This is a genomic window from Actinosynnema sp. NPDC050436, assembly GCF_040655415.1.
In the GTDB taxonomy this organism is placed as follows: domain Bacteria; phylum Actinomycetota; class Actinomycetes; order Mycobacteriales; family Pseudonocardiaceae; genus Actinosynnema.
In genome coordinates, this window is record NZ_JBFAJV010000011.1 from 109519 (window position 1) to 166383 (window position 56865).

Annotated in this window: 53 protein-coding genes, 2 tRNA genes, 2 pseudogenes and 1 riboswitch (1 of these 58 only partly in view); of the genes and pseudogenes, 37 read left to right on the forward strand and 20 right to left on the reverse strand. The window is 72.5% G+C overall.

The features are described from left to right. The 7 genes from AB0I60_RS25420 to AB0I60_RS25450 form a co-directional block, all read left to right on the forward strand. A protein-coding gene (locus tag AB0I60_RS25420) for a HAMP domain-containing sensor histidine kinase (RefSeq protein WP_360733574.1) crosses the window boundary here: on the forward strand, positions 1 to 719 show its 3' portion. The gene continues 661 nt to the left of window position 1, outside the view; 719 of the gene's 1380 nt are visible here — the last part of the coding sequence; its start codon lies beyond the left edge, outside the window; the stop codon is at positions 717 to 719. Between the two features lie 53 nt (positions 720 to 772). Then, a complete protein-coding gene (locus AB0I60_RS25425; RefSeq protein ID WP_360733575.1) occupies positions 773 to 1627 on the forward strand; it encodes a GNAT family N-acetyltransferase in 855 nt (284 codons plus the stop codon). 143 nt (positions 1628 to 1770) lie between these two features. Further along, positions 1771 to 2571: a DeoR/GlpR family DNA-binding transcription regulator gene (locus AB0I60_RS25430; protein WP_360733577.1), complete on the forward strand. Its 801-nt coding sequence runs from the start codon at positions 1771 to 1773 to the stop codon at positions 2569 to 2571. Continuing rightward, positions 2568 to 3653 carry a galactose-1-phosphate uridylyltransferase gene (gene galT, locus AB0I60_RS25435; protein ID WP_360733579.1) on the forward strand — a complete coding sequence of 362 codons (1086 nt, stop codon included), beginning with the start codon at positions 2568 to 2570 and terminating at the stop codon, positions 3651 to 3653. The genes AB0I60_RS25430 and galT overlap by 4 nt, the downstream gene beginning before the upstream one ends. Positions 3654 to 3747: 94 nt before the next feature. After that, complete coding sequence (locus AB0I60_RS25440; RefSeq protein WP_360733580.1) at positions 3748 to 5286, forward strand: trypsin-like peptidase domain-containing protein; 1539 nt, start codon at positions 3748 to 3750, stop codon at positions 5284 to 5286. Positions 5287 to 5570: 284 nt separating this feature from the next. Further along, positions 5571 to 6071: a molybdenum cofactor biosynthesis protein B gene (locus AB0I60_RS25445; protein ID WP_015098113.1), complete on the forward strand. Its 501-nt coding sequence runs from the start codon at positions 5571 to 5573 to the stop codon at positions 6069 to 6071. Continuing rightward, positions 6068 to 6259, forward strand: coding sequence for a hypothetical protein (locus AB0I60_RS25450; protein WP_360733582.1), 192 nt, complete (start codon positions 6068 to 6070; stop codon positions 6257 to 6259). Before AB0I60_RS25445 ends, AB0I60_RS25450 begins: the two co-directional genes overlap by 4 nt. A 182-nt stretch (positions 6260 to 6441) precedes the next feature. Here AB0I60_RS25450 and mscL read toward each other — a convergent pair whose 3' ends face one another. After that, the gene (mscL, locus tag AB0I60_RS25455; protein ID WP_360733854.1) at positions 6442 to 6840 is read right to left on the reverse strand and encodes a large conductance mechanosensitive channel protein MscL; all 399 of its coding nucleotides are present in this window, start codon (positions 6838 to 6840) and stop codon (positions 6442 to 6444) included. Between the two features lie 241 nt (positions 6841 to 7081). Between mscL and AB0I60_RS25460 the strand changes: the two genes are divergently transcribed. Then, complete coding sequence (locus tag AB0I60_RS25460; protein WP_360733583.1) at positions 7082 to 9274, forward strand: tetratricopeptide repeat protein; 2193 nt, start codon at positions 7082 to 7084, stop codon at positions 9272 to 9274. Between the two features lie 247 nt (positions 9275 to 9521). Here AB0I60_RS25460 and AB0I60_RS25465 read toward each other — a convergent pair whose 3' ends face one another. From AB0I60_RS25465 to AB0I60_RS25475, 3 genes are all read right to left on the reverse strand, one after another. Beyond that, positions 9522 to 10031: an SAF domain-containing protein gene (locus AB0I60_RS25465; RefSeq protein WP_360733584.1), complete on the reverse strand. Its 510-nt coding sequence runs from the start codon at positions 10029 to 10031 to the stop codon at positions 9522 to 9524. 88 nt (positions 10032 to 10119) lie between these two features. Beyond that, entirely contained in the window at positions 10120 to 10461 is a 342-nt protein-coding gene (locus AB0I60_RS25470; RefSeq protein WP_360733585.1) for an FmdB family zinc ribbon protein, read from the reverse strand. Between the two features lie 105 nt (positions 10462 to 10566). After that, positions 10567 to 11133, reverse strand: a complete 567-nt coding sequence (locus AB0I60_RS25475; protein ID WP_360733586.1) for a 5-formyltetrahydrofolate cyclo-ligase — start codon at positions 11131 to 11133, stop codon at positions 10567 to 10569. A 38-nt stretch (positions 11134 to 11171) separates the two neighbouring features. Here AB0I60_RS25475 and AB0I60_RS25480 point away from each other — a divergent pair, with 38 nt between their 5' ends. The 14 genes from AB0I60_RS25480 (at position 11172) to AB0I60_RS25545 (ending at position 26726) form a co-directional block, all read left to right on the forward strand. Further along, a complete protein-coding gene (locus AB0I60_RS25480; protein ID WP_360733587.1) occupies positions 11172 to 12053 on the forward strand; it encodes a UTP--glucose-1-phosphate uridylyltransferase in 882 nt (293 codons plus the stop codon). A gap of 14 nt (positions 12054 to 12067) precedes the next feature. Further along, positions 12068 to 13291, forward strand: coding sequence for a gephyrin-like molybdotransferase Glp (gene glp / locus AB0I60_RS25485; RefSeq protein WP_360733589.1), 1224 nt, complete (start codon positions 12068 to 12070; stop codon positions 13289 to 13291). 84 nt (positions 13292 to 13375) lie between these two features. Then, positions 13376 to 14038 carry a GNAT family protein gene (locus AB0I60_RS25490; protein ID WP_360733590.1) on the forward strand — a complete coding sequence of 221 codons (663 nt, stop codon included), beginning with the start codon at positions 13376 to 13378 and terminating at the stop codon, positions 14036 to 14038. A 158-nt stretch (positions 14039 to 14196) separates the two neighbouring features. Continuing rightward, positions 14197 to 14859 carry a gephyrin-like molybdotransferase receptor GlpR gene (gene glpR / locus AB0I60_RS25495; RefSeq protein WP_360733592.1) on the forward strand — a complete coding sequence of 221 codons (663 nt, stop codon included), beginning with the start codon at positions 14197 to 14199 and terminating at the stop codon, positions 14857 to 14859. A 72-nt stretch (positions 14860 to 14931) separates the two neighbouring features. Further along, positions 14932 to 15004: transfer RNA gene (locus AB0I60_RS25500), tRNA-Ala, on the forward strand. Positions 15005 to 15423: 419 nt separating this feature from the next. Beyond that, positions 15424 to 16146 carry a Crp/Fnr family transcriptional regulator gene (locus AB0I60_RS25505; protein ID WP_360733593.1) on the forward strand — a complete coding sequence of 241 codons (723 nt, stop codon included), beginning with the start codon at positions 15424 to 15426 and terminating at the stop codon, positions 16144 to 16146. A 34-nt stretch (positions 16147 to 16180) separates the two neighbouring features. After that, positions 16181 to 16891 carry a hypothetical protein gene (locus AB0I60_RS25510; RefSeq protein WP_360733595.1) on the forward strand — a complete coding sequence of 237 codons (711 nt, stop codon included), beginning with the start codon at positions 16181 to 16183 and terminating at the stop codon, positions 16889 to 16891. A gap of 24 nt (positions 16892 to 16915) precedes the next feature. Next, a complete protein-coding gene (locus tag AB0I60_RS25515; RefSeq protein ID WP_360733596.1) occupies positions 16916 to 17395 on the forward strand; it encodes a pyridoxamine 5'-phosphate oxidase family protein in 480 nt (159 codons plus the stop codon). Between the two features lie 45 nt (positions 17396 to 17440). Beyond that, positions 17441 to 20446, forward strand: coding sequence for a UvrD-helicase domain-containing protein (locus tag AB0I60_RS25520; RefSeq protein WP_360733597.1), 3006 nt, complete (start codon positions 17441 to 17443; stop codon positions 20444 to 20446). A 327-nt stretch (positions 20447 to 20773) separates the two neighbouring features. Beyond that, the gene (locus tag AB0I60_RS25525; protein ID WP_360733599.1) at positions 20774 to 22078 is read left to right on the forward strand and encodes an alpha-lytic protease prodomain-containing protein; all 1305 of its coding nucleotides are present in this window, start codon (positions 20774 to 20776) and stop codon (positions 22076 to 22078) included. Between the two features lie 226 nt (positions 22079 to 22304). Next, positions 22305 to 22865 (forward strand): TetR/AcrR family transcriptional regulator, encoded by a 561-nt coding sequence (locus tag AB0I60_RS25530; RefSeq protein WP_360733601.1) that lies wholly within the window; start codon positions 22305 to 22307, stop codon positions 22863 to 22865. A gap of 16 nt (positions 22866 to 22881) precedes the next feature. Next, positions 22882 to 24879 (forward strand): serine/threonine-protein kinase, encoded by a 1998-nt coding sequence (locus tag AB0I60_RS25535; RefSeq protein WP_360733603.1) that lies wholly within the window; start codon positions 22882 to 22884, stop codon positions 24877 to 24879. A gap of 144 nt (positions 24880 to 25023) precedes the next feature. Beyond that, positions 25024 to 25218 (forward strand): Lrp/AsnC ligand binding domain-containing protein, encoded by a 195-nt coding sequence (locus tag AB0I60_RS25540; protein WP_360733857.1) that lies wholly within the window; start codon positions 25024 to 25026, stop codon positions 25216 to 25218. Between the two features lie 227 nt (positions 25219 to 25445). After that, positions 25446 to 26726, forward strand: a complete 1281-nt coding sequence (locus AB0I60_RS25545; protein WP_360733605.1) for a hypothetical protein — start codon at positions 25446 to 25448, stop codon at positions 26724 to 26726. A 40-nt stretch (positions 26727 to 26766) separates the two neighbouring features. Here AB0I60_RS25545 and AB0I60_RS25550 read toward each other — a convergent pair whose 3' ends face one another. Next, positions 26767 to 28338 (reverse strand): phospholipid carrier-dependent glycosyltransferase, encoded by a 1572-nt coding sequence (locus AB0I60_RS25550; protein WP_360733607.1) that lies wholly within the window; start codon positions 28336 to 28338, stop codon positions 26767 to 26769. A gap of 15 nt (positions 28339 to 28353) precedes the next feature. Here AB0I60_RS25550 and rsmI point away from each other — a divergent pair, with 15 nt between their 5' ends. Further along, entirely contained in the window at positions 28354 to 29208 is an 855-nt protein-coding gene (rsmI, locus tag AB0I60_RS25555; protein WP_360733608.1) for a 16S rRNA (cytidine(1402)-2'-O)-methyltransferase, read from the forward strand. A 34-nt stretch (positions 29209 to 29242) separates the two neighbouring features. Here the strand turns inward: rsmI and AB0I60_RS25560 are convergent, their stop codons facing one another. Then, complete coding sequence (locus AB0I60_RS25560) at positions 29243 to 29488, reverse strand: hypothetical protein (protein ID WP_360733610.1); 246 nt, start codon at positions 29486 to 29488, stop codon at positions 29243 to 29245. 86 nt (positions 29489 to 29574) lie between these two features. Between AB0I60_RS25560 and AB0I60_RS25565 the strand changes: the two genes are divergently transcribed. The 9 genes from AB0I60_RS25565 (at position 29575) to AB0I60_RS25605 (ending at position 38822) form a co-directional block, all read left to right on the forward strand. Next, the gene (locus tag AB0I60_RS25565) at positions 29575 to 30420 is read left to right on the forward strand and encodes a helix-turn-helix transcriptional regulator (RefSeq protein ID WP_360733612.1); all 846 of its coding nucleotides are present in this window, start codon (positions 29575 to 29577) and stop codon (positions 30418 to 30420) included. 12 nt (positions 30421 to 30432) lie between these two features. After that, positions 30433 to 30603 carry a DUF397 domain-containing protein gene (locus AB0I60_RS25570; RefSeq protein WP_360733614.1) on the forward strand — a complete coding sequence of 57 codons (171 nt, stop codon included), beginning with the start codon at positions 30433 to 30435 and terminating at the stop codon, positions 30601 to 30603. Between the two features lie 45 nt (positions 30604 to 30648). Then, positions 30649 to 32439 (forward strand): methionine--tRNA ligase, encoded by a 1791-nt coding sequence (gene metG / locus AB0I60_RS25575; RefSeq protein WP_360733615.1) that lies wholly within the window; start codon positions 30649 to 30651, stop codon positions 32437 to 32439. 37 nt (positions 32440 to 32476) lie between these two features. Beyond that, a complete protein-coding gene (locus AB0I60_RS25580; protein WP_360733617.1) occupies positions 32477 to 33316 on the forward strand; it encodes a TatD family hydrolase in 840 nt (279 codons plus the stop codon). Positions 33317 to 33590: 274 nt separating this feature from the next. Next, positions 33591 to 35033: a transglycosylase family protein gene (locus AB0I60_RS25585; protein WP_360733619.1), complete on the forward strand. Its 1443-nt coding sequence runs from the start codon at positions 33591 to 33593 to the stop codon at positions 35031 to 35033. A gap of 10 nt (positions 35034 to 35043) precedes the next feature. Continuing rightward, on the forward strand, positions 35044 to 35922 hold the full coding sequence (gene rsmA, locus AB0I60_RS25590; RefSeq protein WP_360733620.1) for a 16S rRNA (adenine(1518)-N(6)/adenine(1519)-N(6))-dimethyltransferase RsmA: 879 nt from the start codon (positions 35044 to 35046) through the stop codon (positions 35920 to 35922). Between the two features lie 86 nt (positions 35923 to 36008). Then, a riboswitch (SAM riboswitch) is annotated at positions 36009 to 36101 on the forward strand. A 197-nt stretch (positions 36102 to 36298) separates the two neighbouring features. Next, entirely contained in the window at positions 36299 to 37309 is a 1011-nt protein-coding gene (locus AB0I60_RS25595) for an ATP-binding cassette domain-containing protein (protein WP_360733621.1), read from the forward strand. Then, complete coding sequence (locus tag AB0I60_RS25600; RefSeq protein WP_360733622.1) at positions 37306 to 37989, forward strand: methionine ABC transporter permease; 684 nt, start codon at positions 37306 to 37308, stop codon at positions 37987 to 37989. Before AB0I60_RS25595 ends, AB0I60_RS25600 begins: the two co-directional genes overlap by 4 nt. 26 nt (positions 37990 to 38015) lie before the next feature. After that, the gene (locus AB0I60_RS25605) at positions 38016 to 38822 is read left to right on the forward strand and encodes a MetQ/NlpA family ABC transporter substrate-binding protein (protein WP_360733623.1); all 807 of its coding nucleotides are present in this window, start codon (positions 38016 to 38018) and stop codon (positions 38820 to 38822) included. Between the two features lies 1 nt (position 38823). Here the strand turns inward: AB0I60_RS25605 and AB0I60_RS25610 are convergent, their stop codons facing one another. After that, complete coding sequence (locus AB0I60_RS25610; protein ID WP_360733624.1) at positions 38824 to 39555, reverse strand: DUF4184 family protein; 732 nt, start codon at positions 39553 to 39555, stop codon at positions 38824 to 38826. Positions 39556 to 39700: 145 nt separating this feature from the next. On the opposite strand from AB0I60_RS25610, the gene AB0I60_RS25615 reads away from it, so the two are divergent. Together AB0I60_RS25615 and AB0I60_RS25620 are read left to right on the forward strand one after the other, a co-directional pair. Beyond that, positions 39701 to 40666, forward strand: a complete 966-nt coding sequence (locus tag AB0I60_RS25615) for a 4-(cytidine 5'-diphospho)-2-C-methyl-D-erythritol kinase (protein WP_360733625.1) — start codon at positions 39701 to 39703, stop codon at positions 40664 to 40666. A 22-nt stretch (positions 40667 to 40688) separates the two neighbouring features. Next, complete coding sequence (locus tag AB0I60_RS25620; protein WP_360733626.1) at positions 40689 to 42467, forward strand: ABC-F family ATP-binding cassette domain-containing protein; 1779 nt, start codon at positions 40689 to 40691, stop codon at positions 42465 to 42467. A 77-nt stretch (positions 42468 to 42544) separates the two neighbouring features. On the opposite strand, the gene AB0I60_RS25625 is transcribed toward AB0I60_RS25620, so the two are convergent. The 3 genes and pseudogenes from AB0I60_RS25625 to AB0I60_RS25635 all read right to left on the reverse strand — a co-directional run. Further along, entirely contained in the window at positions 42545 to 43321 is a 777-nt protein-coding gene (locus tag AB0I60_RS25625; RefSeq protein ID WP_360733860.1) for a DivIVA domain-containing protein, read from the reverse strand. After that, a pseudogene (locus AB0I60_RS25630) lies at positions 43295 to 43432 on the reverse strand (DivIVA domain-containing protein); the annotation flags it as partial. The gene AB0I60_RS25625 and the pseudogene AB0I60_RS25630, both read right to left, overlap by 27 nt. 78 nt (positions 43433 to 43510) lie before the next feature. Beyond that, positions 43511 to 43777 (reverse strand): annotated as a pseudogene (locus tag AB0I60_RS25635) (DivIVA domain-containing protein); the annotation flags it as partial. Positions 43778 to 43882: 105 nt separating this feature from the next. Between AB0I60_RS25635 and AB0I60_RS25640 the strand changes: the two are divergent. Beyond that, positions 43883 to 45526: a fatty acyl-AMP ligase gene (locus AB0I60_RS25640; RefSeq protein WP_360733628.1), complete on the forward strand. Its 1644-nt coding sequence runs from the start codon at positions 43883 to 43885 to the stop codon at positions 45524 to 45526. Positions 45527 to 45659: 133 nt separating this feature from the next. On the opposite strand, the gene pth is transcribed toward AB0I60_RS25640, so the two are convergent. The 8 genes from pth to AB0I60_RS25680 all read right to left on the reverse strand — a co-directional run bounded on the left by pth (position 45660) and on the right by AB0I60_RS25680 (position 53377). Continuing rightward, on the reverse strand, positions 45660 to 46229 hold the full coding sequence (pth, locus tag AB0I60_RS25645) for an aminoacyl-tRNA hydrolase (RefSeq protein ID WP_360733630.1): 570 nt from the start codon (positions 46227 to 46229) through the stop codon (positions 45660 to 45662). After that, positions 46219 to 46734 carry a DivIVA domain-containing protein gene (locus tag AB0I60_RS25650; RefSeq protein ID WP_360733631.1) on the reverse strand — a complete coding sequence of 172 codons (516 nt, stop codon included), beginning with the start codon at positions 46732 to 46734 and terminating at the stop codon, positions 46219 to 46221. The genes pth and AB0I60_RS25650 overlap by 11 nt, the downstream gene beginning before the upstream one ends. A gap of 59 nt (positions 46735 to 46793) precedes the next feature. Then, the gene (locus AB0I60_RS25655; protein ID WP_360733633.1) at positions 46794 to 47399 is read right to left on the reverse strand and encodes a 50S ribosomal protein L25/general stress protein Ctc; all 606 of its coding nucleotides are present in this window, start codon (positions 47397 to 47399) and stop codon (positions 46794 to 46796) included. 358 nt (positions 47400 to 47757) lie between these two features. Continuing rightward, positions 47758 to 48729 carry a ribose-phosphate diphosphokinase gene (locus AB0I60_RS25660; protein ID WP_360733863.1) on the reverse strand — a complete coding sequence of 324 codons (972 nt, stop codon included), beginning with the start codon at positions 48727 to 48729 and terminating at the stop codon, positions 47758 to 47760. A gap of 13 nt (positions 48730 to 48742) precedes the next feature. Beyond that, the gene (glmU, locus tag AB0I60_RS25665; protein ID WP_360733635.1) at positions 48743 to 50221 is read right to left on the reverse strand and encodes a bifunctional UDP-N-acetylglucosamine diphosphorylase/glucosamine-1-phosphate N-acetyltransferase GlmU; all 1479 of its coding nucleotides are present in this window, start codon (positions 50219 to 50221) and stop codon (positions 48743 to 48745) included. A 71-nt stretch (positions 50222 to 50292) separates the two neighbouring features. Further along, positions 50293 to 51939: a GGDEF domain-containing protein gene (locus AB0I60_RS25670; RefSeq protein ID WP_360733636.1), complete on the reverse strand. Its 1647-nt coding sequence runs from the start codon at positions 51937 to 51939 to the stop codon at positions 50293 to 50295. Between the two features lie 94 nt (positions 51940 to 52033). Further along, positions 52034 to 52104: transfer RNA gene (locus AB0I60_RS25675), tRNA-Gln, on the reverse strand. A 133-nt stretch (positions 52105 to 52237) separates the two neighbouring features. Beyond that, positions 52238 to 53377, reverse strand: coding sequence for a prolyl oligopeptidase family serine peptidase (locus tag AB0I60_RS25680; protein WP_360733638.1), 1140 nt, complete (start codon positions 53375 to 53377; stop codon positions 52238 to 52240). A gap of 155 nt (positions 53378 to 53532) precedes the next feature. Here AB0I60_RS25680 and AB0I60_RS25685 point away from each other — a divergent pair, with 155 nt between their 5' ends. Both AB0I60_RS25685 and AB0I60_RS25690 read left to right on the forward strand, forming a co-directional pair. Then, a complete protein-coding gene (locus AB0I60_RS25685; protein WP_360733640.1) occupies positions 53533 to 54492 on the forward strand; it encodes an acyl-CoA desaturase in 960 nt (319 codons plus the stop codon). 104 nt (positions 54493 to 54596) lie between these two features. Continuing rightward, the gene (locus AB0I60_RS25690; RefSeq protein WP_360733866.1) at positions 54597 to 55193 is read left to right on the forward strand and encodes a TetR/AcrR family transcriptional regulator; all 597 of its coding nucleotides are present in this window, start codon (positions 54597 to 54599) and stop codon (positions 55191 to 55193) included. Between the two features lie 12 nt (positions 55194 to 55205). On the opposite strand, the gene AB0I60_RS25695 is transcribed toward AB0I60_RS25690, so the two are convergent. Together AB0I60_RS25695 and AB0I60_RS25700 are read right to left on the reverse strand one after the other, a co-directional pair. Then, positions 55206 to 56294, reverse strand: coding sequence for a PQQ-dependent sugar dehydrogenase (locus AB0I60_RS25695; protein ID WP_360733641.1), 1089 nt, complete (start codon positions 56292 to 56294; stop codon positions 55206 to 55208). 35 nt (positions 56295 to 56329) lie between these two features. After that, positions 56330 to 56851 carry a DUF4291 domain-containing protein gene (locus AB0I60_RS25700; RefSeq protein ID WP_360733643.1) on the reverse strand — a complete coding sequence of 174 codons (522 nt, stop codon included), beginning with the start codon at positions 56849 to 56851 and terminating at the stop codon, positions 56330 to 56332. Between the last annotated feature and the right edge of the window lie 14 nt (positions 56852 to 56865).

The window sequence follows — 56865 nt, forward strand, 5'->3', positions numbered from 1 at the left end:
GGTTCAACGCGATGCTCGGCGCGGTCGCGGACTCCCAGGAGCGGCAGCGCAGGCTGGTCGCCGACGCGGGCCACGAGCTGCGCACCCCGTTGACGTCCATGCGCACCAACCTCGAGCTGCTGCTCGCCTCCGAGCGCCCCGACCTGCCGACGCTGTCCGAACAGGACAAGGCGGAGATCAACGCCGACGTGCGGGCGCAGCTCGACGAGCTGACCACGCTGATCGGCGACCTGGTCGAACTGGCCCGCGAGGACGCTCCGCAGGTGGTGCACGAGCCCGTGGACCTGGTCGAGGTCGTGGAGCGGGCGCTGGACCGGGCCCGTCGCCGGGCGCCCGGCGACGTGCGGTTCGACGTGCGGTTGCAGCCGTGGTCGCTGCTCGGCGACTCCAGCGCGCTGGAGCGCGCGGTGCTCAACCTGCTGGACAACGCGGTGAAGTTCAGCCCGGCGGACGGCGTGGTGCGGCTGGAGCTGCGGCAGGTGGGCGACGGCAGCGTGGCGCTGGAGGTCGCGGACTCCGGCCCCGGCATCGCCGACGACGACCTGCCGCACGTCTTCGAGCGCTTCTACCGCTCGTCGGAGGCCCGCACCCTGCCCGGGTCGGGACTGGGCCTGGCGATCGTCAAGCAGGCGGCGGAACGCCACGGCGGCGCGGCCTACGCGGGCCGTGCGCCCGAGGGCGGCGCGCTGTTCACCCTCCGCCTCCCCGGCCGCCCCTAGCGCCGGCGGAACCCGGTCGACGGCACCGGCGGTTCGCGGCAGGATCCCGTTGCATGGCAGCGATTTTCCACGACGACATCCACGAGTTCTGGCGGCTGGCCCGCCCGCTCTACGAGACCGACCCGGTGCGCAACAGCTTCGCCCTCGCGTTCGTGGCCGCCGCGTGCGCCGCGCCGGAGCCCGGGAGCCGGGCCCTGCGCGGGTTCACCCTCCACGACGGCGACGAGGTGGTCGGCGCCGCGTTCCGCAACCCGGACCGGCCGGCGCACATCAGCGGCATCCCGTCCGAGCGCATCGGCGAGGTCGCGTCCCTCTGGCACGCGGCCGAACCGGGGCTCGCCGGCGTGTGCGGCCCGCGCTCGGCCGCCGACGCGTTCGCGGCCGAGTGGCTGCGCAGGAGCGGCCGGTCCAGCCGGGACGTGGTCAACCTCGGCTACTACCGGCTCGGGGAACTCGTGCCGCCGGTCGGCGTGCCCGGCGCGTCGCGGGTCGCGGACCGGTCCGACCTGCCGCTGCTGACCGGGTACTGGCAGGGCTTCCAGCGGGACACCGGCTCCTGGCCCGGCAGCGGCGTGGACGAGCTGCGGGACGACGTGCTGCGCTGGCTCGACCTCGGCTACGGCTTCCTGCTGTGGGAGGTGGCGGGGGAACCGGTGGCGCTCGCCGTGGTCCGGGGGCCGGTCGGCCGGGTGAGCCGCGTCGCCGTGGTCTACACGCCGCCGGAGGTGCGCGGTCGCGGGTACGGCTCGGCCGCCACGACGGCGGCCGTCCGGTGGGCGGTCGGGGCCGGCGCGGAGCACGTGGTGCTCAACACCGACCTGCACAACGCGACGTCCAACGCCCTGTACCGGCGCCTCGGCTTCCAGCCGGAGGAACCGAGCGTCGAGCTGGCGTTCACCGGGCCGTAGCGGTCTTCTGCCGGCGGTACGACGATGACTTAGAATAAACAAAGTCGCACAACGTACCGCCGGTAGCGTTGTTCGGTTTTGTTCGAATGTGGTGACCTTGGCCGCGTGGGCGGCCGGGCCGGGTTGGTCGGGAGAGGTGGGACGTGCTGGCGCGGCAGCGGCAAGCGGTGATCCTGGAAGAGGTCCGGCGGACCGGCGCGGTGCGCGTGAGCGACCTCGTGGTGCGGCTGGGCGTCTCGGACATGACCGTGCGCCGCGACCTCGACGTGCTGGCCGCCCGGGGCCTGGTGGACAAGGTCTACGGCGGTGCCACGACCGCGATCGGCCGCAGCACCGACGAACCCGGGTTCGAGGCCAAGTCGGTGCGCCAACTGCCGGAGAAGGAGGCCATCGCCGAGCGGGCCGCCCGGCTGGTCCGGCCCGGCACCGCGATCGGCCTGTCCGCCGGCACCACGACGTGGACGCTCGCCCGGTTCCTGGACGACGTCCCCGACCTGACCGTGGTCACCAACTCCACCAGGGTCGCCGACGTGCTCCAGCAGGGCGGGCGCACCGACCGCACGGTCGTGCTGACCGGCGGCGTGCGCACCCCGTCCGACGCGCTCGTCGGGCCGGTCGCCGTGCAGGCCCTGCGCACCCTGCACCTGGACGTGGTGTTCCTGGGGGTGCACGGCATGGCCGAGCGCTCCGGCTTCACCACACCCAACCTCGACGAGAGCGAGACCGACCGCGCCCTGGTCGAGGCGGCGGGCCGGGTCGTCGTGGTCGCCGACCACACCAAGTGGGGCACGGTCGGCATCTCGACCATCGCGGCCCTGGGCGAGGCGGACGTCCTGGTGACCGACGGGGGCCTGGCCGGGCAGGCGCGGGCCGTGCTCGCCGACCAGGTCGGCGAGCTGGTCCTGGCACCCGTGCCGGGACGGGGAGAGGAGGGGTCGGTGTGAGGCGCACGACGGGCGAGCTGGCCGACGGCCGGGAGATCATCTACTTCGACGACACCGACGACGCGCCACCGCGCACGGCGGTGGACACCAGGGACCTGCCGGCGTCGCAGCCCCTGTCCGAGGTGCGCCGGGACCCGCTGACCGGCGAGTGGGTGGCGATGGCGGCCCACCGGCAGACCCGCACCTACAAGCCGCCGGCCGACCTGTGCCCGCTGTGCCCGTCCACTCCGGACAAACCGACCGAGATCCCCGAGCGCGACTACGACGTCGTGGTGTTCGAGAACCGCTTCCCGTCCTTCGCCGAGGACGTGCCGGAACTGCCGTCCACAGTGGACGGTATGCCGATGGTGGCCCGCGCGGCGGGGCGCGGTCGGTGCGAGGTCATGTGCTTCACCTCCGACCACACCACGTCGTTCGGGTCCCTGGCGCCGTCGCGGGTGCGGACCGTCGTGGACGTGTGGGCGGACCGCACCGAGGCGCTGGGTGCGCTGCCGGGCGTGGAGCAGGTGTTCCCGTTCGAGAACCGGGGCGAGGAGATCGGGGTGACGCTGTCCCACCCGCACGGGCAGATCTACGGCTACCCGTTCGTCACGCCGAAGACCGAGCGGATGCTCGCCACCGCCGCCGAGTACCGCGACCGGCACGGGCGGGCCGTGCTGGGCGACGTGCTCGCCGCCGAACGCGCTGCGGGCACCAGGCTCGTGGGCACGTCCGAGCACTGGACCGCGTACGTACCCGCCGCCGCCCGCTGGCCGGTGGAGGTGCACGTGGTGCCGCACCGCCAGGTGCCGGACCTGCCCGCGCTCACCGCCGCCGAACGTGACGACTTCGCGCATCTCTACCTGGAAGTGCTGGGCCGGCTGGACGCCCTCTACCAGCGCCCGCTGCCTTACATCGCGGCGTGGCACCAGGCCCCGGTGCGCACCGGGCGCGACCTGGCGTGGCTGCACCTGGAGGTGTTCTCCGTGCTGCGCGCACCCGACAAGCTCAAGTACCTGGCCGGCTCCGAGTCCGGCATGGGCGTGTGGATCAACGACGCGACACCCGAGCAGATCGCGCAACGGCTCCGCGCCACGTCGTGACCGGTAGTGGTCGTTCACGGCGAAAACACTTCTCACAAGTGATCCCCAGGTCTGTTTAAGGCTCCTCTCAGGCGCACACCCCAGAGTGGTGGACATGACCGAGAACGAGCCGCAGCCGCCGCCGCAGCAGCACCAGCCGCAGCAGCCCAGCCCCTGGGCACGCGACAGCGCCGCGACCGGTCACGAGTACGCCGGTTACCAGCAGCAGGGTGCTGGTCAGCCGGTCACCGGTGGACACGGGGCCGTGCAGGGCGGCCCCGTACCGCCGGGCAGCGCGCAGGGCGTTTCGCAGGGAGACGCCGTGCCGCACGAAGGTGTCGCGGGTGCTCCGCAGGGGAGCCCCACGACACCGGCCGCCGGTGCGCCGAGCGCTTCGCAGGGGAGCGCCGCGCCATCGGACCACGGTGCGCCCGGAGCCGTGCAGGGCGGCTCCGGCGCACCTCACACCGGCTGGGGGAGTGCCCAGCCGGGCGTCCCGGGAGGGCCGGGTGTCCAGCAGGGGACGCCTGGTCCGCCGGGACCCTATTACGCACCGCCCGGATCTCCGACCGCTGCGCCGCCCGGCCGGGCGCGCGGGAAGGTCGTCGCGGGCGTCGCCGCGCTCGTGCTCGCCGTCGGCGGCGTCGCGGGCGGGGTCGGCGGCTACCTCGGCTACCAGGCGGCCGACAGCGCCGGACCGGTCGTCAACGCGCTCAACACCGCCCCGCCCGCCCAGCAGACCGGCAACGCGCCCGACGGCTCCATCGAGCAGGTGGCGCAGCGGGTGCTGCCCACCGTGGTGCAGGTGCAGGTCAACGGCGGTGCCGGGTCGGGTTTCGTGATCAGCTCGGACGGGTTGGTCGTGACCAACAACCACGTGGTCGAGTCCGCCGCCAACGGTGGCGCGATCAAGGTCCAGTTCCAGGACGGCCGGTCGGCGAGCGCCAAGATCGTCGGCCGCGACCCGTCCTCCGACGTCGCGGTGGTGAAGGCGGACGGGGTGTCCGGCCTGGTCACCTCCGAGCTCGGCAACTCCGGCGACCTGAGGATCGGCCAGCAGGTGGTGGCCGTGGGCTCGCCGTTCGACCTCAACGGCACGGTGACCTCCGGCATCGTCAGCTCGTTGAACCGCCCGGTCCGGGCCGGCGGCGAGGGCGGCAGCCAGGCGACCGTGCTCAACGCCATCCAGACCGACGCGGCGATCAACCCGGGCAACTCCGGCGGCCCGCTGGTCAACATGAAGGGCCAGGTCGTCGGGATCAACTCGGCCATCTACAGCCCCAACTCGACCCAGTCGTCGCAGGGCGGCTCGGTGGGCATCGGCTTCGCCATCCCCATCGACCAGGCCCGGCGCACCGCGAAGGAGCTGAGCGAGACCGGCAAGGCGACGCAGACCGTGCTCGGCGTCCAGGTGACCGACGACCGCACGGGCGGCGCGCAGGTCCGCGACGTGACGGCGGGCGGCCCGGCCGACCAGGCGGGGCTCAAGGCCGGTGACGTGATCACCAAGCTCGGCGACCGCCCGATCGACAGCTCGGACGCCGTCGTGGCCGCCGTCCGCTCCCGCGCCCCCGGCGAGAAGGTGCAGCTCACCCTGACCGGTGGCCGCACGGTCGAGGTGACCCTCGGCAGCCAGCCCGTAGAGGTGAAGTAACCCCACGATCCCCCGGCTCGCGTGCCCCGAGCCGGTGTTGAGGCCGCATCCCGGCAGGTCGCCCCTCACCTGCCGGAATGCGGCCTCACTTTCGTGCCCGACTTTCCTGCCCCCGGTCCTGCCCCCCAGGCCGCCCCCTCGAACCCCGTCCACTCCGTCCGGCTCGCGCGGCTGTTGCGTTGACCACGCCCACGGCCTTGCAGCGCAGCAAAAGCGTGCAGCCGGAGGTGTCGGCGCGACGTCCGCGGACCCGCCGGATCCGCCGATTGGCTACGGTGATCCGCATGGAACGCAGCGCGCAACGCCTGGGACGCGCCCTTGTCGTGATCGTGGACGACCGGGTGGCGCACGGTGAGCACGACGACAGCACGGGACCGCTGGTCACCGAGCTGCTGGAGGAAGCTGGATTCATCGTCGACGGCACCGTCGCGGTGGAGGGCGAGGTCGTGGGCATCCGCGCCGCGCTCAACACCGCGGTCATCGGTGGCGTCGACCTGGTGGTCACCGTCGGCGGCACCGGTGTGTCGCCGCGCGATGTCACGCCCGATGCCACGCAGGGCGTGCTGGACCGGCCCATCGCGGGCATCGCCGAGGCCCTGAGGGCTTCGGGGCTGGCCGCCGGCGCGGTCGACGCGGGGATCTCGCGCGGCCTCGTCGGGGTGTCCGGCAGCACCCTCGTGGTGAACCTGGCGGGTTCGCGTTCGGCGGTGCGCGACGGCATGGCGACGCTGTCCGCACTGGTGCCCTACGTCATCGAGCAGCTCTCCGGGCTCGACGAAGCATGACCGGGCCCGTTGACGACGCCGAAGCCGCCGAGGCCGCCGCTGCCGAGCAGGTGGCGAAGGAGACGGCCCGGCGTCGTCGGCTGGCCGAGGTGTTCGGCGAGGCCCTGCCCGAAGCGGCGGACGAGCCGACCGCCCAGGCACGGGACGACCAGTGGTACTGGGAGAACCGGCCGCCCCACCACGAGTAGCCCCGGGAGCCGGCACCGGCTCCCGAGCCGATCGCGCACCGAAGCCGTGCGGCGGTGCCCGCGCATCGACCGCCCGGCTTCGAGGCAATCGCTGCGCTTCGACCACCCGGCCCGGGGCGGTGGCTGCGCATCGGCGGTCGGCCGTGGAGTGGTCGACCGTGGAGTGGTCAGCCGTGAGGTGGTCAGCCGTCGCGCCGCTGCTGGGCGGCGAGCAGGTCGCGGATCTCCTTGAGCAGCTCGACGTCCGTCGGCTCCGAGGGCCCCGGCTCCTTGCCCTTCTCGCGCCGCTCCTTGATCTTGTTCATGGGCAGCACGAAGATGAAGTAGACGACGGCGGCCACGATCACGAAGTTGATCACTGCCGTGATGATCGCGCCGAAGTCCATGATGGTCTTGTCGCTCTCGCCGAGCTGCACCGCGAGCCCGTTGACGTTGTTGCCGCCGAGCAGCGCGACGATCGGGTTGATCATGTTGTTGGTGAACGCGGTGACGATCGCGCCGAACGCCGCGCCGATCACGACGGCGACCGCGAGGTCGATCACGTTCCCGCGCATCAAGAAGTCCTTGAAGCCCTTGATCACGGTCGGTTCCTCCATTCGGGGGGACATTGGGGGCTAGCGGAGGGTAACGGTTCACTCGACTTCCGTGACGCAGCGGGCACGCGTGTCTCCCTTCCCCGGGTGCAACGCCCTGCGTGGAATCCACCCGTCCGTTCGCCTTCCCGCCACCACTCCGGGTGGCCTGCGGACGATGATCGGTCCTGGGCGGCGATCGGCTCGTAGCCTCGGAGCCGTCCAGCGCACGAACAGCCGAGAGACGGCGATGACGGTCCACGACCAGCACGACAAGATCCCGGCCGTACCCGCCGGCCCACCGCAGGGACGGTCCGCCGGTCCGCTGAACAACTCGGTGTCGGCCACCTGGGTTTCGGGTGCGGTGGTGCAGGCCGGTTCGGTCACCGGCGGCGTCCACCACCATCACCCCGCCCCCGAGGCGTGGCCGGTCCCCCGGCAGTTGCCGCCCGCTCCGCCGGGGTTCGTCGGGCGCACGGGCGAACTGGCCGCGCTCACCGCCGCCGTCGACCGGGCTGCGGGCGGGGGGACGCTGGTGATCTCGGCGTTGGCCGGGGCGGGCGGGATCGGCAAGACCTGGTTGGCGGTGCACTGGGCGCACCGCAACGTCGACCGGTTCCCCGACGGGCAGCTCTTCGTGGACCTGCGCGGCTTCAGCCCCGCCGGTGACCCGATGCAGTCGACCGAGGCGGTGCGCGGGTTCCTCGACGCCTTCGGGGTCGCCCCGGCCCGCATCCCGGCCGACCCGCACGCCCAGGCCGCGCTGTACCGCAGCCTGCTGGCCGGGCGGCGGATGCTCGTGGTGCTGGACAACGCGGCCACCGCCGCCCAGGTCGTCCCGCTGCTGCCCGGCAACCCCGCGTGCACGGTGGTGGTGACCAGCCGCCGGAGGTTGGCCGGCCTGGTCGCCACGCACGGCGCCCACCCCGTCCACCTCGACTTCCTGGCCGAGGCCGAAGCCCGTCGGCTGTTCGCCACCCGGTTGCCCGAGCGGACCGCCGCCGAGGCCGACGCGGTGGACGACCTGCTCGCGTTCTGCGGCGGCTTCCCGCTGGCCCTCGCGGTCGTCGCCGGGCACGCCCGCGCCTACCCCCGTGCGCCGCTCGCCACCCTGGCCGCCGACCTGCGCGACAACGCCACCCGTCTGGAAGTGCTCGACGGCGACGACCGGGCCACCGGGCTGCCGGCAGTCCTGTCGTGGTCGCACGACGCGCTGACGCCGCAGCAGCGCGAGACCTTCGGCCTGCTCGGAACCGCGCCCGGCCCCGACATCGGCCTGCCGGCCGTCGCCGACCTCACCGGGCTGCCCGCGCACCGGGCCCGGCGGCTGGTGGACGCGCTGGAAGAGGCGTCGCTGCTCGACCACGACGGACACGGCCGGTGGCGGATGCACGACCTCGTCCGCGCCTACGCCGCCACCACCGCCGCCCGGCTGGACGAGGGCGTGCGGCAGCGCGCGACCGGGCGGCTGCTCGACCACTACGCGCACACCGCCCACGCCGCCGCCCACCTCCTCAGCCCCCTCCGCCACCCCGGTCCGCCCGGCACCCGGCCGCACGTCCTGCCGGACGCGCCGGCGGCCTTGGCCTGGTTCGACCGGGAACACGCCAACCTCCTCGCCGCCCACCACGCCGCCACCACCCGAGGCAGCCACCGGACGGCGTGGGAACTGGCCTTCGCCCTCTACACGTTCCACGTGCGGCGCGGGCACCGGCAGGACCTGTTCACCGTGTGGCGGGCCATGGTGGACGCGGCCGACCACCTGCCCGACCCGATCACCCGCATCCGCACCCACCGGTTCATCGCGCACGCCCTGGCCCTGCTCGGCCGGCACGACGAGGCGACCGCGCACCTGCACCGGGCCGCCGAGCTGGCACAGCACCACGACGACCCCGCCCAGCAAGCCCACGCGCTGAACCAACTGGCGCGCGTCCACGCCCACGAGGGCGACCACGCCACCGCCCTGCGCTACGCCCGCCGAGCCCTGCACCTGTACCGCCCCCTTGAACTGTTGGTGTGGGAGGCCACCGCGCTCAACACGGTGGCCCGGTGCGCCGCTCACCTCGGCGAGCACGCCACCGCCCGCGAGCACTGCGAAGCCGCGCTCGGTCACCACCTGCGCCACGGGGACGTCGACGGCGTGGCGGAGAGCCACGAGGTCCTGGGCTACCTCGCCCACCACGCCGGCGACCACCGCGCAGCCGTCGAGCACTACAACCAGTCCCTCGACCTGCGCCGCGACCTGGGCGACACCTCGGCGGGTGCCGACACCCTGGACGGCCTCGGCCACCCACTCACGGCGCTGGGCCACCACGAGCGGGCTTGCGAGGTGTGGAAGGAGGCCGAGGAGCTGTACCGGGCGCAGGGACGTGACGCGGACGCGACACGAGCCCTCCGCCAGCGCGAGCCACAGCCCGAGCACCAGCACCGATCCCGACGCTGAAGCCGACACCAGCACCCGACCCGAAGCGTGATGCCTTCAGGCAAGTCAGCCCCGGTACGGGTCGTCGGCTGCAATCCCGGCCCACCGCTGCGCCTCCCTTCCGCCCGGCCGAAGCCCGGGCGCGGCCGAGACCCGGACCGGGGTCGAGGTCGAGGCCCTGACCGGGACCGCGGTCGGAGGTTGCGGTCGTGATGGCAGGCAGTGGTGGCGGTGGTCGTGGTGGTGTTCGTGGCGGTGGGGTGGTGGGCTAGGAGCGCACTATCACCGTCACGGGTTGGGTCAGGGACTCGGCGGCCACCTTGGTCGCCGCCTCTCGGTTCACCGTCAGGACCACGACCTCACCGTCGCGGACGGCGGCTACGGAGGCTTGTTCGGCCAGCACTTCGGACTCCGCGCCCACCACGTCCACCCGGCTGCCCGTGCGCAGCAGCGTGGCCACGGCGGGGTCGGCCAAGTGGACGGCCACCGACGCCGTGTCCGGGTGGCGGCTCGTCAAACGGGCGTCCGTCAGCGGCTCGCCGGCCCTGGCCGCCGAGAGGAGGGTGCGCCCGGTCGCCTCGGCCTCGGTGACCGGGCCGGCTGGGGATAACTCGGGTGGGGCGTGGATGGTTCTGAGGTCGGCAGCGGTCAGCGGGACGCCGGGAGCCAGGTCGCGCGCGGCCACCACCAGCGGGGTGCCCGGAGGGCTGGGCCAGGCCGCTACCAGCACTGCGAGCAGCGCCATCACCGTCGCCAAGATCTTTCGCAAGAGGTTCACGGGGACGACGGTAGGGATCTTGGCGGAGGGTGGGAAGCAGGAACCCCCGAGTTGTGGATGAACTCGGGGGCCTGTGGACAACTCGGTGCTAGGAGGCTGCTGCCGCCGGGGTTGAGCTGCTCTTCGACGTGGACGACGAAGCCGACGACGAGGTCGACGAAGACGACGACGAAGAGGAGGAGGACGACGTCGAAGAAGACGAGCTGTCGCTCTTCGCCGAGGAAGACTCGCTCTTCGCCGAGGAGGGAGACTTGGCGCGGTTGTCGTTGCGGTAGAAGCCGCTGCCCTTGAAGACCACGCCGACCGCTCCGTAGAGCTTGCGCAGCTTGCCCTCGCACTGCGGGCACTGGGTCAGCGCCGAGTCGGAGAAGGACTGCACCGCTTCGAACCGGTGGTCGCACTCGGTGCAGGCGTACTGGTAGGTAGGCACGGTTCGCCCCTCCACGGGTCCCATGAACTGGCACTCGGCCGTCAAGAGTGCCAACCAAGATGATGCGCCGGCTGGCATACGTGGCGCAAACATCACAGGTCAACGTCACAACGGCAGGTGAATCACACCCGATCCGGGCGTCAACACCGCGTTCAACCGGACGTCGTGCGGTTCCGCCGGCAAAGACGGGACGAACTCCTCGTCCCGCACCAGACCGACCAACGGTCCGGTCGCCATCGGCAGCGACCGGTCGTAGTGCCCGCCACCCTGGCCCAGCCGCACCCCCCGGTGGTCCACCGCCAACGCCGGCACCAGCACCAACGCCGCCGACCCGATCGCCGACGCACCCAACGGCTCCCCGGCCGGCTCGCGCAGCCCGAACGGGCCGGCGCGCAACGCGCCGTCGTACAACGCCCAGTCCAGCGCCGCATCGCCGACCACGATCGGCAGCAGCACCCGGTACCCGCCGGAACGCAGCGCGTCGAGCAGGGCGAGCGACCCCGGCTCGCCCCCGATCGCCAGATATGCGCACACCGTCTGACCAGCGACAACGCCGAACGCGCCAACCGCGCTGAGCGCCTCGGACGACAACGGCGCGGGCTCCGCCGTACGCCGAGCGGCCCGAAACCGTGTGCGCAGAGTCGTCTTCTGGTTACGTTGATCGGACGTCATGGCAGGTCACCCTAGGCGCGGCGTTACGCTCGCTCCCCATGAGCGCCTTCCAGACAGCAATCGTGCCCGCTGCGGGATTGGGCACGCGCTTCCTCCCGACCACCAAAGCGGTGCCCAAGGAGCTGCTGCCGGTCGTCGACACCCCCGGGATCGAGCTCGTCGCCGCCGAGGCCGCGCAGGCGGGCGCGACCAAGCTCGTGATCGTCACCTCGCCCGGCAAGGACGCGGTCGCCGAGTACTTCCGGCCGCAGCCCGAACTGGAGCAGACGCTCGAAGCGCGCGGCAAGTCCGACTTGGTCGAGAAGGTCCGGCGCGCGCCCTCCCTGCTGCACGTGGAGACCGCGATCCAGGACAAGGCGCTCGGCCTCGGTCACGCGGTCGGCTGCGCCGAGGGCAACCTGACCGGCGAGGACGAGGCGGTGGCCGTCCTGCTGCCCGACGACCTCGTGCTGCCGACCGGCGTGCTGTCCCGGATGGCCGAGGTGCGCGAGCAGTTCGGCGGGAGCGTGCTGTGCGCGTTCGACATCCCCAAGGACCAGATCTCCGCGTACGGCGTGTTCGACGTCCGCGAGACCTCCGACGACGACGTCAAGCAGGTCGTCGGCATGGTGGAGAAGCCCAAGGCCGAGGACGCCCCGTCCACGTTCGCGGCGGCCGGTCGGTACCTGCTCGACCGCGCGGTGTTCGACGCGCTCAAGCGGATCACGCCCGGCGCGGGCGGCGAGCTCCAGCTCACCGACGCCATCGCGCTGCTGATCGCCGAGGGCCACCCGGTGCACGTCGTCGTCCACCGGGGTGGGCGACACGACCTGGGCAATCCGGGGGGTTTCCTCAAAGCTGCGGTTGACTTCGCACTTGAGCACCCGGACTACGGGCCCGAGCTGGGGGAGTGGTTGCGGGAACGCCTCGGCAACTCCTGAACGAGGGTCAACACATGAGGTCAGTGGACGAGCAGCTCGCCAGGGTGATCGCCGCCGCCGTGCGGCCCGCCCCGGTGCGCGTGGCGATCTCCGAGTCGCAGGGCCTGCTCTGCGCGGAGGAGGTCGTCGCGGAACGCGCCCTGCCCGGTTTCGACCAGGCGGCGGTGGACGGCTACGCGGTGCGCAGCGTGGACGTGCAGGCCGCGAACGACGAACCGGTGCAGCTACCCGTGGTCGGTGAGATCGCCGCCGGGTCGCGCCAGCCCAGACGGCTGCAACCCGGCCAGGCGGTCCGGGTGGCCACGGGAGCGCCGCTGCCGACGCTGGCCGACGCCGTGGTGCCGCTCGGGTTCACCGACGGGCACCCGGCGAAGGTGACCGTGCGACGTCCCGTGCCGTCCGCCGGGTACGTCCGGCGGACGGGCGAGGACGTGCAGACCGGTGACGTCGCGGTGCGCCGTGGCGCGACCATCGGCGCTGCTCAAGTGGGGTTGCTCGCCGCTGTCGGGCGCAACAAGGTACTCGTCCACCCCCGGCCCCGGGTGTCGGTCGTCTCGGTCGGCGAGGAGCTGGTCGACGTCGACCGCACCCCCGGCCAGGGCCAGGTCTACGACGTCAACTCCTACGCCCTGGCCGCCGCCGCGCGGGACGCCGGGGCGGAGGTCAGCCGGGTCGGCATCCAGTCCGCCGACCCGCGCCGGCTGCGCGAGGTGGTCGAGGGCCGGTTGCTGCTGTCCGAGATCGTGGTGATCGCGGGCGGTGTCGGCGGCGTGATCGGCGACGAGGTGCGGGCCGCGCTGGCCGACCTGGGCGACGTCGACCCGACCCGGGTGGCCATGCACCCCGGCTCGGTGCAGGGCTTCGGCCGGCTCGGGCCGGATGCGGTGCCGACGTTCCTGCTGCCCGCGAACCCGATGAGCGCGCTGGTCGTCTTCGAGGTGCTGGTCCGCCCGCTCATCCGGGCCGCGCTGGGCAAGCGCAACCCCTACCGGCGGGCGGTGAGCGCGCGGCTGCTGTCGCCGCTGACGTCGACCAAGGGGCGGCGCGGCTACCTGCGGGGCCAGTTGCTGCGCGACGCGGACAGCGGCGAGTACCTGGTCCAGCCGCTGGGTACGTCCGGGTCGCACCTGCTGGCGTCGCTGGCCGAGGCGAACTGCCTGGTGGTGGTCGACGAGGACGTCACCGACGTCGTGGTGGGGGAGGAAGTGCTGGTCAGCTTCCTCGCCCAGAAGAGTTGACGACGAGGGAGCCGAACCCGGAGCAGGGGTCGTAGGCCAGTGCGCACCCGGTCGCCCCGGGGCGCGGACGTGCAGAGGGGACGGATGGGCGCGGGTCCGGCGTGGGAGGGCGGCAGGCACCCCGGTTGGCCCGCGCGGCTCGGACCGCTGCGGGTGGAGGCCGGCGTCGTCGCGCTGCGCCCGCCGAGGCTGTTCGACGCGACCGCGTGGTCCCGGATCCGGATGCGCGACCGGGAGCACCTGGAGAACTGGGAGCCCACGGCCCCCGACGGCTGGGCCGAGCGCAACGCCGCGATGGCGTGGCCCGCCCAGTGGTCGTCGCTGAAGTCGCTGGCCAGGCGCGGGCAGGCGCTGCCGTTCGTGATCACCGTGGACGGCGACCTGGCCGGGCAGATCACCGTGGGCAACATCGTGCGCGGGTCCCTGCGCTCGGCGTGGGTGGGCTACTGGGTGGCCGCCGACCGGGCGCGCGGCGGGGTCGCCACGGCGGCGCTCGCGCTGGTCGTGGACCACTGCTTCGGCGAGGTCGGGCTGCACCGGCTGGAGGCCACCGTGCGGCCGGAGAACGCGGCCAGCCTGCGGGTGCTGGCCAAGGCCGGCTTCCGGGAGGAGGGGCTGTTCCTGCGCTACCTCGACGTGGCCGGGGACTGGCGGGACCACCTGTGTTTCGCGATGACCTCCGAAGAGGCGTCGCCAGAGGGGCTGGTACGCCGATTGGTCGCACAGGGGCAGGCCCGAACTGCCTGATCATCGGGCCGACCGGCTTAATGGGATCACCCGAAAGTGGGTGATAGACCACACTTTGGTACGTATGCCGGTCGGCGAGCCTCCGACACAGGTGTGACTGTTGTGACTAGCGTGGCGTACGCAGTTCGCGTGCCACGGGGTAGGGGGAGGTGACGGGGATGCCGAGTTCGCTGATCGTCGTGGGACTGGTCGTGGCCTGGTTGGTCGTCCTCGTCCCCATGGTCGTGCGCAAGCGCGCCGATGCGCGGAACAGCATGGAGGAGGAGTACGACGCCATGCCTGGTGCCGAGTTCGACGACGAGTACGAGGAGTTCGCCGACCAGGTCGACGACTACGAGGAGGAGCACGCCCACCGGCCGTACCGGCCCGGTCGCGGCGGCTTCGACCCGGAGACGGCGGCCATCGTGGCGCAGGCGAAGTACGCCTTCCGCCGGCGCGTGGTCGGTGCCCTGCTGCTGGCCGCGCTGGTCACCGGTGTGGTCGCCGGCGTGCTGTACCCGCTCGTGTGGTGGGGGCACGCGGCGCTCGACCTGGCCCTGGTCGGGTACCTGGTGTACCTGCGCCGCCAGGTCCGCATCGAGGAGGACATCCGCGCCCGCCGGCTGGCCCGGCTCGCCCAGGCCCGCCGCCGCCCGGCCGCGCGCCCGGCGGTCGAGCAGGAGGGCGCGGAGGACGAGGACACCGGCCTGGCCCCGCAGCCGCGCTTCCAGCACCACGTCCGCCCCGGCACGGTCGTGGTGGACGCAGACGACGAGGACCCGGTGTTCGTGGAGTTGGACGGCCCGGAAGCGCTGCCGTACCGGCGCGCGTCCGGCGAGTAGAGGGGGGTGGCAAAACCACCCCCCGGCTACTGATATGCTTCTCCCCGCACGACGGGAACGACAACTGAACACGGGGCTGTAGCGCAGTTGGTAGCGCGACTCGTTCGCATCGAGTAGGTCAGGGGTTCGATTCCCCTCAGCTCCACAAGGACAGTGCGAAGCGGAAACCGGTCTACGGTTTCCGCTTTCGTGTTTCGCGGGGGTCCTGGGCCAGGCGTTGCCGACGGGTCCGCTGCCCGGTCGAGTGCCGGCTCGGGTCGTTCCGGACGACCGGGGTGGACGGCCGACTGCGGCGAGCACCGGGCCGCGTGCGTCGAGCGGGTCGTTGCCGATCGCCGAGACGACGGCTGCTGATCCCCGTGTTCGGGTGGCCGGATCGCCCGGGTGGGTTCGGCGTCGGGCTGCTCGACGCGGGACTTTTCCCTGATATTTCGGGTTCAAGGAAAAGGGGTGGCGTTTCTCGACCGGGCGACTGGATATCCGGCTGCGACGGGTGCATGGTGTTGCTGTACCGGCGTTCTTGTCCGGCGTCAGCGGGTGGGGCCCGTGGGCGGGGGTGGCGTGGTGGTCGGGAAGGTGTTCGCGGTCCGGGTGCGGTCCGCTGATCTCCAGGCCCTGGTGGAGTGTGGGCGGACGGTGCGCTACGCGGCCGGGGACCACCTCCTGCGGCAGGGGGACCCGGGGGACTGCGTGCTGCTGGTCGGCACCGGGCGGGTCAAGGTGGTGGCCCGGGACGGGGCCGGGCACGAGCGGTTGCTCGGGATCCGCGGCAGCGGGGAGTTGTTGGGGGAGATGTCCTGCGTGGACGACGGGCCGCGTTCGGCGTCCGTGGTCGCGCACGACCCGGTGTCCGCCGTGAAGATCGCCAAGGCGCGGTTCATGGGCATCCTGGGCGAGCGGCCCGCGATCGCCCGCGAGGTGGTCCGGCAGGTGTCGCAGCGGCTGCGGGACGCGGAGCGCAAGCAGGCCGAGCTGACCTCGGACAGCGTGGACACCCGGGTCGCGCGGGTGCTGGCGGAGCTGGCCGAGGTGTTCGCCGAGGACGGTCCGCCCGGCCCGCGCGGGGTGTGCGTGCCGCTGGGGCAGGAGGAGTTGGCGCAGCTCGCGGCGGCCTCCCACGTGTCGACGCAGCGCGCGTTGCGCGGGCTGCGGGCCCGGAAGTTGGTCTCCACCGGGTACGGGCGGGTGGACATCCCCTGCTTGGGCTGTTTCGCCGCGCTGTCCGGTCTGAACCGCTCGAAAGACGTCAGGGGATGTGGTGGCCGTGGTGCCTGCGCCGAAGGGTGATCACATCGCCGCCCCCTCCCCCTAGTGAGGCAACGTGACCACACTCGCCCTGGCGCGCACGGTGCTGCGGTTCGACGTCGTCGGCTCCTCCGCCGGGGACCGCACCAGGCAGGTGCTGCTGGACCGGGCGCTGGAGTCCGCCCTGGACCTCGCGCTGGGCGCCGTCCAGGACCCCCGCTACCCGATCGGCAGCTCGTTCCGCCGGGTCGACGGGGACAGCGCGACGCTGGTGGTCGAGGCGTGCGTCGCCAAGGCGTGGGTGCTGGCGGACTTCGTGCTGCGCGAAGTCCCGATCGCGCTCGGCGAGGTGAACCGGGCCGCGAACCCGGCGCACCGGCTGCGGCTGCGGGTCGCCGTGGACCACGGGGAGACGGTGATGGACGTGCCGCACGTGGGCGGTGACCCGGTGGTCGTCACGGCGCGGCTGGTGGACGCGCCCCGGTTCCGGCAGGCGCTGGTGGACGCGCCCGCGCAGGACCTCGGCCTGATCGTGTCCGACCGGTTCTACAACGAGGTGGTGCGCCGGGGCGAGCGCGGGCTCGACCGGGTCGGGTTCCGGCCGATCCACGTGCCGGCGAAGGACTTCCGGCGGCTGGGCTGGCTCTGGGTGCCGCCCGGGGGCGAACCCCCGGCCCGGCCCGGCCGGGGCGTGAAGCCGGAGACGGCGTCCGTGAAGATCGCGGACGCCGTTCGCGTTCTCCGGGTCGAGGGGCCGCCGGACGTGGTCTTCGGCCTGGGCGAGTGACGCGGGACGGCTAGCCTGGGCGGTGTGCACGAGACCTCCGACGACCTGGAGTGGTTGCAGCGCCTGCTGGACGACTCCTACGCGGTGGCCGGGCCGCACCTGCGGTCCGTCGTCACGCCGGAGCGCCGGGTGGACGCGGCGGGCGTGGTCGCCGAGTTGGGCGCGATGCGGGTGATGGCGCTGGCCACCACGACGGCGGCCGGCGAACCCCGGGTCGGCCCGGTCGACGGGCTGTTCTTCCGGGGCCGCCTGCACTTCGGCTCGGGCCGGGACTCGTTGCGGTTCCGGCACGTCCGGGCGCGGCCGGCGGTGTCCGCGTCGGTGATCGACGGCGAGCGGTTGCAGGTCACGGTGCACGGGACGGCGCACGAGGTGGTGCCGGACGGAGCGCTGCGGGACTTCCTGGTCGGCGTCTACGGCCGCGAGGCGTGGGACGACTGGATGAGCGCGTTGCCGTGGGCGCGGATCGAGCCCGCGCGGATGATCGCCTTCCGCAACCCGTGACGCCCGCCATCGGCGGAACCCGGTGCTGTCACTAGGATTCGGCCGATGCGCTTCGTGGCCGACCTCCACATCCACTCGAAGTACTCCCGGGCGTGCAGCAGGGACTGCGACCTGGAGCACCTGACCTGGTGGGCGAGGCGCAAGGGCATCTCGTTGCTGGGCACCGGCGACTTCACCCACCCCGCGTGGCACGACCACCTGCGGGAGAACCTGGAGCCCGCCGAGCCCGGCCTCTTCCGGCTGCGCGCCGACCTGGACCGGGAGGTCGACCGCACGCTCGCGCCGTCGCTGGCCGGCGCGGCCGTCCGGTTCATGCTGTCCGTGGAGATCTCCACCATCTACAAGCGCGGCGACCGCACCCGCAAGGTGCACCACCTGGTCTACCTGCCCGACCTGGAGTCGGCGGCCGGGTTCAACCGGCGGATGGCCAAGATCGGCAACATCGCCTCCGACGGGCGGCCGATCCTCGGGCTCGACTCGCGCGACCTGCTGGAGACCACCCTGGAGTGCGGCGGCTACCTGGTGCCCGCGCACGTCTGGACGCCGTGGTTCGCCGTGCTGGGCTCGAAATCCGGGTTCGACGCGGTCGAGGACTGCTACGCCGACCTCGCCGACCACGTGTTCGCGGTGGAGACCGGCCTGTCCAGCGACCCGGCGATGAACTGGCGGGTGTCCGGGCTGGACAAGTACCGCCTGGTCAGCAACTCCGACGCGCACTCGCCGCCGGCGCTGGGCCGGGAGGCGACGGTGTTCGACACCGACCTGGACTACCACGCGGTGCGGCGCGCGCTGGAGACCGGCGACGGGTTCGCCGGGTCTGTCGAGTTCTTCCCCGAGGAGGGCAAGTACCACGTCGACGGGCACCGCAGGTGCGGTGTCCGGCTGGAGCCGGCGGAAACCCTGGCGCACGGGGGGATCTGCCCCGAGTGCCGCAAGCCGCTCACGGTAGGTGTGCTCAGCCGGGTGGAGGAGCTGGCCGACCGGCCGGAGGGGTTCCGGCCGGACGGGGCGGCCGGGTTCCGCAACCTGGTGCCGTTACCGGAGATCGTGAGCGAGATCCTCGGCACCGGGCCCAAGAGCAAGAAGGTGCTGGCCGAGGTCGACCGGCTGACCGCCGCGCTGGGGCCGGAGCTGGGGATCCTCCAGGACGTCCCGGTGGACGACCTGGCCGCGCACTCCGCGCTGCTGGGCGAGGCCGTGGACCGGTTGCGGCGCGGCCAGGTGGTGCGGGACGCCGGCTACGACGGCGAGTACGGCGTGATCCGGCTGTTCGAGCCGGGTGAGCTGGAGCGCCGCAACGCCGCGCCGTCGTTGTTCGAGTGCGAACCGGCCCCGGTTGCCACACCCGCGCGCACCCCTGCGCCCGTGAAAGCACCCGAGCCCGCTGCCACACCGCCGGCCGAGGCCGCTGTGAAGTCCACTGTGGATGGTGGATCGCTGTTGGACGGGCTGGACCCGGAGCAGCGCGTGGCGGCGGAGTCCGGTGGTGGACCCCTGTTGATCGTCGCCGGACCCGGCACGGGCAAGACCCGCACGGTGACGCACCGGATCGCGCACCTGGTCACCGAGCGCGGGGTCCCGCCGGAGGAGTGCCTGGCCATCACGTTCACCCGCCGCGCCGCCGAGGAGATGGCCGAGCGGCTGGCCGCGCTCGCGCCCCGGCACGCGCACCGGATGACCGTGGTCACCTTCCACTCGCTGGGCGTGCGCGTCCTGCGCGAGCACCACGCCGCAGTCGGCCTGTCCGCCCGGTTCGGGATCGCCGACCCGGACCGGCAGGTGGAGGTCGCGCTGTCCGTCGCCGATGGCGAGAAGGAGGCACGCCGGCTGGTCGCGGACGGCGACGAGCAGTACAAGAAGGCGTTGCGGGCGCTGGACCTGGTCGACTTCGACGACCTGGTAGCGCTGCCGTTGGCGCTGCTGGAGGCCGACCCCGCGCTGGTCGCGGCCTACCGCGCCCGCTACCGGTGGATCTCGGTGGACGAGTACCAGGACGTGGACGAGCGGCAGTACCGGCTGTTGCGGCTGCTCGTGCCGGCAGACGGCAACCTCACCGCGATCGGCGACCCGGACCAGGCCGTCTACCGCTTCAGGGGCGCGGACGTCGGCTTCTTCCTGCGGTTCCGGGAGGACTTCCCCGGTGCCCGGGACGTCGCGCTGACCAGGAACTACCGCTCCAGTGCCCCGGTGGTGGCCGGTGCGCTGGAGGTGATCGCCCCGACCTCGCTGGTGCCGGGGCGGGAACTCCGGGCCGTGGGCGAGCACGGCGACGCGCGGATCGGCGTGCACCACGCGTCGTCCGAGCAGGCCGAGGCGGCGTTCGTGGCGCGGACCGTGGAACGGGTGCTGGGCGGGGCGTCCTTCCACGCCTTCGACAGCGGCCGGGTGTCGGTGTCGGAGGACGCGCGGGGGCTCGGGTTCGCCGACTTCGCCGTGCTCTACCGGACCGACCGGCAGTCGCGGGCACTGGTGGAGGCGTTCACCCGCTCCGGCCTGCCGTTCCAGAAGCGGTCGCACGACCGGCTCGCGGACCGGCCCGGCGTGGCCCGAATCGTGCGCGAGGTCGCCCGCACCGCCGGGGAGTCGGTGGTGGACCGGGTGCGCGTGGCGGCCGGTGCCGACCACGACGCGTACGAGCTGCTCAAGCCGCTGGCGGTGGAGTGCGGCGCGGACGTGGGGCGGTTCACCGCGGAGTTGGCGCTGGGCGTCGAGGTCGACACGTGGGACCCGCGCGCGGACCGGATCTCGCTGCTGACCCTGCACGCGTCCAAGGGCCTGGAGTTCGCGGTGGTGTTCATCGTCGGGTGCGAGGACGGGGTGCTGCCGCTGCGGTGGCCCGGGTCGGCGGGCGGCGCGGACGCCGCCGAGGCCGTGGCCGAGGAGCGCCGGCTGGTGTTCGTCGGCATGACGCGGGCGCGGCAGCGCCTGTTCCTCAGCTACGCGGGCCGGCGCGCGCGGTCGCCGTTCCTGGCGGAGCTGACCGGGTTCGAGCAGGTCGGCGACGCCCGGCCGAAGCGGTCCGACGGGGGCACCCAGCTCAGCCTGCTGTGAGCGCGCGCCGGCGGCAGCCGGCTCAGCACCCGGTGGCCGGCCGGTGGTGCGCGGGGTGGGCGAACCGCCCATCCGGTGCCGCCGGGCAGCCTCGCGGCGTCACTCGCCGGTTGTCGCCCGTTAACTCCTCACTGGTGACTTAACCGGATGACCTATCCGGCAGTGTGCTTCTGGCCTGCGTGAACGTGGTCCGTAAGATCACAAGTGGACTGGACCATAACCTGACGTTATGACTTTACTGGCATATCCGCCGTCTCCCCCAGCCGGCTAGCGTCGGTCGCAACGGCCCCGCATCCAGTGTCACCACCCCCTGCAAGGAGACAGCGGATGACTCGACGCATCGCCGCCGCCGTCGCCGTCACGGTATTGAGCGCTGCCGGCGTGGCAGCAGCTCTCACCACTTCAGCGACCGCCGGCCCCCCTGCACCACAGGAAGACGGAGTCATCGCCGCCATGGCGCGTGACTTCAAGATCAGCCCCGACCAGGCCCGCGACCGGATCGGCCGCGAGGCCAAGGCGGCCACCACCGAGCAGTCGCTCAAGTCCAAGCTGGGCGCCGACTTCGCCGGCGCGTGGCTCAACGGCGACGCCACGGAGTTCACCGTCGCGGTCACCACCCAGGCGCAGATCCAGGCGGTCAAGGACGCCGGTGCGACGCCCAAGGTGGTCAAGCGCAGCCAGATCCAGCTCGACGCGCTGAAGGCCAAGCTCGACGCGAACACGAACGCGCCCAAGGACGTGCCCGCGTGGTACGTGGACGTGCAGTCCAACTCCGTGGTCGTGCTCGCCCGCAACACCGACAGCGCCAAAGCGTTCGTCGCGGCCAGCGGCGTGGACGCCAGTGCCGTCCAGATCCAGAAGTCCGACGAGAACCCGCGCGCCCTGATCGACGTGATCGGCGGCAACGCGTACTACATGGGCGGCGGCGGTCGCTGCTCGGTCGGCTTCTCGGTCAACGGCGGCTTCGTGACCGCCGGGCACTGCGGCAAGACCGGTTCCTCGACCACGCAGCCGAGCGGCACGTTCGCCGGCTCGACCTTCCCGGGTCGGGACTACGCGTGGGTCCGGGTCAGCGCGGGCAACACCATGCGCGGCCTGGTCAACCGCTACCCCGGCACCGTCCCGGTGAAGGGCTCGACCGAGGCCGCCGTCGGCGCGTCGGTCTGCCGGTCCGGCTCCACGACCGGGTGGCACTGCGGCACCATCCAGCAGAAGAACACCTCCGTGACCTACCCTGAGGGCACGATCTCCGGAGTGACCCGCACGAACGCCTGCGCCGAGCCCGGCGACTCCGGCGGCTCGTGGCTCTCCGGCGACCAGGCCCAGGGCGTCACCTCGGGCGGTTCCGGGAACTGTTCATCCGGCGGCACGACGTACTTCCAGCCGGTGAACCCCATCCTCCAGGCCTACGGCCTCCAGTTGGTCATCGACGGCGGCGGCACTCCGACCACCGGGCCGACGACGACGACCAGCAACCCTGGCGGCGGTACGTCCTGGCAGCCAGGCGTCCAGTACGCGGCCGGTACCACCGTCACGTACAGCGGCGTCGGGTACAGGTGCTTGCAGGGGCACATGTCCCAAACCGGCTGGGACCCGCCCGCTGTGCCCGCCCTGTGGGCGCGCGTGGGCTAGCGGCAGGCTTCGCGCGCGGGGGAGGGGCTCGACGGCCGTCGGGCCCCCCTTCCACGCGTCTACCGGGGATGACGGGGCGTTTGCGGAGGCGCCCCGCCCCCACTATCACCGGGAACGGCCAGGCCCCTCACCTGGCCGTTCCCGGCTTTTCGGTGTTCTGCGGCCGGTGGGTCCCGCGTGTCGACCGCCACCGTGCGGTCTGTAGCGGCCCTTATAAAATGGGGTCGTGGCGGGGCGCAGGCGTCGGTTCGACCGTGAGGAAGTGCTCGACCTGATCACCCGCGCGTTCTGGCGCGCGGGCTACGACGCCACCTCGGTGGCGGACCTCACCAGGCTGACCGGGGTCAACCCGCCCAGCCTCTACGCCGCCTTCGGCGACAAGAAGGCTCTGTTCGCCGAGGTGGTCGAGCGCTACCTGCGCACGTACGGCGCGTTCGCCGGGCTCGCCCTGCGGGAGGAGCCCACGGCGCGCGCCGCCGTCGAGCGCATCCTGCGCGAAGCCGCCACCGCGTACACCGACCCGGCCCGCCCGCGCGGCTGCCTGCTGCTCAGCGTCCCCGAGCTGGTCGCGCACCGCCGCGCCGCGATCGACGCCGTGGAGGCCAAGATCCGCGCCGACGTCGCCTCGGGCGTGCTGCCCGCCACCACCGAGGCGCACGGGCTGGCGGTCTTCGTCGGTGCCACCGTGCGCGGCATGTCCGGGCTCGCCCGGGACGGCGCGACGCGCGAGGAGCTCGGTCACGTTGCCCGTGCGGCCCTGACGGCTTGGCCCGCACCCGTACCCTGAGGGACGACGAGAAGGGGTGGTGGAGGGCGTGGCGCTGGCCGAGTCGCTGCTCGAATGGCTGCACGGCTGGACCGCCGTCCCGATCTGCCCCGGCGACTGGGCGTGGACCACGACGGCGCTCGGCGCGGTGATCGGCCTGCTGCCCACGGTCGCGGCCCTGCTGGCGATCACGGTCCGCCGGGTGGTCGGCAACTCCTACGGCCCGGTGACCGGCGCGATCTTCGCCGTCCTCGGCGTCTCCAGCACGCTGGTGGTGCCGTGGGTGCTGTTCTCCGGCGCGTTCAACGCGCTGCGCGCCGGGTGGCTGCCCGGTGCCGAGTCGCTGACCGACTCGCCGTGCCTGGCGCTGACCCAGGCCGAGTACCTGGTCACCGCGCCCTCGATCGTGAACGCGTTCACCGGGCGGTCCGGCGTGCCGTTCCTGGTCGCCGCGTGCGTCACGGCCGTGCTGGCGCTGCTGTGCCTGATCTTCGTCATGCTCCAGGCGGGGTCGGCCTTCCGGCTCGGCCCGAACTGGCCGCGCCGGGTGTTCTGGCCGCCGTTCCTGGTCCTGCTGGTAGCCACCTCGGCACTGCCGGTGACGCTGGTGGGCCACCTGCTGCTCGGATTCTTCCCGGTTGCGCTGATCGGCTCACTGGTGGTGCGGATTTTCGGGTTGACTACCGCCATGCTCAACCGCCCCGGCCGGGAGCGCGGCACGCCGAACTCCCCGCAGTCGCAGCCGTCGTCGTCACAGCCCTCGGCGGCGGCGTCGTCGGCGCAGCAGTCGTCGGCGCCGCAGCCGCTGTCCGCCGCGTCGTCGCGCAACAACCCGCCGCCGTACCAGGGGCCGCCGAAGCCGCCGCCGTACCAGCCGGCGCAGATCCCGCCGTACCGGCCGGTGCCGCCGTACAACCCGAACCCGCCGGCGCCCAAGCCCGTGCCGCCGACGCAGCAGCCCGCGCAGCAGCCGCGCCAGTACCCGCCGACCCGGATCGCCGACGTGCCGCCGGCCGAGCCGCCCCGGCCCACCCGCGTCGAGCAGACCGGCGGTCCCGGGCCCACGCGCGTCGAGCACCAGCCCGCGCCGCTGGCCGACACCCCCGGCCCGCTGCCCTTCGGGCCCGGCGCCAGCTCGCCGATGCCCACCCCGACCACCGCCGACGGCAAGGTCTGGAACCCGGCGGGCGGGCGCTTCCGGCGGGTGCGCCAGCTCGGTCGCGGCGGGTTCGGCACCGTGTGGCTGGCCGTGGACACCCAGCTCGACCGGACCGTCGCGGTGAAGCTCGCGCACGCGCCCGACAACGACACCGAGCAGCGGATGCTGCGCGAGGCGCGGGCGCTGGCGGCGGTGCGGCACCCGAACTGCGTGCGGGTGTTCGACATCGTGCAGGACCCGGACGGCCTGGCCATCGTGATGGAGTACATCGACGGCCAGCCGCTGTCCGACGCGGTGCTCAAGAGCGGCCTGCTCCAGGACACCCTGGCCGCGCGGCTGTGGGTCAACATGGCCGACGCCCTGGCCGCCGCGCACGAGCAGGGCGTGCTGCACCGGGACGTGAAGCCGTCGAACGTGATCGTGGACGGCGGCGGCACGGCGCACCTGATCGACTTCGGCATCGCCCGGTCCAAGGGCGACAGCACGCTCACCGCGACCGGGATGATGGTCGGCACGCCCGACTTCCTCGCCCCGGAGACCGCGCGCGGCGAGGCGGCCAGCCCGGCGTCGGACGCCTGGCAGCTGGCCGCGACCGTGAGCTACGCGCTGACCGGCCACCCGCCGCGCGGCTCGCGGGAGAACCCGATCTCGTCCCTGATGGCCGCCGCGCAGGGCGAGCCGTGCGTGAAGCTCCCGCAGCACAGCGCCCACCACCGCCTGCTCACCTCGGCCCTGGACGCCGACCCGAAGCGCCGCCCGCCGCTGGCCTCGGTCCGGGCCGAACTGGGGTCGTGGCTGTCGCAGGCGGGCGTGAGCAAGGAGGGCCCGGTCACCCGCATCATCCGCCCCGAACCCCCGACCCGCCCGGTGCGCTGATCCCCTTGGTGCGCTGACCCGCCCTGGTGGTTCACGCCATCAGGTGAAGTTTCCGGGTGAGCCGCGTGACCGCGTCCCGAGGCCGTACAGCGCGACCGCGACGAACGCCGGGGCCGTGGTCGTGGCCAGGTCGCCCTGACCGGCCTGCCGGAGGTGCCGGCGACGTACGTGTGCGCGGGTTACGACGACTTCCTGATCCACATCGTGGTCCAGGACCTGGAGCGCCTGCACGCGTTCCTCATCGAACGCCTCGGCGAGCGCCGCGAGGTGATCAGCTTCCGCAGCTCGGTGATCTTCGAGAGCACCCGCGACGCCGTGTTCACGGAACTGCCGCGCTGACCGGGCAGGGGCCGGTCTCGCTGCGGCGAACGGGTGAACACCGGATCCGCTCGGTAACGAGATCCGTCGGCACCGCGAATTACGCGGTACTCCGTGTTCCGCTTTCGCTGACGAGGTGGTCGATGTCTTCCGAGGAAAGCTGGCACGCCGCCAGGCTGATTCCCACGTCGGGGATCAATGGCGCGGAAGAACAGGAGCGCCGGGCGACTTCCGCTTTGCTCGCGGTGATGTCCGCAGTCCGGGAGTTCGGCCGCACGCTGACCCAACCGCTGGGCGCTCCGGCCGCTTCGGTGCAGACGTTCATCGAGGTGCCGTTCGACCTCGACGGGAAGAAGTTCATCCCGGACGGCCTGATCCGGGTGGTGCGCGGCCAGCGCACCTGGACGGCTCTGGTCGAGGTGAAGACCGGGACGAACGAACTCCAGCGCGAGCAGTTGGAGAACTACCTCGACATCGCCCGGGAGCACGCGTTCGACGCGCTGATCACCATTTCGAACGAGATCCCGGCACTGCCGGGCCAGCACCCGACGACCGTCGATCGTCGCAAGACGCGCAAGGTCGCCCTGCACCACTGGTCGTGGACGCAGGTCCTGTGCGAAGCGGTCGTGCAGAAGGAGCACCGAGGTGTCGCCGACCCCGACCAGGCGTGGGTCCTCGGTGAGCTGATCAGGTACCTGGAACACCCGCGATCGGGCGCGATGGCCTTCGAGGACATGGGCACGTCCTGGGTCCCGCTGCGCGACTCGATCCACGCCGGCACGCTGCGCGCCACCGACAAGACGGCTCCCGAGGTGGCGCTGCGGTTCGACGCGCTGGTCCGGTTCGCGTGCCTCCAGCTCGGCCGCCGGCTGGGCACCGAGGTGACGCCCGCCCTCACCCGCAAGGAGATCGCCGAACCGCAGTTGCGGGTGGCGAAGCAGGTCGCCCAGCTGGTGGGGGAGGGGCGGCTGACCGCGGGGGTCCAGATCCCCGGCACGGTGGGGACCCTGCAGGTCGTCGCGGACCTCCGCGCCGGCCGCGTGAGCTGCCACGTCGACCTGGACGGTCCTCGGGAGGGTCGTGCGACGACCCGGGTGAACTGGCTCGTCCGACAGCTCAAGGACGCTCCGGAAACCCTCCGCCTGGAGGCTTTCGCCCTGCACGCGCGCGGTGCGGGTGCCTCGGAACTGCTGCGGACGGTCAGAGCCGATCCGGCCGTGCTGGTCGCCGACCCCGCGCGCGAGATCCGGGGTTTCCGGGTCGCCCACTCCGCGCCGGCCGGGACCAAGCGCGGGACCGGGCGGAACTCGTTCATCGACTCCGTGCTCGGCACGATCACCGGCTTCTACGAGGACGTCGTGCAGAACCTCAAGCCGTGGGCGGCGGCTCCTCCGCGCATCCGGCCGGAGGAGGCGTTCGTGCCGCCCGTCGACGTGCTGGCCGCCCTCGTCTCCACGGCTCCGTCGTCGCAGGACGGCCCGGAGCCGGCGGCCCCGAAGCTCGCGGTGGGTGTCGAGGTCCGCGACTGACGCCGGGGGTCCTCCGGGGGCCGCACCGCCCCCGGAGGGGTCAGCGCCAGGACGGGAGCCAGCGCTGGGCCTCCCACATCTCCGGGGTGATGGGCACGCCGTTGAGGATCGGCCACAGCCACACGAAGTTCGCCACCACCAGGCCCACGTACAGGGCCACGACGAGCAGGCCCGTGCCCCGGCGCTCCTGGCCCGCCGACGCCCGGCCCAGGATCTCGCCCAGGGCCAGCGTGATGCCCAGCACCAGGAACGGGGCCATCGGCATCGCGTAGAACAGGTACATCTGCCGGTCCACGTTGGTGAACCACGGCAGGAAGCCGGCGGCGTAGCCGACGAGGACGGCGGTGTAGCGCCAGTCCAGCTTGGCGATCGCCATCCACAGCGCCCAGCCCAGCACCGGGAACGCCAGCCACCACATCGCGGGCGTGCCGATGAGCATGATCGCGCCGACGCAGGTCGCCGTGCCGCAGCCGGTCAGCTCGCCCTCGTAGTAGTAGAGCATCGGGCGCAGGCCCATCGGCCACGTCCACGGCTTGGACTCCCACGGGTGCCGGTTCGTCTCCGACGTCACCAGCTTGGTGTGGAACTCCAGCACGTTCGTGCTGTTGTACCAGAGCGCGCGCAGCGGGTCCGGGATCCACGAGTCGCCCGGCACCTTCACGCCCACCACGTGCCGGTCGATCGCCGTCTCGCTGGCGAACCACGACCACCAGGTCGCCACGTACGCCACGATCGGGATCAGCAGCAGCGCGAACAGCGACGGCAGCAGGTCGCGCACGAACGCGCCCATCCACGGCCGACGCACGCCGGCCGAGCGCCGGGCCGTGGCGGTCCACAGCACGGTCAGCACGCCGAAGAACGCGATGTACCACGCGCCCGACCACTTCACGCCGCACGCGAGCCCGAGCGAGACGCCCGCCGCGAACCGCCACCACCGGAAGCCCAGCGACGGCCCGTACACCGAGTTGGTCGCCCAGCCCTCGCGCACCGCCACGGCCAGCCGGGACCGCACCTGGTCCCGGTCGGCCATCAGGCACGCGAACGCGATCACCACGAAGAGCACCAGGAAGCTGTCGAGCATCCCCATCCGGGACTGCACGTGGCTCAGCCCGTCCGCGATCAGCAGCACGCCGGCGATCGCGGCCAGCAGGTCGGACCTGGTCAGGCGGCGTGCGATGCGCACGACGAGCAGGATCACGATCGTCCCGGCGAGCGCCGACGCGAACCGCCAGCCCACCCCGTCGTAGCCGAACAGCCACTCGCCGAGGGCGATGAGCTGCTTGCCCAGCGGCGGGTGGACGATCAGCTCGTAGCCGGGGTTGTCCTCGTAGCCGCCGTTGCGCAGCACCTGCGCCGCCTGCGGCACGTAGTGCTTCTCGTCGAAGATCGGGGTGCCCTTGTCGGTCGGGGACCCCAGGTTCCAGAACCGGACGACCCCGCCGACCAGCGCCACGGCCAGCGTGACCAGCCACCCGCGCAGGGCGTTGCCCAGCGGGGCGGGGTCGAGCAGTCGCGCCCGCTGCTCGCGGTCGTTGCCCGGAGGCGGGCTGGTCGGGGGCCGCTCCCCGACGTCTACCACGTCGTCTGCGGACTGCGGTGCGATCAGGCTCACGGGGCCGATCGTAGGGTGAACGGTGTGAGACCTGTATCCGGATCAGGCCGTCTGGTGCTCGCCGCGACTCCGCTCGGCGACATCGGTGACGCTTCGCCACGCCTGGTGGCCGCCCTGGCGAACGCCGACGTGGTGGCCGCCGAGGACACCAGACGCCTGCGCTCGCTCGCCGCCGCGCTGGACGTCGAGGTGGGCGGGCGCGTGGTCAGCTTCTACGACCAGGTGGAGACCAGTCGGCTGCCCGGTCTGGTCGAGGCCCTCCACGCGGGGCAGACGGTGCTGCTGGTGACCGACGCGGGGATGCCCAGCGTGTCCGACCCCGGCTACCGGCTGGTGGCCGCGTGCGTCGAGGAGGGCCTGACGGTGACCTGCCTGCCGGGTCCGTCGGCGGTGACGACGGCGCTGGCGGTGTCCGGCCTGCCGTCGGACCGGTTCTGCTTCGAGGGCTTCCCGCCGAGGAAATCCGGTGAACGTCAACGCTGGTTCGGAGCACTGGCCACCGAGCCGCGCACGGCGGTGTTCTTCGAGTCCCCGCACCGGCTGGCCGCGACGCTGGCCGATGCGGCGGCGGTGCTGGGCGCCGACCGGCGGGCGGCGGTGTGCCGGGAGCTGACCAAGACCTACGAGGAGGTGCGCCGGGGCGGCCTGGGCGAGCTGGCCGAGTGGGCGGCGGACGGGGTGCGGGGCGAGATCACGGTGGTGCTCGCGCCGGGGGCGCCGGCGGAGGGGCCGTCCATGGAGTCGCTGGTCGCCGAGGTGCGGCAGCGGGTGGCGGACGGCGAGCGGCTGAAGTCGGCGGCGGCCGAGGTCGCGGCGGCGGCCGGGGTGAGCAAGAAGGCCCTGTACGACGCGGCGGTCGCCGGCACCTGAGCGGCGGGGTCCGTCAGTCGTGCGGCGGGGTCCATCAGTCGAGCCAGACCAGGCGGGTGTCGCCGAGCGGTCGGTGTCGGGTGAGGAGGGCTTGGGCGCTGGTCGACTGCCACGTGCCGCCGCCCTCGGACCAGAGCACGGCGCCGGGCGGCTCCTCGAACTCCAGGCCCCACGCCACGAAGCCGGGGTCGTCGTCCTGCCGCGCGCTGACCCCTACCAGCGCGAACAGCCTCGGCCGGCACGTCCGGGCCTCGTGTTCCAGATTCGACAGCAGATCCATGCGGTGACGTTAGCTAGATGGCTAGCGCATGGAAATTGCCCGATCGTGTGAATGTGCCAGCGAGACGTCTCGGAGATGATCGGTGCATGACGACTCGAAGCGATCCCTCGGCCCTGCGGTGGCTGGTCGGCGTCGAGCTGACGCACTACCGCAAGCTCAGCGGCCTCACGCTCGTCCAGGCGTCCGAGGGCACCGGGATCACGCGGGCCAAGGTCGGGCACATGGAGACGGGCCGCTACCAGCAGTTCCCCGACGACGTCACCAAGCTCATGACCCTCTACGGCGCGGACCGGGCCGACGTCGAACGGCTGGCGTCGCTGTCCGGCAGCTCCGAGGGGCGGAGCTGGTGGGCCCCGTGGTCCCACCTCGTCCCGGACTGGTTCAAGACCTTCGTGGGCCTGGAGGGCCTGGCCGAGGCGGAGTTCTGCTTCGAACCGATGGTGCTGCCGGGATTGTTGCAGACCGAGGACTACGCCCAGGCCATCACCGAGGCCACCGGCTTCGTCCGGCGCGACCACAGCGAGCGGTTCGTCTCGTTCCGGGTGGCGCGGGCCAAGCGGCTGGTCGAGCCCGAGCCGCTGGAACTGCACGCCGTGATCGGCGAGGCCGCCCTGCGGCTGGAGGTCGGCACGCCGGAGGTCCGCCGGGCCCAGTACGAGCACCTGCTGACCCTCGCCAAGCGCCGGAACGTGACGATCCAGGTGATCCGCCCCGAAGACGGGCCGCACGCCGGCACCAGCGGCAGCTTCTTTGTGCTCGACTTCGCCCAAGCCCAGTCAATCGCCTACGCCGAACGCCTCGACGGTGCCGTCTACGTGCAGGATCAGGACGACGTGCGGACTTATAAGATGGCAGTGGAGAACTTGCGTACGGTCGCGCTGTCCGCGCAGCAGTCCTCCGCGCTCATCGAGACGTTGCTCGACGGCAACTAGTAGGAGGTCCACGTGTCCAGGCTCCAGTGGATTAAGAGCAGTTACAGCTCCAACAACGGGGCCTGTGTCGAGGTGGCGTCTGCTGACCACAGGGTGCTCGCGCGGGACTCCAAGAACGTCGGGCCGAGCCTCAGCTTCCCGGCTGCCTCGTGGCGGGCGCTGACTGCGGGGCTCGCCCGATAACGAGCCGCCCGAAAGTGGGTGGCGGCCCCTCCGTAGTCTTGGCACATGAGTGCTTCCGTGCTGACCGCGGTGGCGTGGCCGTATGCGAACGGGCCCCGCCACATCGGTCACGTGTCAGGGTTCGGTGTCCCCTCCGACGTGTTCTCGCGGTACATGAGGATGTCGGGGAACCGGGTGCTGATGGTCTCCGGCACGGACGAGCACGGCACGCCCATCTCCGTCCAGGCGGAGAAGGAGGGGCTGACCGAGCGCGAACTCGCGGACAAGTACAACCGCGTCATCGCCGAGGACCTCCACGGCCTGGGCCTGTCCTACGACCTGTTCACCCGCACCACCACGGGCAACCACTACAAGGTCGTCCAGGACCTCTTCCTCGCCCTCTGGCGCAACGGGTACGTCGTGCCCAGGACCGAGATGGGCGCGATCAGCCCGTCCACCGGCCGCACCCTGCCCGACCGCTACATCGAGGGCACCTGCCCGATCTGCGGCTACGACGGCGCGCGCGGCGACCAGTGCGACAACTGCGGCAACCAGCTCGACCCGATCGACCTGAAGAACCCGCGCTCGCGGATCAACGGCGAGGTGCCGAAGTTCGTCGAGACCGAGCACCTGTTCCTCGACCTCCCGCAGTTCATCGACGCGCTCGGCGGCTGGTTGCAGACCCGCACCGAGTGGCGGCCGAACGTGCTCAAGTTCAGCCAGAACCTGATCAAGGACCTGCGCCCGCGCGCGATCACCCGCGACCTCGACTGGGGCGTGCCGATCCCGCTGGACGGCTGGCGCGACCAGCCGCTCAAGCGGTTCTACGTGTGGTTCGACGCGGTGATCGGCTACCTCAGCGCCTCGGTCGAGTGGGCGCGGCGCTCCGGCGACGACGACGCCTGGAAGGAGTTCTGGACCGGTGACGCCCAGGGCTACTACTTCATGGGCAAGGACAACATCGTCTTCCACTCGCTGATCTGGCCGTCGCTGCTGCTCGGCCAGAACGGCCAGGGCGCGAAGGGCGGCGAGCCCGGCGTCTTCGGGCCGCTGAACCTGCCGACCGAGGTCGTCTCCAGCGAGTTCCTGACGATGAGCGGCTCGAAGTTCTCGACCTCGCGCGGGACCGTCATCTACGTGACGGACTTCCTGCGCCAGTTCGGCCCGGACGCGCTGCGCTACTTCATCTCCGTGGCGGGCCCGGAGAACCAGGACACCGACTTCACCTGGGACGAGTTCGTCCGGCGCACGAACTTCGAGCTGGCCAACGAGTGGGGCAACCTGGTCAACCGGTCGATCTCGATGGCGCACAAGAACGTCGGCGCGATCCCGACGCCGACCGCGCTCACCGACGCCGACCACGAGCTGCTGTCCCTCTCGCGCGGCGCGTTCGGCGTGGTCGGCGACGCGCTGCGCCGCTCGCGGTTCAAGCAGGCGTCGGGCGAGGCGATGAAGGTGGTCGGCGCGGCCAACCGGTACCTGTCCGACCAGGAGCCGTGGAAGCTCAAGGACGACCCGGCCCGCCGGGACACCGTCCTGCACACCGCGCTCCAGGTCGTCCAGGACGCGAACACGCTGCTCACGCCGTTCCTGCCGCACTCGGCGCAGAAGGTGCACGAGGCGCTGGGCGGCACCGGCGTGTGGGCGGCGCAGCCGCAGATCACCGAGGTCGCCGACCTGGACGTGCCCGACCGCGAGTACCCGGTGCTGACCGGTGACTACGCGGGCGAGCAGGCGAAGTGGGAGTCCACGCCGATCCCGGTCGGGCGGGTGCTGGCCAAGCCCGCGCCGCTGTTCGCCAAGCTCGACCCGGAACTCGCCGAGGTCGGTCCCGAGTGGGCACCGATCGTCCGGTGAGGCCGGTCCTCCCCACCCCGCGCCGGGGCGGCGCGCGGTGACCAAGCGACGCGGTGAGCGGCCACCGGTGCCGGAAGTGCTGCCTGCACCGGTGGTCGATGCCCACACCCACCTGGACGCCTGCGGGGCGGAGACGCCCGACCAGGTGCGGGACGTGCTCGACCGGGCCAACGCCGCCGGTGTCGACCGGGTGATCACGGTCGCCGACGACCTGGCGTCCGCGCGGTGGGCCGCCGAGGCGTCCACGTGGGACGACCGGGTGTTCGCGGCGGTCGCGCTGCACCCGACGCGCACGTCCACCTTCACCGACGCGGACCGCGCGGAGCTGACCGCGCTGGCCGCCCGGCCGCGCGTGGTGGCGATCGGTGAGACCGGTTTGGACTACTACTGGGACTACTCGCCGCCGGCCGCGCAGCAGGAGGCGTTCCGGTGGCACATCGAGCTTTCCAAGCTCTCCGGCAAGGCGCTGATGATCCACGACCGGGACGCGCACGACGACGTGCTGAAGGTCCTGGACGAGGAGGGCGCACCGTCCACAGTGGTGTTCCACTGCTTCTCCGGTGACCTCCGCTTCGCGCGCGCGTGCGTGGAGCGCGGGTTCGTGCTGTCCTTCGCGGGCGCGGTGACCTTCCGCAACGCGGGGGCGCTGCGGGAGGCGGCGGCGTGGGTGCCGGCCGACCACCTCCTGGTGGAGACCGATGCCCCGTTCCTGACACCGCACCCCTTCAGGGGACGCCCCAACGAGCCGTACTGCGCGAACTACACGCTCCGGGATCTGGCGACTCTGCGTCACGTGGAATTGGCCGAACTCGCGTCAACTGTCACCCGAAACGCCGAGCGGGTCTTCAACCTCGGTGACGTGGTGCAGTCGCAGTAGTGCTTACGACGAATGGCGGACAGACTTGCTCCCCTATCGGGGTGACTGGAATCACAGAGCCCGCAGGGGTGTTTGCACAACCCCCGCGCACCCGTTACGGTCCCGTGACCGTGCCCCCGGTTTCGTTCGCGGGGCGCAGCCCGCAGTCGGGGCGGGTGACACACCAGAAGCGATGAAGACACCACACACGCGGGAGTTGCCGGAGATCACGAGCTGACCGCCGACACCGAACGTGTGCGCGAGACCTTCGCGCCTTCAGGAGGTATGGAACCCCGTGAACTCGTTCAACGAGGACACCGACTGGTTTACTCCCGTGCAGGTCGACCAGCAGCCGCCCACCAGCGTGGACGTCCTGGACAGACCGGAGCCCGGGTGGTCCGAATGGGACACCGCGGTCTTCAGCATCACGCCGGACGACGTCCTGGAGGTCCTCGGACCCGACGCGGACGACCTGCTGGCGAGCGCCAACGTCGACGTCGACGAGCTGATCAAGCTCATCAACGCCGAGACCACGCTCCTCCCGCCGATCATCATCCCGGACGAGGTCTCCCAGGACCGGACCGCCGAGGGCCAGGCCGCCGAGCAGCCGAGCGCCCCGCCCGCCGCCCTGGTCGAGGCCGCCGGGAAGTGGAAGCGCCGCTTCCTCAAGGCCGCCGTCGCCACCGTGCTGGTGACCATCTCCGGCGGTGGCGCGACCGCCATCGCCATGGACAAGTCCGTCACGGTCGACGTGGACGGCGAGGCCAAGACCGTCCGCACCTACGAGTCCACCGTGGGCGAGATCCTCGCCGACGAGGGCATCGCGGTCGGCGAGCACGACGCGCTCAGCCCGTCGCCCCAGGCCAAGGTCGGCGACGGCGGCAAGATCTCGCTCGACCGGGGCCGGCTGGTCAAGATGACCGTCGACGGCGAGCAGCGCGAGGGCTGGGTCCGCTCGGTCACCGTGGACGAGGCGCTCGACCAGCTCGAGGTTGCCGACGAGGGTGCCTGGGTCTCCCACGACCGGGGCATGGCCGTGCCGCTGGGCGGGATGTCGCTGGAGGTCAAGAGCCTCAAGACCATCACGCTCTACGACGGCGGCAACGAGCCCAAGCAGCTCACCACGACCGCGCTGACGGTCGACGAGCTGATCGAGGCCGAGAAGATCGAACTCGGTCCGGAGGACAAGCTGGAGTCCGCCGGGGACCTGCGGATCACCAACGGCGCCGAGGTCCACATCAGCCGCACCGGCGTGTCCGTGATCAACGCGACGGAGGCCGTCGAGCCGCCCGTCGAGGAGGTCAAGGACGACTCGATGATGAAGGGCTCCAAGGAGACCGTCGAGGCGGGCGAGCCGGGCGAGCAGATCGTCACCTACCGGGTGACCATCAAGAACGGCAAGGAGACCGGCCGCGAGAAGCTGGGCGCGAAGGTCACCAAGGAGCCCAAGGCCAAGAAGGTCAAGGTCGGCACCAAGCTCCCGCCCGACGGCGAGGTGTGGGACCGGCTCGCGCAGTGCGAGGCCACCGGCAACTGGGCCATCAACACCGGCAACGGCTACTACGGCGGCCTCCAGTTCGACAAGCGCACGTGGGACTCCAACGGCGGCGGCCAGTACGCCGCGTACCCCCACCAGGCCACCCGCGAGCAGCAGATCGCCATCGCCACCAAGGTGCGCGACGCGCGCGGCGGGTACTCGGCGTGGCCCCACTGCCGGTCGCAGCTCGGCCTGCCGTAGATTTCCGGCGGTGACCGAAGCTGCTTCCTCGGCCGGCCCCGGGAGTTCCCTCCTCGGGCCGGCTGATGTGCGTCGGCTGGCTGCCGAGTTGGACGTCCGGCCGACCAAGAAGCTCGGGCAGAACTTCGTCCACGACCCGAACACGGTCCGCAAGATCGTGGCCTCGGCAGACCTCGGCCCGGACGACGCGGTGCTGGAGGTGGGCCCGGGACTGGGCTCGCTGACCCTCGCGCTGCTGCCCGCCTGCGCCTCGGTGACCGCCGTCGAGATCGACCCGGTGCTGGCCGCCCGGCTGCCGCTGACGGTGGCGGAGCGCGCCCCCGGGCTCGCCGACCGGCTGACCGTCGTCGAGGCCGACGCCCTGCGCGTCACGGCCGACCGGTTCCCGGTCCCGCCCACCGCGCTGGTGGCCAACCTCCCGTACAACGTGGCCGTGCCGGTGGTGCTGCACCTGATGGCGCTGCTGCCGTCGCTGCGCACCGGGCTGGTGATGGTGCAGGCCGAGGTCGCCGACCGGATGGCCGCCCGGCCGGGCAGCAAGGTCTACGGGGTGCCCAGCGTGAAGCTCGCCTGGTACGCGGACGCCCGCAAGGCCGGACCGGTGTCGCGCTCGGTGTTCTGGCCGGTGCCGAACGTGGACTCCGCGCTGGTCGCCTTCACCCGCCACGAGCCGCTGTCCACTGTGGACCGCGTGCGGCTGTTCTCGTTGGTGGACGCGGCTTTCGCGCAGCGCCGCAAGATGCTCCGGGGCGCGCTCGCCGGGTGGGCCGGCTCGGCCGCCGAGGCGGAGCGGCTGCTGGTGCTGGCGGGGGTCGACCCCGGCCTGCGGGGGGAGCAATTGGACGTCGGAGATTTCGTCCGGATAGCCGAGGTTTCCTCACCGCAATAGCCGATGATCTTTCGGCCGAAAGTGTGATTTGACGAACGATCCTCATGCAGGCTTGCGTTCAAGCCTCTGCGTCAGGTGTACTCGTGCTGCCATCCCGAGCGGCCGAGAGACCTGGCTCTACGACGCCGCAGCAACCACCTCCCCATGGAGGCAGGTGCTTCAGCCAGGATCGATGGAGGATCACGTGCCCAGGATGCTGCTCACGCGCCGGCGAGTCGTCGACCACGGCCGCCGCACGGTTTCGGGCTGTCGCAGCTAATCCGCCTCGGCGCATTTTCGAGTCCTCGTCGTCCCTTTCGGGACACCCTTCTTGAACCGGCCTTCGGACGCGCACGCCACGAGCGTGCGCTGCCGCGTGCAGTCGTGGAGCGAAATCGTGATCACTGTCGAGAACCTCACCAAGACCTTTCCCGGAAGTACCGGTCAGGTTCGCGCGCTGGACGGCGTGAACCTGGACGTCGCCGCCGGCACCGTCCTGGGCGTCGTCGGCCCCAGCGGGGCGGGCAAGTCCACGCTGGCGCGGTGCGTCGCGCTGCTGGAGCGCCCCGACAGCGGCGCGATCCGCGTCGACGGCACCGACCTGGTGTCCCTCGGCGGACCGGCGCTGCGCGCCGCCCGCCGGCAGATCGGCGTTGTGCCGCAAGGGGATTCGCTGCTGCGCCAGCGCACCGCCGCCGGCAACGTGGCGCTCCCGCTGGAGTCGGCGGGCGTCGCCGGCCCGCAGCGCCGCACCCGCGTCGCGGAGCTGCTCGACCTGGTCGGCCTCACCGACAAGGCGGGCGTCTACCCCGACCAGCTCTCCGGCGGCCAGCGCCAGCGGATCGCCGTCGCGCGCGCCCTGGCGGCCAGCCCGTCCGTGCTGCTGGCCGACGAGCCGACCTCCGCGCTCGACCCCGACACCACCGGCTCCGTGCTGACCGTGCTCGACCGCGCGCGCGCCGAACTCGGCGTGACCGTGCTCGTGGTCACCCACGACATGGGCGTGGTCCGCAAGATCTGCGACGACGTCGCGGTGCTGGAGGACGGCCGCGTGGTCGAGCACGGCAAGGTGCTCAGCCTGGTCGCCGACGCCTCCTCGCGCACGGCCGCCTCGCTGCTGCCCGCCGTGGACCAGAACCCGGCCGCCGAGGGCGCGTACGACCGCGTCGCGGACGTCGTGCTGGTCGGCTTCGCGGCCGTCGGCGCGCTGCTGCCCGAGGCGACCAGCCGGTTCGGCGTCGACCTCAACCTGCTCGGCGGCGGCCTGACGCGGCTCGGGGAGACCCCCGTGGCGCGGTTCCGCGTCGGCCTCACCGGCGAGCGCGCTGACTCGGCGCTGGAGTGGATCTCGGAAGCGGGTGGCGCGGTGCGCCGAACACTGGCAGGGCCCCAGGGAGTAGCTGCGTGAGGTCTGCGACACCCTGGTCCACCGTGCTGGACGACGTCCTGGTCGCCACCGGCCAGACCGTCTACATGGTGGGCGTCTCCACCCTGATCGCCGTGGTTCTCGGCATCCCGCTCGGCGTCTGGCTGCAGCTCACCGCCCCCGGTGGGCTGCGGCCCAGGCCCGTGGTGCACAAACTGCTCGGCTTCGTGGTCGACCTCGGCCGGTCCATGCCCTTCCTGGTGCTGCTGATCGTGTTGATGTCGTTCACCCGGTTGATCCTCGGCGGCACGATCGGGCCGACGGCGGCCATCGTGCCGCTGGCGGTCGGCGCGATCCCGTTCGTCGGGCGGCTGGTCCAGAACGTCCTGTCCGAGGTGCACGTCGCGGTGATCGAGGCCGCCGTGACGACCGGGGCCTCCACCACCCGCATCGTGCGCAGCGTGCTGCTGCGCGAGTCGCTGCCCGCGCTGGTCAACGCCATCGGCGTGACCGCCATCGCCCTGCTCGGCTACTCGGCCATGGCCGGCGTGGTGGGCGGCGGCGGCCTCGGCGACCTCGCCGTGCGCGAGGGCTACCAGCGGTTCAACGACCGCTACCTGTGGGCGACGGTCGTGGTGCTCGCCATCGTGGCCACCCTGATCCAGTTCGCGGGCAACCGCATCGCGCGCGGCGTCGACCGCCGCCGCCACGCCTCCGTCTGACACACCTCTCCGCAAAAGGAAATGACATGCGCATTCGTGCTGCCCTCGTCGCCGTGCTGCTGACCGCAGTGGGCTGCGGCAGCGGCCAGACCGGTGCCGCCTCCGACCCGGAAGCGGCCCTGAAGGTCGGCGTCAGCCCCGTCCCGCACGCCCAGGTGCTCAAGTACGTGGCGGACAACCTCGCCGAGGACAAGGGCCTCAAGATCGAGGTCGTCGAGTTCACCGACTACGTCCAGCCGAACACCGCCCTGGTCGACGGCTCGCTGGACGCCAACTACTTCCAGACCATCCCGTACCTGGACACGTTCAAGGCGGAGAGCGGCGCGAAGCTGGAGTGGATCGGCCCGGTGCACGTCGAGCCGCTCGGGGTGTACTCCAAGAAGCACAAGAAGCTCACCGACCTGCCGTCCGGCGCGAAGGTCGCGGTGGCCAACGACGCCACCAACGAGGCCCGGGGCCTGCGGCTGCTCGCCGACAACGGGCTGATCAAGCTCAAGGCCGGCGCGGAGAAGACCCCGTCCATCCGCGACGTCGCGGAGAACCCGAAGAACCTGGAGTTCGTGGCGCTGGAAGCGGCCCAGCTGCCCCGGTCGCTGGAGGACACCGACGCCTCCGTGGTGAACGGCAACTACGCGATCGACGCCGGCCTCAAGCCGTCCTCCGACGCGCTGGTGCTGGAGAAGGCCGAGGGCAACCCCAATGCCAACGGCCTGGTCACCCGCGCCGAGCTCAAGGACGACAAGCGGATCAAGGACCTGCTCGCCCTGCTCCAGTCCCCGCAGGTCAAGGACTACATCAAGACCACCTTCTCCGGGTCGGTCCTGGCGGTCTGAGTCAGCGGTCCGCGGTGGCGCGCTCTCCCCGGAGAGCGCGCCACGCGCCGTAGAGGGCCACGCCCGCCAGCGCGCCGGTCACCACCGTGATCGACCCGCTGACCAGGACGTCCGTCGAGTTGTCGCCGGTGGTGGTGAACGCCGCGAACCCGGCGGTGAACACCGCCAGCGCGGTGCGGACCAGGGCCGGGCGAGCCGGGGGCGCGTACCGGGCCGGGACCGGCCGGCGGGGCATCCGGGAGAGCTGCCGGGCGCACCAGGCGAGGGTGACCAGGGCTCCCAGGACCGTGCTCAGCCACTGGGCCAGCGCGAAACCGGGCATCCCGAGGACGTCGTCCTCCAGCGCCGGGAACAGCCGCACGCCCCAGCCGTCGTGGTGGGTGAAGGCGTCCCACGCGAAGTGGGTCACCACGCCGACGAGCGCCGAGGCGGCGGCGGCCGGGCCGAGGCGCGGCGCGGGCAGGTGCGCGACCCGGGACCGGACCGCCGCCGGGGCCAGCGCCAGCAGCGGGCGCAGCAGCACCGCCCGGTACAGCGCCAGGGCGGCCAGCGCGATCGGCACGTCCACCACGACCAGGCCCCACCAGGTGTGGGTGTAGTCACCGCCGACGGGGCGCAGCAGCGCGAAGTACGGCAGGTCCGGTGCCAGCGAGCCCGCGACCAGCGCCGACGGCACCAGCGGCCGGCGGGCCAGCGGCAGGACGGCGGCGACGTGCGAGGCGGTGAACGGCATACCCGCATTCGACCACCCCGGCCCGCGCCCGGACCCCGTGGGCACGGGTTCTCCACGGTTCCCCCGCAGGTCCCGCCGAAGCTCCCGGCGCAGGTCGCGGCCGGGTGGCAGCGAGCACCCGGCGGACGCCCGTAGGCTTCATGGCGTGCTCGCCGTAGTCCCACCCCCGGTCACCGTCCGCGTCCCGGCCAAGGTCAACCTGCACCTGGCGGTCGGTGACCCGCGCGCGGACGGCTACCACGACCTGGTGACGATCTTCCAGGCGCTGTCCCTGACCGACGAGGTGACGGTCGCCGTCGCCGACGACCCCGGCGTCGAGGTGCGCGGCGAGGGCGCGGACTCCGTGCCCACCGGACCGTCCAACCTCGCCTGGCGGGCGGTGCGGGCGCTGGCCGAGCACGTCGGCCGCGACCCCGACGACCCCAAGGTCCGGGTGTCGATCCGCAAGACCATCCCGGTCGCCGGCGGCATGGCGGGCGGCAGCGCGAACGCGGCGGCCACCCTGGTCGGCCTCGCGTCGCTGTGGCGGCTGGAGGTCGGCCGCGACGAGCTGGCCGGGCTCGCCGCCGGGATCGGCGCGGACGTGCCGTTCGCGCTCTACGGCGGTACCGCGCTGGGCACCGACCGGGGCGACCAGATCGTGCCCGTGCTGGCCCGGCACACGTTCCACTGGGTGCTGGCCTTCGACCGGCGCGGCCTGTCCACGCCCGAGGTGTTCGACGAGCTCGACCGGCTGCGCGCCGACGGCGACCCGCCCCGGGTGGGCGCGGCGGAGGCCGTGCTGGAGGGGCTGGCGTCCGGGGACCCCCGGCAGCTCGCCCTCCTGCTGGGCAACGACCTGCAGGCCGCCGCCGTGTCGCTGCGGCCGAACCTGCGCCGCACCCTGCGCGCCGGGGTGAACGCGGGCGCGCTCGCCGGCATGGTCTCCGGGTCCGGCCCCACCTGCGCGTTCCTGTGCACGGACGCCGACTCGGCGGTCCGGGTGGCGGCCGAGCTGGCCGGCGCGGGGGTGTGCCGCACCGTGCGCGTCGCGCAGGGGCCCGTCCACGGTGCGCGGGTGATCGGGACCGAGGAGACGCCTCGGCCGACCCCGCCCGAGGTCCACGCTTGATCTCCAGACGAAGGTTGTGTTGATGGCCAACTTGGTCAACTTGGAGAACGTCTCCAAGTCGTTCGGTGTTCGTCCGCTGCTGGACGGGGTGTCCCTCGGGGTCGGCGAAGGCGACCGGATCGGCGTCGTCGGGCTCAACGGCGGCGGCAAGACCACGCTGCTGGAGGTGCTCGCCGGGCTCGCCCCGCCGGACGAGGGCCGGGTCAGCCAGACCCGGGGCCTGCGGATGGCCGTGGTCACCCAGCGCACCGAGCTGCCGCCCGGCTCGACGGTGCGCAACGCGGTGATCGACCCGCTCGGGTTCGACGCCGAGCACGAGTGGGCCGCCGACGCCCGCGTCCGGTCGATCCTCGACGGCCTGGGCATCACCGCGCTGGGCCTCGACTCGACGGTCGGCACCATGTCCGGCGGCGAGCGGCGGCGGGTCGCGCTGGCCGCCGCGCTGGTCCAGGAACTCGACCTGGTCGTGCTGGACGAGCCGACCAACCACCTCGACGTCGAGGGCGTGCGGTGGCTCGCGGAGCACCTGCTGGCCCGCCGGACCGCGCTGGTGGTCGTCACCCACGACCGGTGGTTCCTGGACACGGTGTGCTCGCGGACCTGGGAGGTCGTCGGCGGCCGGGTCGAGCAGTACGAGGGCGGGTACGCGGACTGGATCTTCGCCCGCGCCGAGCGGGCCCGGCTGGCCGACGCCGTCGAGGAGAAGCGCCGCAACCTCGCCCGCAAGGAGCTGGCCTGGCTGCGCCGGGGCGCACCCGCCCGGACGTCCAAGCCCCGCTACCGGATCGAGGCGGCCGAGGCGCTCATCTCCGACGTGCCCGCGCCCCGCGACACCGTCGAGCTGCTGGCCTTCGCCAAGAAGCGGCTCGGGCGGACCGTGGTGGAGCTGGAGGACGTCACGCTCGCGGTCGGCGACGGCGACACCGCCCGGACCCTGGTGCGCGACCTGACCTGGCGGATCGGACCGGGCGACCGGGTCGGCATCGTCGGCGTCAACGGGTCGGGCAAGACCACCCTGCTGCGCGCGCTGGCCGGCGAGCTGGAGCCGGTGACCGGCAAGCGCGTGCAGGGGCAGACGGTCAAGCTCGCCCACCTCAGCCAGGAGCTGCACGACCTCGACGGGTCGATGCGCGTGCTGGAGGCCGTCGAGGAGGTCGCCCGCCGCGTCGTGCTGGGCAAGCAGGAGATGTCGGCGTCCCAGCTCGCCGAGCGGTTCGGGTTCTCGTCGCAGAAGCAGTGGACGCCGGTCGGCGACCTGTCCGGCGGCGAGCGGCGGCGGTTGCAGCTGTGCCGGCTGCTGATGGCCGAGCCCAACGTGCTGCTGCTCGACGAGCCGACCAACGACCTCGACATCGACACGTTGCAGCAGCTCGAAGACCTCCTGGACTCCTGGCCGGGCACGCTGGTCGTCATCTCGCACGACCGGTACCTGGTGGAGCGGGTGTGCGACCGGGTGGTGGCGCTGTTCGGCGACGGCGGCCTGACCGACCTCGTCGGCGGCATCGAGGAGTACCTGCGCCGCCGGGACGCCCAGTCCGCCCCCGCCCCGACCGCCCCGGCCAAGCCGACGACGACGTCCTCGGCCGCCGACCAGCGCGCCGCCCGCAAGGAGCTGTCCCGGTTGGAGCGGCGGCTGGAGACGTTGCAGAAGAAGGAAGCGGAACTGCACGCGGCCCTGGCCGCCTCGGCCACCGAGCCCGACCGCCTGCTCAAGCTGGACGCCGAACTGCGCGAGGTGCTGGCGGAGGCGGAGTCCGTCGAGGGCCAGTGGCTGGCGGCGGCGGAGGCGGCGGAGGGCTGAGCGCCCGACGTGCGACCGCCGGCCGCGGTGGATACCCCGGAGGCCGGTGGTCGCGGCGGAGGCCGCCGAGGTGGGTCCTAGCGGCCTCGGCGGCGGAGTTCGGCGGCCAGGAGGGGCATCAGCTCGTCCACGAAGGCGCAGTCGTAGCCCTGGCCGTCGACCAGCGACAGGGCGAACGTCGTCCCCGCCACCTCGGTCGAACTCGCGCCGATCATGCCGTCCAGCGCGATGCCGACCTCCTCCAGCACCCGGTCCACCTGCGAGGTGCGGTAGCCGCGCCGGGTCGGGCCCGCCGCCGGGATCTCGACCTGCCGGAGCTGCTTCCACGACGTGATCGGCGGGATCGGGCCGGGGTGGCGCGGGCCGGCGCCCAGCTGCTTCTCCGCCCTGGCCAGGAACGCGTCGACCTCGCTCTCGTCGTAGCCCCGTCGGCCGATCATCGGGCGGCTGAAGCGGACCTCCCGGATCTCCTGCGCCGTCAGGTCGTCCTGGCCCAGCAGGGTGTTCTCGATCCGGTCCAGGAACTTGTCCACCTGGGACTCCTGGTAGCCGCGCCGGCCGCGCGGGGGCTTGCCGAAACCGACCGTGCGGACGTCCCGGGCGGTGAGCGGGCGGGCACCGACGCCGGGGCGGGGGCGGACCGGCGGGAGGCTCGCCGGCAGGGGTGCGGGCGCACGCCGGAGCACCGGCGCGGGCGAGCGTTCGAGGGTGACCACCACCAGGTCCAGGAACGTGTCGACGTCGTCCTCGTCGTAGCCGATCCGGCCGGGCGGCGCGAAGGAGAACTCGGCGTCCTGGACCTCGATCGCGGTCAGGTCGTCCCGGCCCGCGAGGGTGTGCTCGATGCGGACCAGGAACGCGTCGACCTCGTCCTCGTGGTAGCCCCGGTTGCCCGGCCTCGGTTTGTGGAAGCGGACGCCCCGGACGTCCTGCGGGGTGAGCCCCGGCGCCGCCGCCGGGCGCATCCCGGTCGACGTGGCGTGCGCGCCTCGAGCCGGTGCGACCGCCTGGCGGCGCTGCGGCGTGGACCGGAGCGTCTCGGCCACCAGGTCCATGAACACGTCGACCTCGGCGGCGTGGTAGCCCGGTCTCGCGGGGCGGAAGCGCATCCGGCGGACGTCCTGCTCGGTCACGTCGTCGTGGCCCAGCAGGGTGTTCTCGATGCGGTCGAGGAAGTCGTCCACCTGCTGCTCGTCGTAGCCGGGCAGGCCGGGCGGCGGGCGGTGGAAGGCGACCTGTCGCAGATCCTGCGCGCTCAACAGCGGCGCGGGATGTGCGGGCGTGTGCTGGCGCGCTTCGAACCCGGCCACCCCGATGCCTCCTTCGGTCGTGTACCGGGGAGTATCGCCGGATGGTGGGGAAGTTGTTTCGTCCTATCGGCTCAATGCGGTGGAGATCGTTCTACTCTGGCGCCCATGAGCCGGTTCGTGGACACGATGGTGGCAACCGCTGCGGGTGCCGGGGAACGCGGGATGACGACGGGTGAGCCGAACGCCCCGGTCCACCGCACCTGGCGTGAAGTGCACGAACGAGCCACGCGGATGGCGGGCGCGCTGGTCGCGGACGTCTCCGCCGGCGACTCCGTCGCGGTGCTCGCCGGGGACCCCGCGTCCATCGCGCCCGCCGTGCAGGCGGTGTGGCTGTGCGGCGGCAGCACCACCATGCTGCACCAGCCCACGGCCCGCACCGACCTCGCCGAGTGGGCCGAGGACACCCTCAAGGTGCTCACCATGATCGGGGCCCGCCTGGTGCTGCTGGGCTCGCCGTTCGACGCGCTGGCCGCCGTGCTCGACGAGCACCGGGTCCGGTACGCGAAGCTGGACGAGCTGGACGGCGAGCCGCTGCCCGCCCCCGTCGCCGTGGACGAGTCGGCCACCGCGCTGCTCCAGCTCACCAGCGGCTCCACGGCCGACCCGAAGGCCGTCCGGATCACCCACGGCAACCTCTGGTCCAACGCCAAGGCGATGGAGGTCGCCGCCGCGCTCGACCCGGCGACCGACCGGATGGTGTCCTGGCTGCCGCTGTTCCACGACATGGGGATGGTCGGGTTCCTGACCGTGCCGATGCTGTTCGGCATCGACCTGGTCAAGGTCACCCCGGTCGACTTCCTCGGCCGGCCCACGCTGTGGCCGGAGCTGATCAGCCGGTACGGCGGCACGATCACCGCCGCGCCGAACTTCGCCTACGCCATCGCCGCCCGGCGGATGGCCAACGTCGCGGATGGCGAGTGGGACCTGTCGCGGCTGCGCCTCGCGCTCAACGGGGCCGAACCGATCGACCCGGTGGCGGTGAAGGCGTTCACCGACGCCGGCGCGCGGTTCGGGATGCCCGCCGAGTGCGTGCTGTGCGCCTACGGGATGGCGGAGACGACCCTGGGCGTCGCCTTCGCGCCGCTGTTCACCGGGATCTCGGTGGACTTCGTGGACCCGGACGAGCTGGAGGCGGGCCGCCGGGCCGTGCCGGTCGCCCCGACCAATCCCGCCGCACGGGCGTTCCCGCTGCTCGGCCCGCCCCTGCCGGGCCTGGAGGTGCAGGTCGTGGACGAGTCGGGCGCGGTGCGCGGGGAGCGGGAGGTGGGGCAGCTCCGGGTGCGCGGCGAGGCCGTGACCCCCGAGTACCTGACCGTGGACGGGCCGGTGGCCACCCAGGACGCGGCCGGGTGGCTGGACACCGGCGACGAGGGCTACGTCGTGGACGGGCAGGTCGTCGTCTGCGGGCGGCGCAAGGACGTGATCATCATGGGCGGGCGCAACATCTACCCGACCGACATCGAGCGCGCGGCCACGGCCGTCGAGGGCGTGCGCGCGGGCAACGCCGTCGCCGTCCGGCTGGACGCCGGGACGCGGCGGGAGCGGTTCGCCGTCGTGGTCGAGTCCAAGCTCGCCGGTGAGGCCAACGCCGTGCGGGAGCTGTCCAAGCAGATCAGCGCGCGCGTGGTGGACGCCGTGGGGCTGCGGCCGTACTCGGTGGTGGTGCTCAAGCCCGGCAGCCTGCCCAAGACCCCGTCGGGCAAGCTCCGGCGGTCGGCCGCCACGTCCCTGGTGCCCAGCGCGGACTGACGGGAGTCCCTCGGGGCGCGGTACCGCCGGCGCGGGCCGTCGTGGGCGCGGCGGCAGTGGGCTCAGCGGATGGTGGGACCTGTGCTCGGTGGAACCCGTGCTCAGTGGAACTCGTGCTCAGTGGAACTTGTGCTCAGTGGAACTTGTTCTGGGCGGCTTCCAGGCCCAGTTCCAGCAGCGCTTCCACGGCGTCGGCCGCGCGGTCCAGTTCGAAGGCCAGTTCCTTGCGCTCGGTGGGCGAGAAGTCGCGCAGGACGTAGTCCGCCGGGTCCATGCGGCCCGGCGGGCGGTCCACGCCGAAGCGGACCCGGTGGTAGTCCTTCGTGCCCAACGACTTGGTGATCGAGCGCAGGCCGTTGTGGCCGTTGTCGCCGCCGCCCAGCTTCAGCCGCACGGTGGCGAACGGCAGGTCCAGCTCGTCGTGCACCACGACGACGTTCGCGGGCTCCACCTTGTAGAACTTCGCGGTGCCGGCGACCGGGCCGCCCGAGGTGTTCATGTAGCCGCGCGGCTTGGCCAGCACGACCCGGCGGCCCGCAAGCCTGCCCTCCAGCACCTCCGCGCCGCCCCTGTGCGCCTTGAACCTGCCGCCGATCCGCTCGGCCAGCACGTCCAGCACCAGGAACCCGGCGTTGTGGCGGTTGCCCTCGTACCTGGGTCCGGGGTTGCCCAGTCCCACGACCAGGCTCACGTCATCGGCCACGGGACCGGAACTCCTGCTCCAACTCGTCCAACAGGGCGTCCACCGCCCGGGTCTGGTAGCCGCGCCGCAGACCCGAGGTGGTGCTGAACCTGGTGTGGCGGACCTCGCTCGACGTCATCCGGCCCCGCCCGTCCAAAGACGCCGCGGCCCGTGCGATGAACGCGTCCACCTCGCCGCGATCGTAGCCGTTGGACGACTTCGGCAGCTTCACCGCCAGCACGTCCGCGCCCGCGCGCAGCCCCGTCGGCGGGACCAGGCCCTCGCGGAGCTGCCACTCCATCCGGGTCAGGAAGTCGTCCACCAGGCGCTGGTCGTAGCCGCCGGGCAGCTCGTGGAACACCACCCGGCGCACCTCGTCGGGGTGCATCCGGGTGCGGCCGGACAGCGCGTCCGCGATCTTGAGCAGGAACGCGTCCACCTGCGCCGGGTCGTACCCCTTGCCGCCGCGCTTGCGGGGGAAGGACGTGCCGCGCACCTGCGCCGGGCTCAGGGACGGGAACGGCACGCCGCCCCAGCCGTGAGGCGGGGGAGGCGTGCCGTTCGACCAGCCCGACGTGATAGGGCTCAGCTCTCTTCGGTGGCCTCGGCGTCGTCCGCGGCCTCGCCCTCGCCGTCCAGCTGGGCGGCGGTGGGAGCGGCGTTGACGGCGACGACCAGCGCCTCGGCGTCGGTCACCAGGGACGCGCCCGAGGGGAGGGTGACGTCGGAGGCGTGGATCTGGGTGCCGGCCTCGACACCGGCCACCGACACCTCGACCTGCTCGGGGATGTTCATGGCCTCGGCCTCGACCTGGATCGTGGTCAGGTCCTGGGTGACCAGGATGCCGGGGCCGGGCTCGCCGACGATGACCACCGGGACGTCCACGGTGACCTTCTCGCCCCGCTGCACGAGCAGCAGGTCGACGTGCTCGATGTAGTTCTTGATGGGGTGCGTGGTGACGGTCTTGGTCAGCGCGAGCTCACTGCTGGAGTCGATGTCCAGGGTGAGCACCGCGTTGTGACCGTGCTCGCGGACGACACGGGCGAACTCCAGCGCCGGCAGGGCCAGGTGCTTCGGGTCGGAGCCGTGGCCATAGAGCACCGCGGGGATCTTGCCGGCGCGACGGGTGCGGCGGGCTGCGCCCTTGCCGAACTCGGTGCGCTCCTCTGCGGCGAGACGGACCTCGGACACGGTGGGGCTCTCCTAACGGTCTGGCCTTGATACGTCGGGCGGGGCTGCTGAGCGGGGTGCTGGCCTGCGGCGGCGGGCGGCGCGGAAGGTGAACACGCGCGCGGCATCACAACCGCCGCGTCGATCACGCCGAGCGTGATGCTCGCCCTCGCCGAGGCAACCCGACCAGTGTAGGCCGGACCGGAAAGCGACACCTAATCGGGGGTGGCGGAGCCGGTACCGGACGGGCGACGGGTGCGCCCGGAGTGATCTTCGCCGGGTGTGCGAGCGGCCGGCACGTCGGGTTCCGACGTGCCGGCCGGGTGGTGCTGGTGGGTCGTGCGGGGCTCGCGTCAGGCGGCCCCGCCCCGGGTGCGGGTCAGGCGTTGCCGTCGAAGAGGCTCGTGACCGAGCCGTCCTCGAACACCTCCTGGATCACCCGCGCGAGCAGCGGCGCGATCGGCAGCACGGTCATCGCGTCGAACCGCTTCTCCACCGGGATCGGCAGGGTGTCGGTGAACACGACCTCGCGCGCGCCGCACCCCTGCAACCGCTCGACCGCCGGGCCGGAGAGCACCGGGTGGGTCGCCGCGATCACCACGTCCGACGCGCCCTCGGCCAGCAGCTGCTCCACCGCCTTGGTGATGGTGCCGCCGGTGTCGATCATGTCGTCGATCACCACGCACAGCCGGTCCTTCACCTGGCCGACCACGCGGTTGGCCACGACCTCGTTCGGCCGCAGCGGGTCCCGGGTCTTGTGGATGAACGCGATGGGCGTGCCGCCCAGGGTGTCCGCCCACTTCTCGGCGAGCTTGGTGCGGCCGGCGTCCGGCGACACCACGGTCAGCTCCTGGCCCGCGTACTTGTCGCGGATGTGCTCGGCCAGCAGCGGCATGGCCCACAGGTGGTCCACCGGGCCGTCGAAGAAGCCCTGGATCTGGGCGGTGTGCAGGTCGACCGCGACCAGGCGGTCCGCGCCGGCGGTCTTGAACAGGTCGGCGACCAGGCGGGCGGAGATCGGCTCCCGGCCCCGGTGCTTCTTGTCCTGCCGGGCGTAGGGGTAGAACGGCATGATCACGGTGATCCGCTTCGCGGAGGCGCGCTTGAGCGCGTCCACCATGATCAGCTGCTCCATCAGCCACTGGTTGATGGGGGCGCAGTGCGACTGGATGACGAACGCGTCGCAGCCGCGCACGGACTCCTCGAACCGCACGAAGATCTCGCCGTTGGCGAAGTCGTAGGCGGACTGGGGGGTCACCGACACGTTGAGGTGCTTGGCCACCTGCTCGGTCAGCTCCGGGTAGGCACGCCCACCGAAGAGCATCAGGTTCTTCTTCGGTGTTCCGGGCATGGTGAGGTTCACGTCAGCGCCCTTCCTCGGTGGTGTCGGCATTCTGCGACGCGAGCGCCTGCTGCGCCGCCTGGGCGGACGTGGTGCCGGGCCTGCGCTGCACTACCCAGCCCTCCAGGTTCCGCTGCGGGCCGCCGGACACGGCGAGCGCGCCCGGGGGGACGTCCCGGCGCACCACGGTGCCCGCTCCGGTGTACGCGCCATCACCCACGGTGACGGGAGCCACGAACATGTTGTCGGAGCCGGTCCGCGCGTGCGACCCCACGACGGTGCGGTGCTTGTTCACGCCGTCGTAGTTCACCGTCACGCTGGCCGCGCCGATGTTGGAGTGGTCGCCGATGGTGGCGTCGCCGATGTAGCTGAGGTGCGGGACCTTGCTGCCGGTGCCGATCTCGGAGTTCTTGACCTCGACGAAGGTGCCGATCTTGCCGCTCGAGCCGAGCCGGGTGCCCGGCCGCAGGTAGGCGAACGGGCCCACGGAGGCGCCCTCGCCGATCTCCGCGCCGGTCCCGTGGGTGCGCACGACGGACGCGCCCGCGCCGATCGTGCACGCGGACAGCGTGGTGTCCGGTCCGACCACCGCGCCCTCGCCGACCACCGTGCCGTCGCGGAGCTGGACGCCCGGCTCGACCAGGACGTCCCGGCCCAGCCGCACGTCCGCGTCGAGCCACGTGGTGGCCGGGTCGACCACCGTGACGCCCTCGCGCATCCACCGCTCGACGGTCCGGCGGTTCAGCTCCGCGCCGAGCCGGGCGAGCTGCACCCGGTCGTTCACGCCCTCCACCAGCCACGGGTCGGGCGTCACGACCGCGCCCACCCGCCTGCCGTCGGCGCGCGCGATGGCGAGCACGTCGGTCAGGTACAGCTCGCCCTGGGCGTTGTCGGTCGAGATGCGCGCGAGCGCGTCCCGCAGCACCGCCGCGTCGAACGCGTACACGCCCGAGTTGATCTCGGTGATGGCCCGTTCTTCGGGGGAGGCGTCCTTCTGCTCGACGATCCCCTCCACCTCGCCGGTCGCCGAGCGCACGATCCGCCCGTAACCGGTGGGGTCGGGCACCACGGCGGTGAGCACGCTCACCGCGTTGCCCCCGGCCGCGTGCCGGACCAGCAGGTCCCGCAGCGTGGCCGCGTCGAGCAGCGGGGCGTCGCCGTAGGTGACGACGACCGTGCCGCCGAGGTCGGCGGGCAGCTCGGCGAGGCCGCAGCCCACCGCGTGCCCGGTGCCCTTCTGCTCCTCCTGCACCGCGACGGTGATCTTGCGGTCCAGCGCGGCGGACACGCCGTCGAGGTGGCGGCCGACGGCGTCGCGGCCGTGCCCGACGACGACGGCCAGGTGGTCCGGGTCGGTCCCCGCGGCGGCGCGGACCGCGTGTTCCACGAGGGAACGACCGCCGATCCGGTGCAGCACCTTGGGGGTGGCTGAGCGCATACGGGTGCCTTCACCCGCTGCGAGGACGATCGTGCTGACCGGGGTGGGAACACCCTCTAGCATCAGCGCTCTCCCTAGCTGACTGAAGTGCGTGCGTGCCAGCGGGAAAGCCTGGCTCCCGCCAGGTGCTGATACTAAGCGTCCGAGGACGGCTCGCCTTCCACGGCCGCAACCTGGCAGCCACCTCTGCGCTTCGCGGCGTACATCGCCGAGTCGGCTCGGGCCAGGGCCTGGTTCGCCGATTCGCGGGGTCGCACGGAGATCACCCCGACCGACAGCGTGACCCCCCGGGACAGGTCGATTGGCAAGCCCGCCACGGCATCCACGGCCCGGCCGAGCGCGGCCTCGGCGGCGTGCAGGGGCGCTCCGGGCAGCAGCACGACGAACTCGTCGCCGCCGTAGCGGGCCACCAGGTCGTCACCCCGCAGCGCCTGGCGCAGTGTGCTCGCAATCACGCGCAGGACGTCGTCGCCCTCGGCGTGCGAGTGCTTGTCGTTGACCACCTTGAACCCGTCCAGGTCGACCAGCGCGATCGCCATCGGGTGGGTCTGCGCGCTGATCAGGGCGCCGAGGCGGTCGTCCAGCGCGCGCCGGTTCGGCAACCCGGTCAGCGGGTCCTGCAACGCCTGCTGCGCGATCGCGCCGTGCGCGCGCGTCAGCCGTTCGTGGTCGCGCCGGGTGACCAGGGTGGCGGTGCGGGCCTCCTGCATCTGCCACAGCTCCACCTCCAGCGCGTCGGCGTAGGTCTGGAGGGCGGAGATGGTGTGCTCGCCGTGCGGGCCGGAGAGCTGCGCGTACTCGCGGACCAGGCACAGCATCAACGTGGGCTCGGACGTGTCGTGCTCCAGCCGGGTGCGGGCGTCGGCGAGCACCTGGAGGGCCTGCTGCGGCAGTTCCTCCAGCTCCAGGCAGCGGGACAGGGCGATGGACACGATGATCAGCTCGCGGGCGTACATGGACAGCTCGCGCAGCCGCCACAGCGGGGCGATGTGCTCCGGCCCGGGTTTGGCCAGCGCGTGCGCCGCGCCGATGATCGGCACCTGCTCGGAGGCCGCGCGGTCGCGCCGGCCGGGGTGCAGCGACTCGCGGAACGGCCCCTCGACGGCCTCGGCGATGGCGGACGCGGTGGCGAACTTGGTCGACGCCTCCTCGACGTTGCCGACCCGCTCCAGCCGCAGGCCCCAGCCGATGAGCATCCGGGCGCGGTTCATCAGGTGGATGTAGATCAGGTGCGGGCCGGCGCTGTCCCGGATCGCGTTGTGCGCCCGCGCCAGCACCGCGTCGGCCATCTCGTAGACGCCGAGCTGGGTGAGCACCAGGCCGGTGCTCTGCAGGGCGTTGGCCAGCAGCCGGTCCCAGGTGCGCTTGTCGAGCACCGGGTCCGGCGCGAGGTTCTCCTCCAGCATGGCCAGGCCGGACGCGACCTCGGACAGCGCCTTGTCCTCGAAGCCGCCCAGCAGGTACCGCCGGCCGCGCAGCGCGTGCGCCTCGGCCTCCAGCACCACCAGGCCGTGCCGCCGGGTGTGCGCGAGCAGCTCGTCCAGCATGGTGTCGGACAGGTCCACCAGGCCGGGCGTCACCAGCCGGACCACGGCCGCTGCTCGCAGGAGCTGGCCGACGATCCGGGGCTCGCCGCGCGCCTGCGCCTCGGCCAGCAGCTCGTCGACCTCCTGGCAGGCGTCCATCTGGTCGGAGAGGTGGCTGCTCTGGGCCACGGCCACGAGCTCACTCGCGCGGCCGACCAGCCACGCGTCGGACATCTCGTGGAGCGCCGGCACCACGGTGTCCTGCTCGTCGACCGCTTCCTCGTGCAGCGACTCACACCCCCCAGGCAGACGCAGGACGACCCGGACCGGTGCGGTCCGGTCGTACTCGCTCCGCCACCAGGATTCGAACCTGGACCATCGGAACCAAAATCCGAGGTGCTGCCTTTACACCATGGCGGAACGGGCGGAGGTGTCCCTCTACCGCGCGAGGACATGTTGTCACGACTGGTCCCGGAAGGTCAGCACCACCACTCAACTGGCCGCAATCCGTGGGTGGTCCGATCATGACCCTGCGTGTTTGCGCAGGTGGGGCTCACCGGACGTGGGAGGCCAGGAAATCCGCGACCGACCGCTCGTACGCGTCCGGGTCGACGTTCCAGGCGGCCACGTGCTCGGCGGCCGGCGCTTCGACGTAGGTCAACGGCCAGTCCAGCCGGCTCGACGCGACGGCGAGGTCGCGCGAGGACTGGACGGGCACGGTGCCGTCCGACGCGCCGTGGACCAGCAGCGTCGGCGGCCGGTGCGCGGGCGGGTGGTCGACCAGGTCGAAGCGGTCGAACTCCAGGTCGGCCCGCCAGTCCGAGACCAGCTCGGCGACCGGGACGAGCTGGGTCGGCACGCCCCGGTTGCGGGACTGGAGCTCCAGCGTCGCGGTCCAGCTGGTCACCGGGGCGTCCAGGACGGCGGCGACGGCCCGGTCGGCCAGCGCGGAGCGGCCCAGGAACTGGCCGACGACCGCGCCGCCCATCGACCAGCCGTAGAGCAGGACGTCCCGGGCGCCGTGGTCCAGCGCGTAGCGGACGGCGGCCTCCAGGTCGCGCCACTCGGTGTCGCCGAGGTGGAACAGGCCGTCCGGGGACGCCGGCGCTCCGACGTCGTTGCGGTAGGTCACGGCCAGCACCGGCAGGCCCGCCGCGTGCAGGGTGGGGGTGATCCGCAGGGACTCGGCCCTCGTGCCGCCCCGGCCGTGCACGGCGACGACCCAGGTCGGCGAGGTGCCGGGGACCAGCCACGCGGGCATGTCGCCCAGCTCGGTCGGCACCCGCACCTCCTCGTGGTCCAGGCCGAGGGCGGTCCGGGGGTCCGAGGTCCACACCGAGGACTCCACCCGGGCCTTCGTGCCGGCCGGCGGGGGCGTGCCGGTCACCTCGCGGGTGACCGTGCCGTCGCGCCGGGCGGTCACCCGGCCCAGCTCCACCTCGCCGCCCGGCCACACCAGCCCCCAGGTGCCCGGTTGCGCTGTGATCCGGGACTCCGTCAGCGTGACCGTGCCCTCACCCGATCCGACCACCGCGTCGGAGAAGCCGGGCTGCGCGTTGCCCGGTTCCAGCAGTTGTCCGCTGTAGTACCAGCCGGCACCCACCACACCTGCGCCGAGCAGCGCGAAGACCACCCCGAGGGTGATCAGGACGATCCGGGTGCGGCGTCTGCGGCGAACGTTCGGTGACCCCATCCGGGCATGATGCGCCGACCGTGATCGACACGCCCGGGAACCTGAGAACACGCCGTGAGTTCGCCGCCGGGTGTGGCGAGACCAGGGCGTCCTAACTTACGCTTGCGTAAGTTACGGTCCCGTAGGTAGCCCCGGACAACACAAGAGGTACTTGTATGACCAGCACCCTGGAGAGCAGGTCCACGCCGCCAGGACCCGAGGACAAGGGCCCGAAGCCGATGATCGACGGCCGGCGCGGGCACGTGGAGCAGTTCGGCGTCTACGTGTTCGTCGTCGTGCCGTTCCTGGCGCTGATCGCGGCCGTGCCGTTCGCCTGGGGCTGGGGGTTGGGCTGGGTCGACGTGGCGCTGTTCGTCGCGTTCTACTACCTGGCCGGCCTGGGTGTCACCATCGGCTACCACCGGTACTTCACGCACGGCTCGTTCAAGGCGAACCGGGCGCTGAAGATCGGCCTGGCCATCGCCGGCAGCATGGCGCTGCAGGGCCCGGTCATCGTCTGGGTCGCCGACCACCGGCGGCACCACGCGTTCTCCGACCGCGAGGGCGACCCGCACTCGCCGTGGCTGTTCGGCAGCGGCCCGGTCGCGCTGGCCAAGGGCTTCTGGCACGCCCACATGGGCTGGCTGTTCGACCGCGACAAGACCAACGCCAAGCGCTTCGCCCCCGACCTGCTGGCCGACAAGGACCTGGTCTGGGTCGACCGGTACTTCGTGCTGTGGACGACCATCAGCCTGGTCGCGCCCGGCGTGCTGGGCGGCCTGATCACCATGTCGTGGGCCGGCGCGCTGTCCGCGTTCTTCTGGGCCGGGCTGGTCCGGGTGGCGTTCCTGCACCACGTGACCTGGTCGGTCAACTCGATCTGCCACATGGTCGGCGACCGGCCGTTCGCCGCGCGGGACCGCTCGGCCAACGTGTGGGCGCTGGCGATCCTGTCCTTCGGCGAGTCGTGGCACAACCTGCACCACGCCGACCCGACCTGCGCGCGGCACGGCGTCAAGCGCGGCCAGATCGACACCTCGGCGCGGCTCATCTGGCTGTTCGAGAAGTTCGGCTGGGCGCGCGACGTGCGCTGGCCCAACCAGCAGCGGCTCGCCCGGATCAGCGTCAAGAAGTGATCCCGACACCCGCCCCTCGCCGTCGCGGCGGGGGGCGGGTGTTTAGGGTGGTCGAGGTGGCGGGACGACGGCGTGGCGACGAGACCCCGGTCCCGCGCGTGCGGATGACGGGCAAGGAGCGGCGCGAGCAGTTGCTCGACGTCGCTCGGGCGCTGTTCGCCGAGAAGGGCTTCGAGGTCACCTCCGTCGAGGAGATCGCCCACCGGGCCGGCGTGTCCAAGCCCGTGGTCTACGAGCACTTCGGCGGCAAGGAGGGCATCTACGCGGTCGTCGTGGACCGCGAGATGCAGTACCTGATGGACCACATCGTCAACGCCCTGTCCGGCGGGCACCCGCGCGAGCTGCTGGAACAGGCCGCGTGCGCGCTGCTGGACTACATCGAGGGCTCCACCGACGGCTTCCGCATCCTGGTCCGCGACTCGCCGGTCGCGTCCTCCACCGGGACGTTCTCGTCGCTGCTCAACGACATCGCGTCGCAGGTCGAGTCGATCCTCGGCCTGCACTTCTCCCGCCAGGGCTACGACCGCAAGCTGGCCGCCCTCTACAGCCAGGCGCTGGTCGGGATGGTCGCGCTGACCGGCCAGTGGTGGCTTGAGGTGCGCAAGCCGAAGAAGGACGAGGTGGCCGCGCACCTGGTCAACCTCGCGTGGAAGGGCCTGTCGCACATGGACCACAAGCCACGCCTGCGCACCCGGCAGTGACGGCGGGTCGGCTCAGCCCCGGGCCACCTTGAGGATCTTGTCGTCCGAGCCGTTCGAGGTGGTCAGGTAGAGCGCCTGGTCCGGGCCGAGCGCCGCGCCGCGCAGCCTGCCGTGGGTGCCGTCCAGCTCCTCCGGGATCGACACCGAGTGCACGCCGCCCTCGGCCGTGACGGTGAAGAACAGGACCTTCGACCCCTTGAGCGCGGTCACCGCGAGGGTGCCGTCCAGGTCGCCCCACCGCTCGCCGGTGAGGAAGACGGCGTCGCAGATCGCCTCGGTCGGGCTGCCGGAGGACCACACGGCCGGCACCGCGTCGGGGAACCGTTCGAGGTCGGTCATCGGGACGCCCTCGTCGTAGCCGTCGGCCGTGCCGCCCCGGGACGGGTCCCAGCCGTAGTTCGCGCCCGGCTCGAGCACGTTCACCTCGTCGTCCACGTCCGGGCCGTGCTCGGCGGTGAAGACCGTGCCGTCGGCGCGGACCGCGATGCCCTGGACGTTGCGGTGCCCGTACGTGAGCACACCGCCCTCGCCCGTGGCGAGGTCGAGCTTGAGGACCTTGCCGCCCAGGTCGTCGCGGTCCTGGGGCGCCGACGCCTTCGCGGTGTCGCCCGTGCCGACCAGCAGCCCGCCGGCCTCGTCCAGCGCGAGCCGGCACCCGGAGTGCCGCCCGCTCGGGTTCGACGGGAGGCCGGCCCGGAGCGGGTCGCGCACCCGCCGCGCCTCGGTGCCGTCCAGCTCGAACGTGACCAGGCGGACGTCCTGCGCGGTGTTGAAGCAGGTGGTGAACCGCTTGCTGGTGGCGAAGTCGGGGTGGACCACCAGGCCCATCAGCCCGCCCTCGCCCCGCGCGACGACGTCACCCAGCTCGGCCCGGACCGGCGTCGACCTGCCCCCGTCGACCAGGACCAGCCGGCCGGGCCGCTCGGTGACCAGCATCCGGCCGTCGGGCAGGAACCCGATCTCCCACGGGTGTTCGAGCCCGGCCGCGACCACCTCGACCCTGATCCCCTCCGGGGCGTCGGCGGCGGGCGCGTCGCCCCCGGACGCACCGGAGCACCCGGCGAGCAGCAACACGGCGGCGAACCCGACAACCCGGCGCATGGCGACCAGCCTGGCAGGGCGGCGGTGAAGTGGCCCTACAGCGGGTACGGCCGCTCCACCGGCAGCAGCTCCCGCGCCCGGTCCAGGTCACCGGCCCGGACGTGCCGGTGGACCTCGCGGACCAGCGGCGTGATGTCGGTGATCCCGGTGGTCCACTCGTCCACGTACCGGTCGGACGCGGCACCGGCCAGGCCGAGCTGGAGGGACCGGTGGTCGAGCGGCTCGTGGTGCAGCCCCCGTTCCGGGTCCCACTGCACGCGGACGTCGGGCTTGCCCCGGCCGACCTCCGAGCTGGGCACGGCGGCGCGCACCGCGCTGTCGAACCCCTCGCGCGTGAGGCGGACCGCGAGGACCCGCTCCTGGTCCGGCTTGGACGCCCACCCGCAGCGGTACATCATCCACAGGAACGACGGCTTGACCCACGTCATCCGCCCGCGCCTGAACGGCGGCACGAACCGGCCCGCTGCCACGGCGGCGTCCGCGATGGCCGGGTTGTACGCCTGGTAGACCGTGATGTGCCGATCGTCGTAGTCGGCCCTGATCTCCTTGTACTCCACGGATCAAGCTTGAG

Coding starts and splice junctions, on each gene's coding strand:
- AB0I60_RS25640 (WP_360733628.1), top strand. CDS start 43,883: ATGAGCCGGTTCGTGGACACGATGGTGGCAACCGCTGCGGGTGCCGGG.
- AB0I60_RS25445 (WP_015098113.1), top strand. CDS start 5,571: ATGGAACGCAGCGCGCAACGCCTGGGACGCGCCCTTGTCGTGATCGTG.
- glmU (WP_360733635.1), bottom strand. CDS start 50,221: ATGCTAGAGGGTGTTCCCACCCCGGTCAGCACGATCGTCCTCGCAGCG.
- AB0I60_RS25685 (WP_360733640.1), top strand. CDS start 53,533: ATGACCAGCACCCTGGAGAGCAGGTCCACGCCGCCAGGACCCGAGGAC.
- AB0I60_RS25560 (WP_360733610.1), bottom strand. CDS start 29,488: ATGGATCTGCTGTCGAATCTGGAACACGAGGCCCGGACGTGCCGGCCG.
- AB0I60_RS25620 (WP_360733626.1), top strand. CDS start 40,689: ATGGCCAACTTGGTCAACTTGGAGAACGTCTCCAAGTCGTTCGGTGTT.
- glp (WP_360733589.1), top strand. CDS start 12,068: ATGAGGTCAGTGGACGAGCAGCTCGCCAGGGTGATCGCCGCCGCCGTG.
- glpR (WP_360733592.1), top strand. CDS start 14,197: ATGCCGAGTTCGCTGATCGTCGTGGGACTGGTCGTGGCCTGGTTGGTC.
- AB0I60_RS25610 (WP_360733624.1), bottom strand. CDS start 39,555: ATGCCGTTCACCGCCTCGCACGTCGCCGCCGTCCTGCCGCTGGCCCGC.
- AB0I60_RS25460 (WP_360733583.1), top strand. CDS start 7,082: ATGACGGTCCACGACCAGCACGACAAGATCCCGGCCGTACCCGCCGGC.
- AB0I60_RS25690 (WP_360733866.1), top strand. CDS start 54,597: ATGACGGGCAAGGAGCGGCGCGAGCAGTTGCTCGACGTCGCTCGGGCG.
- AB0I60_RS25480 (WP_360733587.1), top strand. CDS start 11,172: ATGAGCGCCTTCCAGACAGCAATCGTGCCCGCTGCGGGATTGGGCACG.
- AB0I60_RS25680 (WP_360733638.1), bottom strand. CDS start 53,377: ATGGGGTCACCGAACGTTCGCCGCAGACGCCGCACCCGGATCGTCCTG.
- AB0I60_RS25450 (WP_360733582.1), top strand. CDS start 6,068: ATGACCGGGCCCGTTGACGACGCCGAAGCCGCCGAGGCCGCCGCTGCC.
- AB0I60_RS25520 (WP_360733597.1), top strand. CDS start 17,441: ATGCGCTTCGTGGCCGACCTCCACATCCACTCGAAGTACTCCCGGGCG.
- AB0I60_RS25440 (WP_360733580.1), top strand. CDS start 3,748: ATGACCGAGAACGAGCCGCAGCCGCCGCCGCAGCAGCACCAGCCGCAG.
- AB0I60_RS25660 (WP_360733863.1), bottom strand. CDS start 48,729: ATGCCCGGAACACCGAAGAAGAACCTGATGCTCTTCGGTGGGCGTGCC.
- AB0I60_RS25565 (WP_360733612.1), top strand. CDS start 29,575: ATGACGACTCGAAGCGATCCCTCGGCCCTGCGGTGGCTGGTCGGCGTC.
- AB0I60_RS25695 (WP_360733641.1), bottom strand. CDS start 56,294: ATGCGCCGGGTTGTCGGGTTCGCCGCCGTGTTGCTGCTCGCCGGGTGC.
- AB0I60_RS25545 (WP_360733605.1), top strand. CDS start 25,446: ATGTCCGCAGTCCGGGAGTTCGGCCGCACGCTGACCCAACCGCTGGGC.
- AB0I60_RS25525 (WP_360733599.1), top strand. CDS start 20,774: ATGACTCGACGCATCGCCGCCGCCGTCGCCGTCACGGTATTGAGCGCT.
- AB0I60_RS25490 (WP_360733590.1), top strand. CDS start 13,376: ATGGGCGCGGGTCCGGCGTGGGAGGGCGGCAGGCACCCCGGTTGGCCC.
- AB0I60_RS25425 (WP_360733575.1), top strand. CDS start 773: ATGGCAGCGATTTTCCACGACGACATCCACGAGTTCTGGCGGCTGGCC.
- metG (WP_360733615.1), top strand. CDS start 30,649: ATGAGTGCTTCCGTGCTGACCGCGGTGGCGTGGCCGTATGCGAACGGG.
- AB0I60_RS25605 (WP_360733623.1), top strand. CDS start 38,016: ATGCGCATTCGTGCTGCCCTCGTCGCCGTGCTGCTGACCGCAGTGGGC.
- AB0I60_RS25475 (WP_360733586.1), bottom strand. CDS start 11,133: ATGACGTCCGATCAACGTAACCAGAAGACGACTCTGCGCACACGGTTT.